This is a genomic window from Pseudoalteromonas sp. G5_S1_14_S5, assembly GCF_054968605.1.
Genome location: NZ_JBQKUM010000026.1, coordinates 1 through 57671 on the forward strand (window position 1 = coordinate 1; position 57671 = coordinate 57671).

General features: G+C 42.2%; 50 protein-coding genes and 1 pseudogene (1 of these 51 running past the window's edge). 20 read left to right on the forward strand and 31 right to left on the reverse strand.

Annotated elements, in window-relative coordinates:
• The first annotated feature begins 856 nt into the window (after window positions 1-856).
• The 3 genes from ACTRWI_RS09735 (at window position 857) to ACTRWI_RS09745 (ending at window position 3081) form a co-directional block, all read left to right on the forward strand.
• Window positions 857-1432 carry an NADPH-dependent FMN reductase gene (locus ACTRWI_RS09735; protein WP_499130887.1) on the forward strand — a complete coding sequence of 192 codons (576 nt, stop codon included), beginning with the start codon at window positions 857-859 and terminating at the stop codon, window positions 1430-1432.
• A gap of 167 nt (window positions 1433-1599) precedes the next feature.
• A complete protein-coding gene (locus tag ACTRWI_RS09740) occupies window positions 1600-2145 on the forward strand; it encodes a GNAT family N-acetyltransferase (RefSeq protein WP_499130888.1) in 546 nt (181 codons plus the stop codon).
• 525 nt (window positions 2146-2670) lie between these two features.
• Window positions 2671-3081, forward strand: coding sequence for a hypothetical protein (locus ACTRWI_RS09745; protein WP_499130889.1), 411 nt, complete (start codon window positions 2671-2673; stop codon window positions 3079-3081).
• 447 nt (window positions 3082-3528) lie between these two features.
• Here ACTRWI_RS09745 and ACTRWI_RS09750 read toward each other — a convergent pair whose 3' ends face one another.
• From ACTRWI_RS09750 to ACTRWI_RS09770, 5 genes and pseudogenes are all read right to left on the reverse strand, one after another.
• Window positions 3529-4191 carry a tyrosine-type recombinase/integrase gene (locus ACTRWI_RS09750; RefSeq protein ID WP_499130890.1) on the reverse strand — a complete coding sequence of 221 codons (663 nt, stop codon included), beginning with the start codon at window positions 4189-4191 and terminating at the stop codon, window positions 3529-3531.
• A 218-nt stretch (window positions 4192-4409) separates the two neighbouring features.
• Window positions 4410-5699 (reverse strand): DEAD/DEAH box helicase, encoded by a 1290-nt coding sequence (locus ACTRWI_RS09755; protein ID WP_499130891.1) that lies wholly within the window; start codon window positions 5697-5699, stop codon window positions 4410-4412.
• A 629-nt stretch (window positions 5700-6328) separates the two neighbouring features.
• Window positions 6329-6517: a hypothetical protein gene (locus ACTRWI_RS09760; protein ID WP_499130892.1), complete on the reverse strand. Its 189-nt coding sequence runs from the start codon at window positions 6515-6517 to the stop codon at window positions 6329-6331.
• A gap of 312 nt (window positions 6518-6829) precedes the next feature.
• A pseudogene (locus ACTRWI_RS09765) lies at window positions 6830-7758 on the reverse strand (TerC/Alx family metal homeostasis membrane protein).
• Between the two features lie 647 nt (window positions 7759-8405).
• Complete coding sequence (locus ACTRWI_RS09770) at window positions 8406-10145, reverse strand: bifunctional metallophosphatase/5'-nucleotidase (protein WP_499130893.1); 1740 nt, start codon at window positions 10143-10145, stop codon at window positions 8406-8408.
• A 238-nt stretch (window positions 10146-10383) separates the two neighbouring features.
• Between ACTRWI_RS09770 and ACTRWI_RS09775 the strand changes: the two genes are divergently transcribed.
• Window positions 10384-12105 (forward strand): ATP-dependent endonuclease, encoded by a 1722-nt coding sequence (locus ACTRWI_RS09775; RefSeq protein WP_499130894.1) that lies wholly within the window; start codon window positions 10384-10386, stop codon window positions 12103-12105.
• 183 nt (window positions 12106-12288) lie between these two features.
• Here the strand turns inward: ACTRWI_RS09775 and ACTRWI_RS09780 are convergent, their stop codons facing one another.
• Both ACTRWI_RS09780 and ACTRWI_RS09785 read right to left on the reverse strand, forming a co-directional pair.
• Window positions 12289-12783 carry a DUF1097 domain-containing protein gene (locus ACTRWI_RS09780; protein WP_499130895.1) on the reverse strand — a complete coding sequence of 165 codons (495 nt, stop codon included), beginning with the start codon at window positions 12781-12783 and terminating at the stop codon, window positions 12289-12291.
• A gap of 205 nt (window positions 12784-12988) precedes the next feature.
• On the reverse strand, window positions 12989-13231 hold the full coding sequence (locus ACTRWI_RS09785) for a hypothetical protein (RefSeq protein ID WP_499130897.1): 243 nt from the start codon (window positions 13229-13231) through the stop codon (window positions 12989-12991).
• A 52-nt stretch (window positions 13232-13283) separates the two neighbouring features.
• Between ACTRWI_RS09785 and ACTRWI_RS09790 the strand changes: the two genes are divergently transcribed.
• Complete coding sequence (locus tag ACTRWI_RS09790; protein WP_499130899.1) at window positions 13284-13646, forward strand: CBS domain-containing protein; 363 nt, start codon at window positions 13284-13286, stop codon at window positions 13644-13646.
• Between the two features lie 332 nt (window positions 13647-13978).
• Here ACTRWI_RS09790 and ACTRWI_RS09795 read toward each other — a convergent pair whose 3' ends face one another.
• The 3 genes from ACTRWI_RS09795 to ACTRWI_RS09805 all read right to left on the reverse strand — a co-directional run bounded on the left by ACTRWI_RS09795 (window position 13979) and on the right by ACTRWI_RS09805 (window position 15482).
• Window positions 13979-14548 (reverse strand): YceI family protein, encoded by a 570-nt coding sequence (locus tag ACTRWI_RS09795; protein ID WP_499130901.1) that lies wholly within the window; start codon window positions 14546-14548, stop codon window positions 13979-13981.
• Window positions 14545-15084 (reverse strand): cytochrome b, encoded by a 540-nt coding sequence (locus tag ACTRWI_RS09800; RefSeq protein WP_499130903.1) that lies wholly within the window; start codon window positions 15082-15084, stop codon window positions 14545-14547. The genes ACTRWI_RS09795 and ACTRWI_RS09800 overlap by 4 nt, the downstream gene beginning before the upstream one ends.
• 152 nt (window positions 15085-15236) lie before the next feature.
• Window positions 15237-15482 (reverse strand): DUF2164 domain-containing protein, encoded by a 246-nt coding sequence (locus ACTRWI_RS09805; protein WP_499130905.1) that lies wholly within the window; start codon window positions 15480-15482, stop codon window positions 15237-15239.
• Between the two features lie 284 nt (window positions 15483-15766).
• Between ACTRWI_RS09805 and ACTRWI_RS09810 the strand changes: the two genes are divergently transcribed.
• Both ACTRWI_RS09810 and ACTRWI_RS09815 read left to right on the forward strand, forming a co-directional pair.
• Window positions 15767-16402, forward strand: a complete 636-nt coding sequence (locus ACTRWI_RS09810) for a hypothetical protein (RefSeq protein ID WP_499130907.1) — start codon at window positions 15767-15769, stop codon at window positions 16400-16402.
• Between the two features lie 1119 nt (window positions 16403-17521).
• A complete protein-coding gene (locus ACTRWI_RS09815) occupies window positions 17522-17680 on the forward strand; it encodes an EAL domain-containing protein (RefSeq protein ID WP_499130908.1) in 159 nt (52 codons plus the stop codon).
• Between the two features lie 170 nt (window positions 17681-17850).
• On the opposite strand, the gene ACTRWI_RS09820 is transcribed toward ACTRWI_RS09815, so the two are convergent.
• The 3 genes from ACTRWI_RS09820 to ACTRWI_RS09830 form a co-directional block, all read right to left on the reverse strand.
• Window positions 17851-20910, reverse strand: coding sequence for an efflux RND transporter permease subunit (locus tag ACTRWI_RS09820; protein WP_499130910.1), 3060 nt, complete (start codon window positions 20908-20910; stop codon window positions 17851-17853).
• Window positions 20907-21893 (reverse strand): efflux RND transporter periplasmic adaptor subunit, encoded by a 987-nt coding sequence (locus tag ACTRWI_RS09825; RefSeq protein ID WP_499130913.1) that lies wholly within the window; start codon window positions 21891-21893, stop codon window positions 20907-20909. The genes ACTRWI_RS09820 and ACTRWI_RS09825 overlap by 4 nt, the downstream gene beginning before the upstream one ends.
• Window positions 21894-21961: 68 nt before the next feature.
• Entirely contained in the window at window positions 21962-23050 is a 1089-nt protein-coding gene (locus ACTRWI_RS09830; RefSeq protein WP_499130914.1) for an efflux RND transporter periplasmic adaptor subunit, read from the reverse strand.
• A 156-nt stretch (window positions 23051-23206) separates the two neighbouring features.
• Here ACTRWI_RS09830 and ACTRWI_RS09835 point away from each other — a divergent pair, with 156 nt between their 5' ends.
• Window positions 23207-23929 carry a TetR/AcrR family transcriptional regulator gene (locus tag ACTRWI_RS09835; protein ID WP_499130916.1) on the forward strand — a complete coding sequence of 241 codons (723 nt, stop codon included), beginning with the start codon at window positions 23207-23209 and terminating at the stop codon, window positions 23927-23929.
• Window positions 23930-24038: 109 nt separating this feature from the next.
• On the opposite strand, the gene ACTRWI_RS09840 is transcribed toward ACTRWI_RS09835, so the two are convergent.
• The 3 genes from ACTRWI_RS09840 to ACTRWI_RS09850 all read right to left on the reverse strand — a co-directional run bounded on the left by ACTRWI_RS09840 (window position 24039) and on the right by ACTRWI_RS09850 (window position 26245).
• The gene (locus ACTRWI_RS09840) at window positions 24039-25310 is read right to left on the reverse strand and encodes a DEAD/DEAH box helicase (protein ID WP_499130919.1); all 1272 of its coding nucleotides are present in this window, start codon (window positions 25308-25310) and stop codon (window positions 24039-24041) included.
• A 57-nt stretch (window positions 25311-25367) separates the two neighbouring features.
• Window positions 25368-25979 carry an acyl carrier protein phosphodiesterase gene (locus tag ACTRWI_RS09845; RefSeq protein ID WP_499130921.1) on the reverse strand — a complete coding sequence of 204 codons (612 nt, stop codon included), beginning with the start codon at window positions 25977-25979 and terminating at the stop codon, window positions 25368-25370.
• Between the two features lie 137 nt (window positions 25980-26116).
• A complete protein-coding gene (locus tag ACTRWI_RS09850; protein WP_499130922.1) occupies window positions 26117-26245 on the reverse strand; it encodes a hypothetical protein in 129 nt (42 codons plus the stop codon).
• A 445-nt stretch (window positions 26246-26690) separates the two neighbouring features.
• On the opposite strand from ACTRWI_RS09850, the gene ACTRWI_RS09855 reads away from it, so the two are divergent.
• Both ACTRWI_RS09855 and ACTRWI_RS09860 read left to right on the forward strand, forming a co-directional pair.
• Window positions 26691-27914: an aromatic amino acid transport family protein gene (locus ACTRWI_RS09855; protein WP_499130924.1), complete on the forward strand. Its 1224-nt coding sequence runs from the start codon at window positions 26691-26693 to the stop codon at window positions 27912-27914.
• A gap of 148 nt (window positions 27915-28062) precedes the next feature.
• Complete coding sequence (locus ACTRWI_RS09860) at window positions 28063-29487, forward strand: methyl-accepting chemotaxis protein (protein ID WP_499130926.1); 1425 nt, start codon at window positions 28063-28065, stop codon at window positions 29485-29487.
• 520 nt (window positions 29488-30007) lie between these two features.
• Here the strand turns inward: ACTRWI_RS09860 and ACTRWI_RS09865 are convergent.
• Together ACTRWI_RS09865 and ACTRWI_RS09870 are read right to left on the reverse strand one after the other, a co-directional pair.
• The gene (locus ACTRWI_RS09865; protein WP_499130928.1) at window positions 30008-30193 is read right to left on the reverse strand and encodes a hypothetical protein; all 186 of its coding nucleotides are present in this window, start codon (window positions 30191-30193) and stop codon (window positions 30008-30010) included.
• Between the two features lie 459 nt (window positions 30194-30652).
• Window positions 30653-31147 (reverse strand): hypothetical protein, encoded by a 495-nt coding sequence (locus ACTRWI_RS09870; RefSeq protein WP_499130930.1) that lies wholly within the window; start codon window positions 31145-31147, stop codon window positions 30653-30655.
• A 248-nt stretch (window positions 31148-31395) separates the two neighbouring features.
• Here ACTRWI_RS09870 and ACTRWI_RS09875 point away from each other — a divergent pair, with 248 nt between their 5' ends.
• From ACTRWI_RS09875 to ACTRWI_RS09890, 4 genes are all read left to right on the forward strand, one after another.
• The gene (locus ACTRWI_RS09875) at window positions 31396-31872 is read left to right on the forward strand and encodes a CreA family protein (protein ID WP_499130932.1); all 477 of its coding nucleotides are present in this window, start codon (window positions 31396-31398) and stop codon (window positions 31870-31872) included.
• 116 nt (window positions 31873-31988) lie between these two features.
• Window positions 31989-33293: an inosine/guanosine kinase gene (locus ACTRWI_RS09880; RefSeq protein ID WP_499130935.1), complete on the forward strand. Its 1305-nt coding sequence runs from the start codon at window positions 31989-31991 to the stop codon at window positions 33291-33293.
• Window positions 33294-33564: 271 nt separating this feature from the next.
• Window positions 33565-35313, forward strand: coding sequence for a formate--tetrahydrofolate ligase (locus tag ACTRWI_RS09885; protein ID WP_499130936.1), 1749 nt, complete (start codon window positions 33565-33567; stop codon window positions 35311-35313).
• Between the two features lie 238 nt (window positions 35314-35551).
• Window positions 35552-37456 carry a sensor domain-containing diguanylate cyclase gene (locus ACTRWI_RS09890; RefSeq protein ID WP_499130938.1) on the forward strand — a complete coding sequence of 635 codons (1905 nt, stop codon included), beginning with the start codon at window positions 35552-35554 and terminating at the stop codon, window positions 37454-37456.
• A 40-nt stretch (window positions 37457-37496) separates the two neighbouring features.
• On the opposite strand, the gene ACTRWI_RS09895 is transcribed toward ACTRWI_RS09890, so the two are convergent.
• Window positions 37497-37598 carry an HAD hydrolase-like protein gene (locus tag ACTRWI_RS09895; RefSeq protein WP_499130978.1) on the reverse strand — a complete coding sequence of 34 codons (102 nt, stop codon included), beginning with the start codon at window positions 37596-37598 and terminating at the stop codon, window positions 37497-37499.
• Window positions 37599-37718: 120 nt separating this feature from the next.
• On the opposite strand from ACTRWI_RS09895, the gene arfB reads away from it, so the two are divergent.
• A complete protein-coding gene (arfB, locus tag ACTRWI_RS09900; RefSeq protein WP_499130940.1) occupies window positions 37719-38129 on the forward strand; it encodes an alternative ribosome rescue aminoacyl-tRNA hydrolase ArfB in 411 nt (136 codons plus the stop codon).
• A gap of 68 nt (window positions 38130-38197) precedes the next feature.
• Here arfB and ACTRWI_RS09905 read toward each other — a convergent pair whose 3' ends face one another.
• Window positions 38198-38515: a helix-turn-helix transcriptional regulator gene (locus ACTRWI_RS09905; protein ID WP_499130942.1), complete on the reverse strand. Its 318-nt coding sequence runs from the start codon at window positions 38513-38515 to the stop codon at window positions 38198-38200.
• Window positions 38516-38748: 233 nt separating this feature from the next.
• Between ACTRWI_RS09905 and ACTRWI_RS09910 the strand changes: the two genes are divergently transcribed.
• On the forward strand, window positions 38749-39042 hold the full coding sequence (locus ACTRWI_RS09910; protein ID WP_499130944.1) for a hypothetical protein: 294 nt from the start codon (window positions 38749-38751) through the stop codon (window positions 39040-39042).
• Between the two features lie 111 nt (window positions 39043-39153).
• On the opposite strand, the gene ACTRWI_RS09915 is transcribed toward ACTRWI_RS09910, so the two are convergent.
• The 3 genes from ACTRWI_RS09915 to ACTRWI_RS09925 all read right to left on the reverse strand — a co-directional run bounded on the left by ACTRWI_RS09915 (window position 39154) and on the right by ACTRWI_RS09925 (window position 42677).
• Window positions 39154-40221, reverse strand: a complete 1068-nt coding sequence (locus tag ACTRWI_RS09915) for a S1 family peptidase (RefSeq protein ID WP_499130946.1) — start codon at window positions 40219-40221, stop codon at window positions 39154-39156.
• A 250-nt stretch (window positions 40222-40471) separates the two neighbouring features.
• Entirely contained in the window at window positions 40472-41605 is a 1134-nt protein-coding gene (gcvT, locus tag ACTRWI_RS09920; RefSeq protein WP_499130947.1) for a glycine cleavage system aminomethyltransferase GcvT, read from the reverse strand.
• A 448-nt stretch (window positions 41606-42053) separates the two neighbouring features.
• On the reverse strand, window positions 42054-42677 hold the full coding sequence (locus ACTRWI_RS09925) for a helix-turn-helix domain-containing protein (RefSeq protein ID WP_499130949.1): 624 nt from the start codon (window positions 42675-42677) through the stop codon (window positions 42054-42056).
• 440 nt (window positions 42678-43117) lie between these two features.
• Here ACTRWI_RS09925 and ACTRWI_RS09930 point away from each other — a divergent pair, with 440 nt between their 5' ends.
• From ACTRWI_RS09930 to gcvP, 3 genes are all read left to right on the forward strand, one after another.
• Window positions 43118-44410 (forward strand): serine hydroxymethyltransferase, encoded by a 1293-nt coding sequence (locus ACTRWI_RS09930; protein ID WP_499130951.1) that lies wholly within the window; start codon window positions 43118-43120, stop codon window positions 44408-44410.
• A gap of 51 nt (window positions 44411-44461) precedes the next feature.
• Entirely contained in the window at window positions 44462-44842 is a 381-nt protein-coding gene (gene gcvH / locus ACTRWI_RS09935) for a glycine cleavage system protein GcvH (protein WP_008216962.1), read from the forward strand.
• Window positions 44843-44932: 90 nt separating this feature from the next.
• Window positions 44933-47812, forward strand: coding sequence for an aminomethyl-transferring glycine dehydrogenase (gcvP, locus tag ACTRWI_RS09940; RefSeq protein WP_499130954.1), 2880 nt, complete (start codon window positions 44933-44935; stop codon window positions 47810-47812).
• Between the two features lie 358 nt (window positions 47813-48170).
• Here gcvP and ACTRWI_RS09945 read toward each other — a convergent pair whose 3' ends face one another.
• Complete coding sequence (locus tag ACTRWI_RS09945) at window positions 48171-48461, reverse strand: hypothetical protein (protein ID WP_499130955.1); 291 nt, start codon at window positions 48459-48461, stop codon at window positions 48171-48173.
• Between the two features lie 262 nt (window positions 48462-48723).
• Between ACTRWI_RS09945 and ACTRWI_RS09950 the strand changes: the two genes are divergently transcribed.
• Window positions 48724-50112, forward strand: coding sequence for an MATE family efflux transporter (locus tag ACTRWI_RS09950; RefSeq protein WP_499130956.1), 1389 nt, complete (start codon window positions 48724-48726; stop codon window positions 50110-50112).
• A gap of 345 nt (window positions 50113-50457) precedes the next feature.
• Here the strand turns inward: ACTRWI_RS09950 and ACTRWI_RS09955 are convergent, their stop codons facing one another.
• The 7 genes from ACTRWI_RS09955 to trpS form a co-directional block, all read right to left on the reverse strand.
• The gene (locus ACTRWI_RS09955) at window positions 50458-51102 is read right to left on the reverse strand and encodes a LysE family translocator (RefSeq protein WP_499130958.1); all 645 of its coding nucleotides are present in this window, start codon (window positions 51100-51102) and stop codon (window positions 50458-50460) included.
• 396 nt (window positions 51103-51498) lie between these two features.
• The gene (locus tag ACTRWI_RS09960; RefSeq protein ID WP_499130960.1) at window positions 51499-52359 is read right to left on the reverse strand and encodes a delta-class carbonic anhydrase; all 861 of its coding nucleotides are present in this window, start codon (window positions 52357-52359) and stop codon (window positions 51499-51501) included.
• 367 nt (window positions 52360-52726) lie between these two features.
• Entirely contained in the window at window positions 52727-53197 is a 471-nt protein-coding gene (locus ACTRWI_RS09965) for a hypothetical protein (RefSeq protein WP_499130961.1), read from the reverse strand.
• A 302-nt stretch (window positions 53198-53499) separates the two neighbouring features.
• Window positions 53500-53697, reverse strand: a complete 198-nt coding sequence (locus tag ACTRWI_RS09970; protein ID WP_499130963.1) for a VOC family protein — start codon at window positions 53695-53697, stop codon at window positions 53500-53502.
• 273 nt (window positions 53698-53970) lie between these two features.
• Complete coding sequence (locus tag ACTRWI_RS09975; RefSeq protein ID WP_499130966.1) at window positions 53971-55995, reverse strand: M4 family metallopeptidase; 2025 nt, start codon at window positions 55993-55995, stop codon at window positions 53971-53973.
• 400 nt (window positions 55996-56395) lie between these two features.
• Complete coding sequence (locus tag ACTRWI_RS09980; protein WP_499130980.1) at window positions 56396-56668, reverse strand: YbbD-related protein; 273 nt, start codon at window positions 56666-56668, stop codon at window positions 56396-56398.
• 91 nt (window positions 56669-56759) lie between these two features.
• Window positions 56760-57671, reverse strand: partial view of a tryptophan--tRNA ligase gene (trpS, locus tag ACTRWI_RS09985; protein ID WP_499130968.1) — the 3' portion only. It continues 111 nt past the right edge of the window; only the last 912 of its 1023 coding nucleotides appear in the window; the start codon falls outside the window, past its right edge; the stop codon is at window positions 56760-56762.

Consider the following 57671-nt stretch of genomic DNA (forward strand, 5'->3'; position numbering starts at 1 on the left):
CGGTGGAATATATTGCCCTATTCTACTCTTCAAAATGCCCCAATTTTGCCCCAAAGACCACTACTGCTTGTGCAGATTGCCCCAAAGGGTCGCTATACCCCTATATTACTGTTTATCGGGCAAATTTAGGGAATCTGGTTATATTTGATTGGCGATTTTCTTTGTTATAGATGGAATAAGCTAACCTATTCCAGCCTTCAAATTGCCCCAAAGATAATAAATGGTTTCGCTCGATGCTACCAACATTGGGGTTTCACCGTTTCTGAGCCCTCAAAAAGCGACCACACCCACCCTAAGCCATTGAAGATAAAGACTTTATACCCTAAAAAATAATAACCTTACTTTTTTTGGTGTAGTTATGATGTAATAATGGTGTAGTTATACAGTAGTTTGAAAAGCCCATTTTTCTCTTAAAAATACCTTCTTCTGAGCATCTCATTTTAATCAAAAAAACTACACTCCTACCCTACTAAACACCCCTTAGCTCCCATTTCTTTACAACCTTCACTTACGTTTTCTAAACAGGTTTTTTCATCAGTTGCTCTAGGCAAAATTTGATCAAGAGCGCAATCAAACACGAATCAAACAATGGCCGTAAATCAAAAATGCCCCGTTCCTTCTCAGCGCTAAAGTCTAACCACAATCTGCAATTGTAAGTTTGCCTTACCTGCCGTTATCCGAGAGAGTGCCGACGTAAGCTTTTTAAAAATTATGCGTCATCTTGCAATCTAATGGTCAATACATATCACTAACCTATTGATTGTTAATTGAACTACGTTCACAAAGATTGCATGATAGGAGTATGAAAAACGGCTGAAAGCCGTTTAAAAAGCGTTAGCATTCGACAGGAGATAACATGTATATTTTGGTAGTAAGTTCGAGCTTGGATCCAAATAGCCGAAGTCGTCAAATCGCTAAGCTATGTATTGACGAACTACAATCGTTGGATAGACAAATTAAATTTGTTGATTTGGCGGAGCTTGATGTGCCAAATTTTGACAATGACAAAATATATTATACGGAACAATATAAGGCGTTACATAAGTTAACGTCTGAGGCGAGTGGTATTGTTTTATGCAGCCCAATTTATAACTGGGGATGTTGTTCTGAGTTAAAGAAATACATTGAATATGTTGGGTCTACACCTCCTGATGGTAGCTTAACTGGCGCACTCTTCGATAAAGTGGTGACGTTTGTAACCTCAGCAGGGCTACCTCATAGTTACATGGCTGATTCTGCGCTCTCGACGTCACTAAGCATTGATTTCAAGTGTATTATCAATCCTTACAACTTGTATGTTCATAATCGTCACTGGGTCAATGATACCCTTTCGGATGAAAGGCTACCCAGGCTTGAAAAATCTATGAAAGTAATGGATGAGCTCTGTAGTTTATTAAGTGCTAGAACATATAAGTCTGGGTGGGAACTATAATGCTGACAAACTGTTCAAGAGGGATTCGCAACGCGTGGCATCTTTGGTTTGCAATTAATTCAGTGGTTACGGCGCTATACAGAAACAATTGTTGTGCGTTTCGGGCTACTTAATCGGGCGTTATGTTTGCAAGCATACCTAGAGCTAACTAAGCAGGGAGAGTTTAAATGTTTAGTCTAAAAATTCATGATGAGTTAAGTCTAGAGTTAATTAATTATCATCGAGTTGGAGAAGTATTCAGCATAATTCAAGAACAGAATGTATATTTATCGGAGTGGATGGCGTGGCCAGCACATACGAAAGAAATTGAGCATTACAAGAATTTCGTAAAAGATTCATTGCATAAGTATGCTGATGGAAAATCTCTAGTGTGCTTCATACTCTACAAATCGGATGTTGTCGGTTGCATAGGTTTTAACTATATCGATCTGACTCTAAAAAAATTAGAAATCGGTTATTGGTTATCACAACATCTTCAAGGCAAAGGAATTATGACATCAAGTTGTAAGTTCTTAATTGATTGGGCATTTAAATATCTTGATATTGACAAGGTAGAAATACCAGTAAGTGAGGGAAATATGCCGAGCCGTGGTGTTTGTGAGCGCTTGGGTTTTGTTCAAGAGGGTATAATCACAAACGCAGAAAACTTAAACGGACGCATAACAAATCATATTTATTACGCTATGTTACGCGAAAACTGGAAGCAAACATAACAAGAGACCATGGTTTCAAGATGCTTTTTCATACCTGATCTTGATGCAACTAAGTCATTTAAGCTGACAAGCTTTTGTCCAAAAACGTTTTAGCGCCACAAACATTTAGAATGGATGAGAAGCTTGCAAGGTACGATACCGTTACGCATCACGCTCGAAAGCTAAGTTGAATATTAGCCAGTTCGCGTCATACCAGTGGTGGTGGCCATAGAGTACGAAAAATTTTTATTTCGCGAGGTGTAGCCGCGTTTGCTTACTCTCTACTCCTAAAAGAACCTAAGTTCTATTTTTAGTAAGACCATAATCAATCGATATTACAAGAGTTGATAACATTAGAAAGCATTCTAAATTGAACGTACTATTCATATTCAACGCTCTAATTGACTTCGACTTACAATAGTCCTCCCTTGCTATTAGAATCAATACTATCAATAACTTCACAGATACTTTGCCTCTAAGATTACTGTTTACTCATACAGCGCCTGGTGATAATTTATCCAAAATTCATACACAAAAAGGATAATTATGACTACATCGAACAGCAACCAAGTAGCCTTTTTAATTGCAGCTATTGGTATTTTTTTAGTTTGGCGATTCTCTGAATGGCTAGGGCTACCATTCGATATCGGTTTGGAAGTTCTTGGTAAAATAACTTTAGCTACTGCTTGTGCTTTGTTTTGGAAGTTCGCATTCAATTATAGCTATTCTAGCTTTTCAATTTGGCCACTTTTTCTAGCTGCATTTTACTCTTCGTGGTTTCCTGCATTAGATTATTGGGGAACGACCTCAACCGCCATTTCATCTTACGATTATTATGTTAGCTCTCAAGTTGAAGTTTCCACGGCCTGGTACGCACTTTGGTATGTAAAAGTTGTTACTAATATTGCTATACTTGTCGGTGGCTATACGCTTGATAGCAAATTGACCCAATACTAATACTGTGAACACTATTAGCTCCCAGTCTCTTCTCGATTGACATGATGGGAGCCATTCTTTGAGTCATTCCAAATCTGCACCACTATCGCTTGTAACGAAACTCAATGCCCCCAAAATCTAGCCCTACACTCGTTCTTGTTAGGTAGCATCTCAGATATAAACTTCTCAAAAGAGAACTTGCCCAACTTGGTGACAAATCACATCGCTCAGCAATAAGTTGCGCTGTCACTTCCTCACCCTGCTTTATCGAATCTAATACCTTTAATTGTGTCTTGCTTAACTTCACCCATTTCACCTGGTGCGGGACAAGTCGCGCAGCAGCCACTAAAGCGTGACTCACCTCACCTTTTTGGTCAAAATTACCCATGCTAATACTGTCCTTTGCAATTATGATCTCAATGGCTTTTACTTGTTGATCTAACTGATCATTTTTAATGTGAACGTTTTTTAAAAATCAGCTATAAAACAGTCTCGCCAGCAATTTTTTAGCCAAGAATGATACGTTTTAAGAGCTTCTGACTTCTGCAGCTCGATGTAAGTGTGGATATACGCTTGTTCCAGTTTTCCCTTTGCATGATTCAACAATGTTTCTGCAACCAGGTAATCAATCCCGATATCCGCCCACACAGTACGCGCTAACTTTCTTAAGTCATGACCCGTCCATTGACCATTCGCTATGGCTCTGATCATCTGAGTGGCATCAGCGCTTGATATTGGCCTCAAGTCTCGCTTAGAAGAAGGAAAGAGATTGTTCCCCTTGTAATGATTCGCCAATTGCCAGGCTTTGTAGGCCTGCAGCAAACTGACCCATTCATCGGTGAGTGGATATAAGATCTCTTTTCTTGTCTTCGCATCACGTATCGGGACCTTCCAACGCTTGGTGACAAAACAAATGTTGCACCACTTCGCTTTTCGCGTTTCACCAATGCGGGTACCGTGGCTCACCATCATCAAGCACAACATCCGAGTCAATGGCTCGGCTTCACCAAACTGCTGAAGTAAGCCTGGTGTATGTCCGACGAGCAAGTTACAGCCCTTTGGTTTGATTTTGGCCTTCACAAAGTCAGTAAACACCATGTCATTGAGCGGGTTATGGCCGATTTTGTTCATCTTTTTCGCCTGGTTAAATGCCACTTTTAACGCCTGAAATATCGAACGAATATAACTGATGGAGTACAGCCCCTCGCGTAACGGCTTCATCAACTGTTTTTCAATCTCACGATGAGAAAGCCCCGCGATCTCAACGCCGTGAAGACGAGAAATGAAATCTGATAGAAAAAGAAAAGGCGCTCAATTGAGCGCCTTTCTTATATCTACTATCCTACTATTTAGTTGTTTTTCAGCCACACATCTTGATTTTGTGCCGCTTTCTTCTTCTTTTTCTTCTTGCCTGTGCCAGCAGGTGGCGCAACAGGTTTAAGCGCTGCAATCAGTTCAGCAACCGCTTCTGCATCAACCTCAAAACCTTCGATTTGTTCACGCTCAAGACGAATCTTGTTCTTCTTCTCGATGATTTTGAAGTGATGGTAGTCTTCGTGATCGATCAGAGATAGTGCTAAGCCAACCTCACCGGCACGACCACTTCGGCCAATACGGTGCATGTAATCTGATGGGCTACGCGGTAAATCAAAGTTGATAACTACTGGAAGCTTTTCGATATCCAGACCACGTGCTGCGATGTCTGTCGCGATCAGAACGTCGATCTCGCCAGATTTAAAATCTTCAAGGATACGTGTACGAGAACCCTGCCCTTTATCACCGTGGAAGACTTCTGCAATGATGCCACGCTTATAAAGCTTGTCTGCTAGGTGTTCACAGCTGTTCTTTGCATTCACGAAGATCAGAGCTTGGCGCCATTCGTGTTGCTTGATTAAATGCGCTAATAGAGCGGTTTTGCGACCTTTCTCTACTTCGAATACGCGCTGAACCAGTGTACTTGCGTTAGCGCTTTGCAGTTGAACCTCTAGAGGGTCATTAAGTAGCTCTTCAGTTAGAGCTTGAACTTGCTCAGGGAAGGTGGCAGAGAACAACAGAGTTTGCTTTTTGCTCGGTAATAGCTTCAAGATAGCGCCTAGTTCTTCTGTAAAACCAAGGCTTAACATACGGTCGGCTTCATCAAGCACTAATGTGTTCACTTTATCAAGCTTGATTGCGTTGCTTGAGATTAGGTCAAGCAGGCGGCCTGGCGTCGCCACTAAGATATCCGTACCGCCGCGTAACGCTTGCATCTGCGTGTTCACAGACACACCACCAAATACACAAACTGTCTTAATCGCACCGTTAAAGTGAACAGCGTAAGACTTAACGCTGTCAGCAACTTGCTTCGCCAGTTCACGAGTAGGCACTAAGATAAGACCAGAAACGAAGTTACCTTTGCCCGAACGACGGCCTAAAGGTGCGCCTTCATGGATCTGTTGTAACAGAGGAAGTGCAAATGCAGCGGTTTTGCCAGAACCCGTATTCGCACCTGCAATCAAATCACGTCCTGCTAACACACTAGGAATAACTTGCGCTTGGATAGGTGTTGGCTGTTGATATTCAAGCTCACGAAGGCGAGCCATCAGTGGAGAAATTAAGCCAAGATCAGAGAAGTTGGTTGGTGTCGTGGTGTTAGTCATTAATTGCAGGAACTCAAAGCTAAAATAATAGCCCGCTATATTAACGTACTTCAGCACTATTACGTAACTAAATCACCTCTTTCTAACCAGTCACAGCAAATTAAACCAATTCACACTCTATGAAACGACAGCGCGACCAGCTTTATCGCCTCCATAGGTTGTTTGCCGTGAGTTTGCTTTACGCCGAGCTAGTTTAACCACCCTGCTACCGTTTGTTCAGGTGTATATGAGTTGTGCCCTGTTAGCCACACTGCAATAGCATCGGGTTTGGCGACTACGGCGTGAAATCCACATTGAATTGCCATTTCGATTCACCACGCTGGTAACCAGCGTAAACTACGACGAAATCGTGCTTTAACTTTTTGCCTCTGTTTTACCCTGCTTTAACACTAGTGGCTTCGTTCATAACCAATAAAGCGACATGATCTACATAGCCACCTTTGTAATTGACCGTAAGCTGCATTTGGCGTGTAACATACTTTGCCCCTTACAGATTCGACGTATCTAAAGGCCTAGACACATCACTTCTTCTTTCAGATTCAAACTCATCCAGATACAAAAACGCCAGCTTGAGAAGCTGGCGTTTTTTCAATTCTTTATTTCATCTACTCTATGCTTTTGCGCTTAAATTAACGGTTGATACCGATATCGCGCTGCATGTGACCAGATAGGTCGCTTGCGTAGTAACTACGTGGAGAGTTGTCTACGAAAAGAATATCAAAAATGTGTGCAATCAATCCTTTGAAGTTAACCGAGTAGGTCTTCTTATCCATAGAGTTAGGAACAGCGATAGTATTCATTTGTATTGCTTGAGCCATGATTGCCTCTCTATAAACTTGTTTGTATGTATCATTCTGATGGCAAGAATAATAAGTGATCTTTTGCAGGTTAAAAAATGACTAAATTTAGACCTTTAGATTAGTTTTTCTAATAAAACAAACCATTAACAACACTTCAAAATACCTATTCAACAATGCTGACTAACAATTCACAATAATGCTTAAACCATGAATTTAGTCTAAAAAGACTACAAGAGAAGGTGGTCAACATCACAAAATATTTACATAAATAAATTTCTTGCTTCATTGATCACGTATAACTTATCGAGTTTTCGATAAGTTATATTTGTTTCAACTTACTTGTTTTGTAGCTGGCTTCTTTGCGTAAATCGACGCTATAACCGCAATCGTCATGGTAGAAACCAATACCGCTAGAGACCAGTGTGTCGGGATAGCCCACTCGCTATCAACCAGTAGCATTTTCACACCAATGAACACCATGATGAATGATAGTGCAGCTTTTAAGTAGATGAGCTTGTCCATCATGCCTTGCAGTACAAAATACAGAGAACGCAGGCCAAGTAATGCAAAGACGTTAGCTGCAAGTACAAGGAATGGTTCTTGAGTTACCGCGAAGATCGCTGGTATAGAGTCCAAAGCGAACATTACGTCCATCACAGCTATCGCACCTATCACCAACATCATTGGTGTCAACACACATTTTGCACCTTGTTTTATCATCAAAGCTGTGCCATGAAAATCTTCTGTCACTGGCATAATTTTACGAAGTAGCTTTTCAGGTAGTGTATTCACACTCTCCTCTTTGCCCTTGTCTAATGCTAGTTTGAGACCTGTAACGATTAGGAACGCAGCAAATACATAAAGCACCCAGTGGTATTCAGTGAGTAATTGCGCGCCTAACGCGATCATGATTGCACGTAACACCAACGCGCCAATAACCCCCAAAGAAGTGCACGAGGTCTCAGATGTTCAGGAACTTGGTATTGCGCGAGGATCATCGCAAACACGAATAAATTATCGACACTAAGTGATTTTTCCAACAAGTAACCAGTAATAAATGATACGGTCGCTTTCTGTGCAGTGTAATCACTGTTTGGCGCGTAAATATCCCAAAACAGGTAGATAGAACCTGCAAACAAGAATGCTAGCAAGAACCAGAAAACACTCCAGATTGCCGCTTTTTGGATTGTGACGTTACCTCCACGAGTCTGATAGAGATCAATAGAGACGAGAACGACCGTCAGTAGGAAAAATCCCACATAGGTGGTTATGATTGGCGATAAAAAAAGGATTCACTATTGGTAGTTAAAAGAGGTTGAGTTGAGTTCATGATTCCTCCGGGCGGAAGAGCTGGGCAAAGACCTTCCGCAAACAAAGCATATCAAGGTCCACATCGGATCTTGACTGTGATTGCGTTGGTCTCGTTGAAGTAAAATACGGGATTTCACCTTTACGCACCGGATAGACACTTGGCCTAACGAGATGACGATACGTAAACTTGCGCTAACTAATCCCCAAACGCATGGATAGTATTCCGCAAACTTTGTTTCGTCTAGGTAAATTTTCAGAAATGACTAAAAAATTGAATGAATAAAAAAGAAGCAAAACGCTTCTTTTTTATTTGCGTCCGTTATCAATACGAAACTCGTATTGATTCCGACAACACCACTCATGCTGTTAGCTCGCTCTGAAGCAAACTAACAACACGTTAAGATACTGAGCCTAGGTATGCTATATTCCCGCCATTGGAACGAAATATACTAATGCAGACCAAACAGAAACCCAGCCAACAACAGCGGCTGCATCCAACCAATCTTTCCTATTCATGCTTTGCCTCCACAGGAACTTGCCATAGAAACTAAGCATAAACAGTGCCAATTTTATAAATGGTTCATTTTGCAGATGTTTACCTAAAACACTCCATGCAATTTAGTGGCTCGTTGTATTTTAGTGACTCTGGATTGTCTTTTAAAAACGCAATAAAGCAGTCGGCCATCGAATAAGTCGTTACGATACCGTCACCAATCATATCCAGTACAGCGTTGTAACCCTCTTTCCCTTTCATTGTGTAAGCCGAAGATGCGCCTCGGTAAATACGTTCACGGGAAACTGGCTGCCAACCTGACTCTTCTGAATGAATTTCCAAGTGATGAATACGGTGCCCGATTGGCGCTTCTTTGTGGTAACAAAACCTTAAGTTATGGGTATAAGGAAAGCTGCCAGATCCTGTCCCCACTACGCCGTTATCCAATGCATTATTGATGGCACCTTCTAGCATAGCGGCAATGGTCTCGCCTCTTATATCATATATTCCAATAGGTACGGCAAACGGTAGTATCTTTCCGGCAATATCGGCAACGGACACATCACCGCTATTGAGTGAGTTTCTTACCCCACCAGAGTTATGGATGGCGAAGTCTACCCGATGACCTTTTTGGTTCATAAAATAATGGAATGATTGTGCGACGAGCGGTGCTAGTTGGCTCGGTCCATTTTCGTCAGGGATTCGAACATGGCGAAGCTTTGTGTCTGCATGAGCAATTACTTGTTGCTGCAGTTTACTGACCCTAGGCTGATACTTATCCGTAAGGATGCTTTGCAGCTCAGGATCTTTCTTACACACCGATATGTTCGGGTGATTATTAAGATACTCAAACGCCATATCATGAGCATCGTCCTGCCCAACCTCACTCAACTTAGCATCTATAAATAGTCGACGCCCTAACAATAATTCATTTTTACCGTTGAACTGAATCACTTTACCCTGTGTATCAAACTCTATTTCGCAATGGCCGAGGCTCATTGCGTGAAAGCCAGCTTGCACGACGTAGGTATCGCCCACTTTAACGCCGTAGTCATCGTCCTTAACCAGGCCGATACCCGAGAAATCACCTTGTAATCGGTGGCTGTGCCCGCCAACAATCACGCCAATACCAGATACATTAGCCGCAAGCTCTAAATCGGCTTCGTAACCAAGGTGACTGAGTAAAACAATTTTATTGATACCGGCTTTATGAATCTGTTCTATTGTCGCTTTCGCAGTTTCTAGCGCATTTTCAAATGGTGTATCGATATCAGGGTTGGCAATACTGGCCATCTTGTCGATACTCAATCCGAAAATAGCGACTTTTTCGCCATCGAACTCCTTCGTTATAAAAGAAGCACTTCGTGTTTCAGTTAAGTAAGGTTTAACAATTTCGTTGTCCGCTAACGTATGAGTTTTATTGATATCCTCATTCGACAAATTCCAGTTACCAGCTAAGAATGGAAATTGGATCTTCTTTGCGAACATAGCAACAGGTTCATTACCCATGTCCAATTCGTGATTACCAAGGGTCATTGCGTCTATATTCAGCGCATTCAGTAGATCGGCGTTGGCTTTACCTTTGAAGAGTGAGAAGTACAAAGTGCCTTGAAAGCAGTCCCCAGCGTGAAGGAAAAGGGTTCCAACCTTTTGTCGTTGGGCGTCTTGTTGAATCTGTTTAAAGCGTGTTGCAATTCGAGCGAAACCACCAGCACTGACATAAGGTTCAATGATGTGGTTGTTCATTTTAAGTGATAGCTGTAATGACGTTGGTTCAAAGTATGAGTGGGTGTCGTTGATGTGTGCCAACACAATCTTTGTTGGCTTATTCTTTTTAGTCATATTTTCTTCTCTCTTTGTCCCTTCATACTAGGTCGGGAATCATGACAGAATCGTGAATTTTATGAAACTGCACTGCAAAAAAATACTCGATATAGATCAAAAACCTCATTTTGCGGCGTATAAACAAAGATTGGGTTTTGTGACAGACGAGCATACCGATTATCTATTTTTCGATTATGATTAAAGATATCTGTTAGCTTTCAAACAATTAGCAGAGCCTTCCGTTAGGAGTAAGCCTATGCAACTAGAAAGAATCGAGATTTCTGGCTTTCGAGGTATCAAACGCATGTCATTGGCGTTTGACGAGCTAACCACGCTTATTGGTGAAAATACTTGGGGTAAGTCTTCATTACTGGATGCCCTTTCCGTCGTTCTTCCTTCAGACGGTGTGCCATACCACTTTGAAATGACCGATTTTCATGTCGATTACTCAGTTTCACACCCGCAGTCTCAACATCTCCAAATCGTCCTGTCGCTCAAAGCCAACGACAAGAGCGAATTGAATGCAGGCCGTTACCGCAAGCTCAAGCCCATCTGGGTCCAAGATGAATTTGGTGTTTGTCGCATTTATTACCGAATCAGCGCGACGTTGGAGCAATACGAAACCACCACCCACTATGCATTCTTAGGGTTAGATGGTAATCCTCTCAAACTGCACCATTCAGAAAAACTCGCACAAGAATTAATGACCTTGCATCCGGTCATTCGCTTACGCGATGCAAGGCATTTTGATCGCCCTTTCAACGCTAAGACGGTCACGCCAAACGGGAACGGAAATTCAAACAATGGCAATGGCAATGGCAATGGCAATGGCAATGGCAATGGCAATGGCAAGAATGGTAACGCGCGCCAAGCTAGAATCGAAAAGCGAATCGATAATACCTGCCGTCGTCTAATGGCGATCCCTGGTCATGTAAACAAAGGTGAAATGCGCAGTAGCTTACAGTCGATGCAAAGCTTGGTTGGACACTATTTCTCTTTCAAAAGTAGTTCTCGCCGTAATCCAAGAAAACAGAGAGATGGATTGCTCTATTCTGCTGGTGCTAACGACCAGAGTATCCACCAGCTCGTAGAAGAAACCAATAATAAACAAACACGCCTGTTGTTCATGGGTTTATTAAACGCTTACCTCCAAGCTAAAGGGCCAAACGAATTGAGGCGTTGTGCACGCCCACTTTTGATCTTAGAAGATCCAGAGGGTCGATTGCACCCTACTCACTTAGCAAGAGCTTGGAGCCTATTACAAAAGCTGCCGATGCAGAAAATCCTTACTACTAATAGTGGTGAGTTGCTTGCCGCTGTTCCATTGCAATCAATTCGCCGTTTGGTTCGTCAATCAGACAAAACCATCGCTAATCAATTGAACATGAATCACTTCAGTAAAGATGAACTAAGGAGAATTGGTTTTCATATTCGATTCCACCGATCTGGTGCACTGTTTGCTCGATGTTGGTTGTTAGTCGAAGGTGAAACAGAGGTTTGGCTGTTTAACGAATTAGCCAACCAATGCGGATATAACCTTGCTGCTGAAGGTGTACAGATCATTGAGTTTGCTCAGTCTGGATTAAAAGCGCTAATTAAAGTCGCACAAGAGTTTGGTATTGATTGGCATGTGGTTACTGATGGTGATGCCGCAGGTAAAAAGTACGCCGCAACAGTTCACTCTAAGCTCGGTAACGACCAAGAGCGACATCGCTTAACCGAGCTACCTGATAAAGACATAGAACATTATTTGTATATGAATGGGTTTGAAAGCTTTTTCAGGGACATGGTTAAGATCCCATATGACCACCCTATTCCACCGAAAAAAGTGGTGGCTAAAGTTTTGAAGAAACATGCAAAACCTGACCTAGCTTTGGCGATCGTTTCGCATTGCGAAAATCGCGGCCAAGAATGTATCCCACTGCTGCTGAGGTGGACGTTGAAACGAGTGATCACCATGGCAAACGGGAATACCTAGGTCTTTAGCTTCTCTGAAAGATGGTATCAGTCCTTCTGCGAAAAAGCTTATTGGATTCTTATAACCACCAAAAACAAAAAAGGCACACCAAATGGTGTGCCTGTACAAATTGATATACAAATTAATTGGGGGTTATCTTGCAAGAGTTCACAGTAACTTGAGCATCATTGCTTAACGTATTCGTTAGGCTTTCGCTTGCTTAGCGTGTTGTTTAACCACTTCCGAAGATTGAGTTGATTTTGCGTGAAGCCATAAGCCCGTTGCTTTCATCAAGTATCCAAATAGGCCACCAAGCAGTAAAGAAGGCACAACCAGTTGCCAATCACCACCTGCAGCAAACGTCGCGCAACAACCAATGAAGGTTCCTGGGATATATCCCAACCACGCTTGTTTTGCTTGAATACACATAAAGAAAGCGACAATAGCAGTAATTACATAGCCAAGAATCTCTAACCCAGCGAAGGTTGAGCTTTCGATGATTACCATTGCCCAGAATACGCCTGTCATGTTGGTTAATAAGCTACCCGCCAACCCTTTAACACCACCGATTGGCGAAGCAAAGTAACTGGTGCAACCTAAGAAGCCCGCCCATGACAATAAGCCAAAAGAGACAGCGATCCATCCCCAAAGACCTGACAAAATACCTGTTGTTAATGAAATCGCGACTAATGTACTCATACTATTTCTAAAGCCTAATTACGTTATTCAACGCAACCGGTTTTAGCCTCACCTAAAATCAAGTAAACATACTATGGTAAGAACGCCTTCTTTTTGGTGATCTCAATCACATTAATAATGTACGCAAATGAGCATATATCACTATATAGAGACCGAAATCGCTTATTCAACATATTTGGTTATTGGTGTTAGTATTGAATAGCTACTAAAGAACTGACGGTTTGCCTTTCATCATGCGCTTGCCTTCGCGCTTGATACATTCAGCAAGCGGGTTTTCTGCCATGTCTGCACGCCAAATGAATGAAAGCGTTCGTTCCATTTCGAGCTCGGGCACATTTAAAGTAACCAATTGGCCTGATTCAAGAAACGGCTCGACATCGAGATCACCAATTAAGTGATGAATAGAGCTATCAAAAACTTTGCGGGTACCAGAGCCGCGTTCACGCAAAACCATTTTGCCTGATCTAACTGTGCCAAGCTGACACGTTCACGCTTCGCAAATGGGTGATTTATGGTGTCAAGACTACATCCCAACTAAAGGCCAAAAAGTCGTAGACCTAATGAGCCATGACGTTGTGTCCATCGATGCAAACGACAATCTAGTTGATGTGGCTGAGAGCCTACGTATCGACAAGGAGCATCTGTGCCCTACTACTAGCATGGGCTTCTCGACTCGACTGACTTCTCTTTCTCTAGAAGAACGAGCTAAAGCGATGAAAGTAAGCCAACCACACATGCTTCCAGTATTAGAAAACGGTGTAATGGTGGGTGTTCTGACTCGAACTGAAGTGATGCAAGCACTTCGCCCTATTTACGGTGACCGTTTAAACGTGGTTGCTGAAGCTGAATTAGAAACAGCATAACTAGTTAATCGTCAAACTTACAACGGTTTAGCTAGGTAGAATTTAGCTAGCGATGCGATGTGCGAAGGTAAAGTTAATCGATTAGGGATTAGTCGATTACGTCAATGAATCAGTCATAGCAACGTTGATTGGCTAATAGTAAATGGTGGCTTAAAACGCGACTAAAGATTTGACACAACACAGATTAAAACACGTTTCCATTTACGTTAATAAAAAGGCGCAAAGTGAATACTTTGCGCCTTTCTCTATTTCTAATTGTCATGTTTAGGTATATCGTGAGCTTTGATATTCGCTAAAAGATTGATACCTACAAGGGACCACTCATCGTGAGATTACTTCTTAATACCTTCAACGTGTAGATCCATATCTACATAGCTTGAAGCACCCATTACTGGAATGTTGAAGTCAGCAAGTTCTAGACGAGTTGTACCAACGAAACCAGCACGATCACCACCCCATGGGTCTTGACCGGCACCGATGAATTCAGCTTCGATAACGATTGGCTTGGTTACGCCGTGAAGTTTAAGATCACCCATTACTTCAAGTTTGCCTTCGCCTTTATCAACAACTTTCGTGCTGTTGAATCTAGCGTCTGAGAACTTGCCAGCGTCAATGAAGTCAGAGCTTCGAATATGCTTATCACGCTCAGCGTGGTTAGAGTCTAGACTCGTTGTATCAACAACAACGTTTACTTTTGATGCTTCAACGTTATTTTCGTCATATGAGAAATCACCAGAAAATGTGTTAAAACGACCTTGGATAAAGCTGTAACCTAGGTGGCTAACTTTAAAGTTAACTGATGCGTGTGCACCTTTTGTATCAATCACGTATTCAGCAGCGTTAGCAGCGAAAGGCATTGCCATAGCGAATGCTAATCCTGTAGCGATAATTGACTTTTTCATTTTGAAGCTCCTATCATTTTTCGTAGCGTATCGTCTTTGTCGATAACGTGGTGTTTTATCGCCGCTAAGGCGTGTACTGATGCCATAATGATCAGTACCCAGGCAGCATAGTAGTGAACCGTTCCTGAAAGATCAGATTGGTTTGCAAATAGTTCGCCCACACTAGGCACGGTGAACCAATTAAAAACATCGATCCCACGGCCATCTGATGTAGAAATCAAATAACCAGAAATAAATAAAACCGCTAAGTTAAGGTACATAAAGCCATGAGCAATCTTCGCAGCTACAACTTCGTAAGCCTTGCCTTCCACTTTCGGTGACGCGGTAACTAACTTCCAAACCAAGCGAACGACAGTAACAACAGCCAAAACAATGCCTACCGAACGGTGGTAGTCTGGTGCTGTTTTGTACCACTCGCTGTAATATGAAAGGTCAACCATCCACAGGCCAACGCCAAATAAACCAAAAATTGTTAGCGCTGAAATCCAATGCATCGCTTTTGCTAAAGGGTTGTAATTTCTAACGTTGTTTTCCATACATCTATTCCGAGAGTTAACAGGTCGTATAATTTTCAAAGCGTACCCCACACTCAACTTGTGTAACATAGTATTTACCAAGCTTTACATTGGTAACATCATTTCATATTAAACGAGTTATTCAAAATTTTTGAACAAGTTTGGGAACGACTTTAGATTTCAACGATTTGTTCAATCTCATACAGTTCATCTGAGATATCCATCATCTTCCGCTCCATGACCTTTTGTGCGTCTTCTATCCCCTTGTTGTAGTAGACCGCACCAAACTTTTTACTGATGAAGTCAACCAAGAATTCACCGTCGAACTGACCAAGTTCCACATCAAGTTCATCCTGAAGGTACTTCTGAAGCGAATGGGTAAGTTCTGACTTCTGTTTCGAATCTAATTGAATGGTCATTAACGTGTCCAAATAAAATGTAAGTAGAAGAATTGTGATTAACTGACTAAGCTTGCGTTAGCTCGCATCTACTTAGCTAACTAACCAAATCATTCTAACTGATTAGAATTCCTCATAATTTAGAATACAGACCTACGAAGTGCCAGTGCTATCCAGAAAATCGCTCGGCAAACGCTATTTTTGATATAGGGATCAAGAACTAGTACTTTGCTAATAGGTAATGACACATCAATTACCGTACTATTGCCCATCAGTAAGATAGTAACCATGTATAAGGAACTTCATTGTTATTAGATCTCGTGATTAAAAGCGTTAATCAGTTTCAAGACGATTGCCTAAAGCTTTGTGAACACCATTACCCTACTGTGCACAACCAAGGGATCAGTGAACATCACATAGGCAAAGCATTTGCACGCCGAATGGAACACACCCTCATTAGCTTTAATCATACAAGTAACATCAGCCCTTTAGATATGCTTTCTTCTGGAGATAACCCACGACACTTTCGAATCTCTTCTGAGATCGGGACCGTTTGGATGATAAGCCATCATATGGTCAGCGCAGGAAAGACCTGTAAAAAAAAATTGATGTTGGATATTCATAACTGGCAACAGGAGTACGGATTTGCAATTCAACCCAATGACCTTTTAATTATCGTTTCTGACCATTGGATTAGCCGCAGCAAGAATAGTGGAGAGTTACTGCACTGGTGGATGGGCGAGTTGCCTGATGAGATAAACGAATACAGCCAGCAAGGTATTACACTTCGAGAGAGCGATTCTCAATTCGCGGCTGACTTAAATAGTAACTTTAGGATTAGCCCTTGTTTTATAAAATTTGGCCATCCCTTAAAACGTTCAGGTAATCAGAAATTAGTACGCAAGTACCTGCAGCTTTATGCTGTACTTCAGTGGCAATAAAATATCGGCCAGTTTTTCTCTTTGAACTTAAAAAAACTCTAGAGCTTCATACCAATATTTTACAAAAATCTATTATTCATGCGCTCATTATTATCCAAAAGTTAACTTAGGTTAAATAATAACAACTTGTTATTTTGAATATATTTTTAGAAGTAGATATCATTTCTATGAAAAATTCAACCTGTTAGATTTTACAACTTTGACATTCACCCATAATCTAGCCCTTTAACCCTACTTTGCTGTTATAGCCCGTGCTACCTTAAATTGGTGCATCGTGATATGGCTAATGTTACTCAGTCTATTAAATCATAAAAACTATAAATTATGATTAATTTTAATGAACAACATAAATTATAATGCTGATTTTTCGTAAATTATATTTATTTTTACATTGACCCGGTAAATGAGTTTTTATCAATTGACAATTTACTTTCATCTGTCAATATTGTGACAGCCGTAAATTTTATGTTCGTCAATGAATTCCCCCCCTTACTAGCGAATATAATTTTATCAGACAGAAGTGAATTTAATAGCTGCATATCAGTAGGTGCCGATATGCAGTTTATTGCCAAATATCAAGACCTCACTCTAAGCACCGTCTATCAACCTATATTTGACCGTTCAATGTGTCAGATAGTCGTAGAGGCTTTGGAAAGGGTAAGGGTGAAAGTATTCGCCCTGATCATTTCTTTCATTCAGGCGAAACCTCTAATGCGGATAAAATAAGCGTCGAAAGGTTGAGTCGCGCAATTCATATCCGTAACTTTACTCAAGCTACTGTCCGTCACCTTCAACTCTTTATGCATGTCCTGCCAAATGTAGGCGAACTCTTTGCCGCATAAAAAATAAGCGAAAGCTTATTGGCTAAAAGACTCCACGAGTTTAACCTGTCCTGTGACCCAACCCTCATGGAACTCTTTGTACTGAGTGTCGATAGTGAAGAAAAGCTCAAATTGGCGGCCACTTCTCTTGCAGACAACGGCTTCCAAATCGCTGTCGATGACTTTAGCACTTAAGTATCTACAGAAAGTCGCGTTTTACACAGAGCTCCGCACATAATTAAAGTCGACCGCTCTGTCATACTTAAGTTTGAGGATGGCGACACCTCCGATATAGAACTTGCACTCTCTAGCAGAGTCGATCAACGCGAAAACGGTGATTGAAGGTATTGAAACTCAGCAGCTAGAACGTATGCAGGCATTAGGATTCGATATGTTCCAGGGTTACCACTTAGCGATGCCACAACCGATTGAGCTCGACTTACAACTTGCAATGTAATTTCCCTCCTCCTTTTTCACTCTACTCAATACTGATCGAATCCCAGTACCACTTAATGCTCGCCTTTGACAGGGTTGATCTGGCCTGAGCATATTCAAAGCAATTAGATACAAAAAAGCCCAGTCCACATTGACTGGGCTGGCTTAAAAGAATCTTTTTTATATCAATCCCTAATAACCCGCAGTGGACGGTTTGATTCTATATAGGATAGCGAACATCACAGGTACTACTATTAGCGTTAGTACTGTGGCAAAGCCTAAGCCTGCCATGATGGTAATCGCCATCGAGCCAAAAAATGCATCGAATACCAAGGGGATCATGCCCAAGATTGTCGTAAGTGCAGCCATAGATACTGGACGTACGCGACTAATCGCACTGTCAACAACCGCTAAGTATGGATCTTTACCTGTAGCAAGTTCACTGTTGATCTGATCAAGCAGTACAATACCGTTCTTCAGAATCATACCGCTGAGGCTTAATAAGCCCAAAATCGCAGTAAAACTGAAAGGAAGATTGGTCGCAAGAAGTCCAAACGAAACTCCGATAATAGACAGTGGTACCATTAACCAAATGATGAGTGGTTTACGAACTGAATTAAATAAGAATATGGTCACAATAAACATCAAAAGGTAACCTTTTGGGAGAGAATTAAATAATGACGACTTGGCATCGGTTGATGTTTCATACTCTCCCCCCCACTCCAGACTGTATCCATCTGGCAGTTTGATCTTTTCAATCTCTGGCTTCACTCTTGCATACAAGCTAGCAGCTGTTTCACTACCCAATATATCGTGATCAGCAAGAACGGTTAAAGTACGTTTTCTATCTCGACGCTGAATTAATGGTTCAGACCATTTCAGTTCTACACCATCAATCAATTGTTCAACAGGTATATAATTTTGTAGCAATGGGCTCCATATTTTAACGTTATGAAGCGAATCATAGTCGAGGCGTTCGCTTTCAGGGAGACGTGCAATGATCGGTAGTTTATGAGTACCATCACGTATCAACCCTATATCTACACCTCCAAATGTCATTTTTAATGCTTTAGATAACTCTACTTTGGATATACCATAACTACGCGCTTTGGATTCATTGAATAATGGAACAAGCTCTTTGGTTCGTTCTCGCCAGTCATGACGAACATTTTTAGCTCCTTGGTCAGCTAAAAGTATATTTTCAACACTAACTGCGATGCTTCGGAGAACTTGAGGATCTGGTCCAATAATGCGAGCTTCAATTTTTGACGTTGGTGACGGACCAAAATCTAAAAGTTTCAACTGAAATGTAGGAAATTCAAATTTTCGGCTTAATTCTGTATCCAAGACTCTGATGACCTCAAACATACTCTCTCGATCTGTCGTCCGTATTTGAAACTGAGTGTAGGCCTCGTAGCTTTGTTCAGGTTGATAAGTCAACATAAAACGTTGCATACCCCGACCGACTGTAGCTGTTACAAACTCTACGTCTTCTTGTTTACGAATAAAGCGTTCAACTTTTTCAGCCTGGTTAATCGTTTCACGAATATCTGTGCCTTCTGGCATCCACATATTAACAAAAAATATTGGTGTTGCTGGGGTCGGAAAGAACTGCTTCTTGACCATACCAAAAGCCATAATCGATAGTACAAGCAACGAAATCATGCTAACAACGGTTAGCCACCTGAAACGCAGAGCGATCTCTAAAAACGTACTGAACGCTGCGAATAAAATACCCTTATATGGTTCCGAATGTCCGTCTTCCTGACTCTCTTCTTTGAACAACATTTCAGCAAGAAATGGCGTTATTGTGAGTGCCGTAATCCAACTTAAAAACAACGAGAAACACAGTACCCAAAATAGTGAATTCATAAACTCACCGGTTGGGTCATTTGATAAGCCAATTGGAGCAAAAGCAGTGATTGAAATTATGGTTGCGCCCAATAAAGGCCACTGACTCTGACTAACAACTTCTTTAATTGCTTGAAGCTTAGTCTTCCCTTTTTTGATACCTACCAGTATTCCTTCTACAACCACAATCGCATTATCGACCAGCATGCCCAATGCAATAATTAACGCCCCCAACGAGATTCGGTGTAATTCAACGTTGTTAAAATCCATCAAAATAAAAGTACCAAATACTGTAAGTAATAGCACCACACCAATGAGCAAACCACTGCGCAGACCCATAGCGAAAAACAAAACAAATATCACAATCGCTACGGCTTGCGCTAAGCCAATCAGAAAATTAGTAACCGCACGGTCGACTTCTAAAGGCTGGTTATAGAAGTAATCTAAATGTACACCTGCGGGCTTAATACTTTTTAAGCGCTCAAGTTCAGCATCTAAAGATTTGCCAACCTCCACCACGTTTACGCCAGATGAGAAAGCAATACCTATATTTATCGCTGGTTGACCATAGTACGTTAATACATTTACCGGCTTTTCCTGCACACCGCGTGTAACCTCGGCAACATCTTTTAATCGAATTAGATTGCCAGTGTCACGACCATGAATGATTAGGTTCTCTAATTCTTCAACTGTGCTCAAAGTTCCGCTAGGTTTGATAGTGAGGCTTTGCCCATTCACCATAATTTCACCGGCCGATATTACTCTGTTCTGATTTGCTAATAAGGAGGTCACCGTAGAAATATCTAGATTCAATGCCGCCAACTGCTCCAGTGACAACTCGACAAACAGTTGTTCTTCTTGATCGCCAGTGATACTTACTTTACCGACACCATCAACCAATTCGATTTCACGCGTTAGATAATCTGCATAATGTTTGAGCTCTATCTGATCATAACCATATCCAGTTAACATGAGCATCACACCGAATACGTCACCGAAGTCATCAATAACCTGCAAGGAACTCACACCTTTCGGCAAACTTTCTTTTAAATCATTAATTTTTCTTCTCATCTCGTCCCAGATTTGAGGTAACTCGTTCGCACTGTAAACTTTTTTCATAGTTACTTTAATTTGCGACATACCATCGGATGAAGTAGAAGTGATCTTATCAATATAGGGAAGTTGTCTTATTGCCTTTTCCAACGGGTAGGTTAGTTCCTCTTCAACTTCCATTGATGTTGCGCCTGGGTAAGTTGAAATTATCAATGCATCTTTAATGGTGAAAGCTGGGTCTTCTAGACGGGAGAGATTGCCAAAAGACGTTATGCCGCCGACGAATAAAATGAAAAGAAATAACCAACTGATAACTTTATTTTTAATTGAATATTCTGCAATGTTCATTTTGCTTTTCCTAATAAATACATTCCTTCACGCAATTTTTCTAGACTCGAATTTATAAGCACGTCACCTCGTTCAACGCCATGCGAAATTAGTGCGCCTTGACCACTGATTTTTTCGACTTCGACTTCACTCTTGAAGGCTTGTCCATTCTCTATTTTCCAAACGCAAAACTGGTTCGCTTCTACGCACGCTGCGAGTGTTGTCATTGGCAATTGGTAACCTTGAACAACATTAAGACCAGCATTGGCCATGTCGAAATTAACTGTCGCGCTTGTTCCTGGTAGAATTTCACTTTCAGGCTGTTTCATCTGCATCCAAAACTCGTAAGTGCGAGATTGTGGGTGCAGTTCACTGGTATGTTCCAAATATGTCAGCGGGTATTCCCCTTTGTGCCCACCAAATGTCGCCTTCGGACGATAGCTATTCGAACGCATGTCAGGGCTAATTGACGCTAAGAACGAATCTGATACCTGTATACGCACATACACTTTGTCGTTTTGGTACAAGCTTAATAACGTTTCACCCGGTGTCGCGTTTTCAAAACGTTGTTTGTTCACGGTCGAAACGGTGCCTGAAAAAGGTGCAAGCAGCCTAGTATAGTCGAGCTTTCGCTCCGCTGATGCCAAGTTAGCGGAGGCTAGTTTATAGTTAGCTGTTAACTGATCGAGCTCAGATTGCGATACCATTTTATTGGTAAGCATTTCGTTACCTCGCGCGAGTTGCTTCGTGGCGAGTTCAAACTGTGATTTAGCGTTAGTCAGCTCTTGGATGTAAATCACATTATCTAACGTTGCGAGCAGCTGCCCTTTTTCTACAACATCACCGGCTTCTACCATTACTTGTTGAATCTCACCAGCAAGCTTGAATGAGAGTGAGGTAAGTTCTGCTGGCATTGCCTGACCATTGAAACTTCGGTTTTGTTCGGTCAATGGTGCGCCCACTTCAAAAGTAGAAGCCAACAGTGGGACGGGAGCTCGATGCACTGTTCTATCGTTACAAGCCTGTAAAAAAAGGATTGATGCTAAAACCGAGATTGAATTAAGACAATTCATTAAATACCTTCCTCATGTAGCCATGCTTTTACTTGTTGTCCTTCATATAAAACATCAACGCCTGCTTCAACAATTAAGTCGCCAGACGTAAGACCATCAACCACATTCCCTTGTTTATTCAGGGTCACTTTAACCTTAGAAATCAATTGTGAATCGGCGTTGTAACGCCACAACTCACCATATTTCTCGTCTTTGTCTAACCAAGCTGAATCAACAATGACAATGCCCAATTCTGATCTGTTTTTCTGCACTTCAACTTGCGCTGTCATACCCGACAGTAGATTGATAGCTTCAGGTTTTTCGAAAGAGACCACCGCTTGATAACTGTTGGTATCTTCGTCTGGTTGAGTAGAAATTTCTTTAAAGCGTGTAGGAATACGAACACCACGATGGCTATCCATTACTACCCACATATTTGAACCGACAAAATCTTGAATAGAGCGGTCTTCAAGTTTAGAAACTGGAATAGAAAACCTCACATCCATTTCATCATTATTTAAAATATTAACAACAGGCTGTTTCTCGGCAATTAATTGATATTGCTTACCAAACACCATGGAAACCACGCCATCAAATGGTGCAACTAACGTGGTGTAATCAAGGTTTGTTTTCGCTTGCTCTAACTCAACTTCAGCAGTCGTATAGGTGTTAACGGCTTGGTCGTAATAATCGGCACTCACAAGCTTTTTCGAGTACAACTCGGATACCTGTTTGTATTGACTATTGGCTAAGTCGAATTTAGCTTGCGCTGCATCGACTGCAATTCGGTAATCCGTTGGGTCTAATACTGCTAAAACCTCTCCTTTCTTAACATTTTGTCCCATACGAACATTAAATAAATCAATGTCGCCTCCTACTCTGAACGACAATGCAGCACGTTCAGTCGCATCGATCTTTGCGATAAAACTATCGGTTTCAACATCCGTTCTCGGAGGTATTTCAAATAACTTTACAGGCGGAATAACCTGAGCATTTTCTTCTGACTGAACTTTATTACATCCGCTCAGCGAACCTGCGAGTAACAGTGCAACGACCACCGCACCTAACTGCTTACTCGCTTTGGCTTGAATAGACACCTTGGATTGCATTTTGCGTCTCCATTTAATTGTTATGATTTACTACACAGCTGTGCAGTATATTAAAAACCTTCAGATTCTCAAGTTTTACTTTCCAACTGTGCAGTATTTTTTATTTGAGTAAAAACAGTGTAGAATGTGGTAATTAGATAAATCTGTGAATTTAAGATGACTGAAAAGAAACAAGGTAGAAGAAGCGCAAAAGACGCTGAAGAAACTCGATTTCAAATATTGAGAGTTGCGGCTGAGATGTTTTGCGATTTAGGCTACGAGCGCGTGTCGTTACGTAATATTAGTGAAAAAGCTGGCGTATCACATAGCTTGATCCGACATCATTTTGGCAGTAAAGATAGGATCTGGTATGCGGTAAGTGATTGTTTACATGACTACATTCAGCGTTATATAAATAAAATAATGGAAGAGTTACCTAAAGATGCCTCGCCAAACGTTTCTATTTACTTATTCGTTATGCGTCTATTCACTACAATGGTCCACTCAAAAAAACCAATACAGTTCCTCTCTTACGCAGTGAAGCAAGAAGATAGTTTAATTGACTACTTTATAAGCAACGTAGATACTGTTGAACACGAGCTTTCAAGCCTAGCTAACGCACATAACGCTCTGTCCTCTCAAAAGCCCGTCAGTATCTATGAAATAAAATGGCAAATGCTTATGTATGCAAACGGCGCTGTTTGCTTAACCCCATTCATGGAGAGAGCATGGAATGCTGACGGAGTGAAAACTTCCCAGGAAGGAGCACTGTTAAACCACTGGAGAATGTTTAACGAGCAAATGATAGAGAAGTTCAATGTGGATTATAAGTGGGCCTTAAATCCTATTTCTATTGAAGAGCTTATGTATGATATACCTTGTATATGGAAATACGAGTAATACCACTATTAATAAGCATTTAGTACAGTTATTTTGAAAAACATACGCGTTATTACCTGATTCTGTAACTGCGCGTATGAGTTCATTTATCAAAATAAAATAGTTCTGCTTAACGGCGGGCTTTACCACGGTTTTGGTGGATCTTAAGCTTTGCTTTCATCTTACGCTTTTCTGACGAACGGCTCTTGCTACGTCTACCTTGGTCAGGGGTAACATCTTGTTCTAAGCTTGGTTCAAAACCTTTTAGCCACTCTTGCGGCAGACGAGTATCAAGTAGGCGTTCAATCGCGCCGAGTAAGTACTCTTCGTCATGGCTCATAAGAGAGATTGCTAAACCGCTGTTACCAGCGCGCCCTGTACGGCCAATACGGTGAACATAGTCTTCCGCTTTGTAAGGCATATCATAGTTCACCACTTGCTCGAGCTGCTGGATATCAATACCACGAGCTGCAACATCAGTTGCAATCAATGCTCTTACTTTACCTGATTTAAAATCATCGAGAGCCTTTTGGCGTGCACCTTGGCTTTTATCACCGTTGATTGACGCCGCTTTGATCCCATCTAGCTTAAGCTCTTTAACCAACGCATCAGTGCCCTGCTTAGTCTTGGTGAAAACCAATACTTGTTGCCAATTGTTTGAGCCAATTAAGTACGCCAGTAATTCGCTTTTACGCTTTTTATCGACTGGGTAAACCATCTGCTTAACACTCTCAGCAGTGCTGTTAGTAGGCGTTACTTGGATTTCACTTGGTGATTGCATCATACGATGTGCAATCGCCTTAATTTTGTTATCAAACGTTGCAGAGAAGAACAGAGTTTGACGAACCTCGTTCATACGCGAAAGAATGCGTTTAATGTCGGGCATGAATCCCATATCTAGCATGCGGTCAGCTTCGTCAAGCACCAATACTTCTGTTTGGCTTAACATGATGTTTTTAGTAAACATATGGTCAATCAAACGACCCGGTGTCGCGACTAAAATGTCAGCGCCTTGACGAAGGTTATCAGTTTGAACCTTCATACTTACACCACCGTAAGCCACGACCACTTTAAGATCGGTATCTTTTGCATAACTGGTTACGTTATCAAATACCTGTTGTGCAAGCTCACGGGTTGGCACTAAAACCAAAGCTCGAACCAGTTTAGGATTTGGAATTACGTTATCTTTACTAGCAAGTAATCTTTGAATAATTGGTAAGCCAAAAGCCGCCGTTTTACCTGTACCCGTTTGAGCACCAGCTAGTACATCTTTGCCCTCTAAAACCAAAGGAATCGCTTGTTCTTGCACACTGGTTGGAGCCGTGAAGTTCAGCTCTTCTAGCGTAGCAAGTAGATGATCAGACAATCCTAATTGATTAAAAGATTTGGTAGATTCAGACATAGTAAGATGCTCAAAGATTGAATAGGCGCGGATTGTAGCAAACCTACATTACGCTGTTTACCTTTCCTTTTGATTTTTCTTCAATAGAAGCGTATTAAACTCACTCGCTTCTTTTAAAACCATAGGATAAAGCTCATTAAAGTGACACTGCAACGTATCATAATGGTTTTCCAAGTCAGCGTAGCACGCTTTTAGCATGCCAAGCTTTGGCCTTCTCAACGCCATTCGCTGTAACACCATTTCAATGGACTCCATATCCTGGTAACTCTCCAACCGGCGTTGTTCTGCCATTTTCTGATGAATGACCACAAAGCTTTCCGGCCAATGAGGTTCTTGATGATCAAATATTTGTTGATGGCTATCGAGACAAAAACGCTCTAGTGATTGCTTAGAAAAGTTGGCCCAATGATTGGCTAAACAGTGATCCCAGAATATATCAAGTGCGATAGGTGCAAAGCGTTTCGTTTGATTTGAAAAGAGTGATTTAGCTGAACGAGAAACATTGTGCCTGTCTGTATAGCTGTCTACAAACCGATGAAGTCGAATACCATCGGAAAGCGAATCTGAATAGTGTTTATTTGGGTCGCCTTTCACAAAATCATCTAACAAGTTTCCTGCTAGGTTGCTGTTACAGTATTTAGCGATATGAAGGTGTGGGAGAAAGTTCATTGAACCTCATTAAAGTATCGAGAACTAAGTAACATGGTAAACGTACTTGTTTATCTTCGCGAACTTTAATGAGGATAGCTTTTGGTATGACGAGTGAGCGAATCAGATTTGCTCAGTATAAGAATTGAAATGAAACGTTAGTTAGCAGATGGAAAAAGTTCTTCAGCTAACTGTTTAACTGTCTGTTCGTAGTCAGATAAATCAATGCCAATTTCCATTGCATCTAACAACTCTAGACTTTCGTCATTTAAAGATTGGTCACTCATAGTGTCCCCTCTATTCCTTGATGTGGACGTTATGTCCAATTAACCAGTGCACCATCTTGGACTTATATTATGCCACTTTGATGAACGCACTCTACTCTACCCATTCCATTTTATAGCTTGAATCTACTCGCGATCATTAACGGTTATCTACGTTAAAGGGGTATACGCGAACGACATATGTACTGCCACCATACATTAAGTACAACAAATTACTCTAATTATTTTGAAGCCGATCATGGTCAAACGTTTGCTCACCTCGTTTTTTGCTCCTCAATCACATCAATGTAAATATAAATTTACAGTGGATATTTTAAATTACATTAACCGTTGCAATTGGAATTAAACTCAATCAGAATACTCCAAAATCGAGATATTCTTTGGGTTTATGCGCTTAAGCTAGAAGAATTACAATTAAAACACACCCTAACGTAAATAATTATATACAATGGATAAATCAAAGGTTTTTGGTAGTACTTTGATCATTGCTGGCACAACAATTGGTGCCGGCATGCTCGCTCTTCCTCTTGCTTCTGCAGGTATTGGCTTTTCAACTTCACTTTTCTTGATGCTTGGTTTATGGGCACTAATGGCATTTACAGCGTTATTAATGGTGGAGCTACACCAATTCGTTGAATCTGATGCCACCCTACACACTTTGGCTCACACGATTTTAGGAACAAAGGGAAAGTGGATTGCGAGCTTCGCAGTTATGTTTCTATTTTACGCACTGTGCGCCGCTTACATTGCAGGCGGTGGTGCGCAGTTTAATCAACGAATTGCCGACATCGCAGGAATTGAGCTCAATGGTCAAGTAACGACTTTGCTGTTTACATTCTTGGTGGCTGGTGTTGTAACTATTGGTACGCACAGTGTTGATAAGATTAACCGTGTATTATTTGGGCTAAAACTGGTCGCGATGGTTTTGGTCCTTAGCTTCTTAGCACCTAACATTACTTCTCAATACCTATTAAGCATGCCACTACAGCAAGGTCTGATTGTTGCGGCAATTCCAGTCGTGTTCACCTCTTTCGGCTTCCACGGCAGTATCCCTTCTATCGTAAGATACCTTGATGGTGATGTAAGCTCTCTACGCAAAGTAATGATTGTAGGTTCTGCACTACCTTTAGTTATCTACATTTTTTGGCAAGGCGTTACTTTGGGTGTTGTGAGCCAAGAGCAGCTGCTTTCTGACACAAGCTTGGGTGCACTTTTGGTATCGCTGTCGCAAACTGTGCATCAGTCAAATCTAAGTGTGATCGTTGGTGTGTTTGCCGATCTCGCTCTTCTTACGTCTTTTATCGGTGTTAGCTTAGGTCTGTTCGAATTTATGGGCGACTCATTAAGCAATAAACTAGGGAGTGCAAAACGAGTAAAGACTGCCGTTATTACTTTCTTACCACCGCTGGGCTTTGCGCTCTTTTACCCACAAGGCTTCATCATGGCTTTGGGTTACGCAGCCATCGCACTTTCTGTATTAGCCATTCTTTTACCTACTGTCATGGTCTACAAAGTACGCTATACAGATTTCACCATTGCGACTAACGGCTCACAATCTAATTACCAAGTTTTGGGCGGAAGCAAAGCACTGTTTTTAGCGGGTGGCGTTGGTGTATTTATCATTGCAATTCAAATCCTTATATCTGTAGGGTTATTACCGTCACTCGGCTAATAAAACAATTCACCAATGATATAGTCGATCAATATCTCATTAATGGAATATCTATATCATTAGTTTTCACAATTATTCGGATTGCATCACATTTTTATTGAAGTCTGTTATTTAGAGTCCACGGTAAAGGATTTACCGTGGAGTTTTTATGAAAGAAGTACAATTTCGAACGATAGACAAACTGTTTATCAAAATGTCTATTAACGACAAATTTGGGGTTATTTTCTTAATCTTTCTCGCCGCTGTGGCAAGCTTGTCAGGCTTAAATTACGTTAATAAAGTGGAATATATTGACGCTAGTGCAAAGCATCAAGCCGAGTATAAACTCCAAGGCATTTTGTCAGCTTCAGACAACCCTACTAACGTGAGTGGCATTACTCAACAACCTCGTCCACAACAAACTACGATTTCAAGAAATGGTATTGTGACTGCAACGGTAATCGCTAATGATGGCAATTATTACTCACTAACCATTTCTAATAACGATATTCAAAACCAAAAGCAGCAAGCACTGTACACCTTATTACTCAGCTTTTTATGGTGTGTGCCTTTTGGTCTTTTCTGTTACTGGGTCGCTACTTTCTTAGGTGGTGCACTTTGGGTACTTTACACAACCACTCAAAAGATTGGTGACGGTGATTTAACCTCACGACTCGGCTTCCATCCTGGGCGCGATGAGTTTGGTACGATCGGCTGCGCGCTAGATCGTTCAATGGATACATTAACTGAGCTTATTAATAATGTGAACCAAAGTGCTGCAACGCTTAGTGAAACCTCCTCTTCCTTCGAAACGGAGATGAAGCGCAGCGAAACACAAATCATGAGCCAGAACGCTTCTCTCGATTCTGTTGCAACGGCTATGGATCAGATGACCGCTTCAGCGAATGAAGTATCAAACATTTCTGCACGCTCTACCGAGCAAACTGAGCAAGACGCACAACAAATCAATGACAGCCACGCTAAAGTTCAGCAAGCTATCTCAGAGATCACCACACTTTCCTCTTTGATTGAGCAAACCTCTTCCTCAGTAACAAGCCTGAACGTTAACACTAGCCAAATTAATGAAGTAATCACCACAATTAACGCAATCTCAGAGCAAACAAATCTATTGGCACTCAACGCAGCGATCGAAGCCGCTCGTGCTGGAGAACAAGGTCGAGGGTTTGCAGTTGTCGCCGATGAGGTAAGAACGCTTGCAAGCAGAACTCAGTCTGCAACGGTAGAAATCCAAGCGATGATTGAGCGTTTGCAACAAGAGAGCCGAAATATCGCTAAGATCACTGAGCAAACGGTCGACCAAGCACAAACTAGCAGCCAATTGATTTCTAATATCGGTGACGACGTAAACTCAATCGCAGATTCAGCTCAAGCACTTATGGATATGAGTATTCAAATCGCCACATCAGCGGATGAGCAAAGTAACGTGGCAAATACCATTGCAGCTGAACTTAACGATATTCGCAGTCAATCAGACGTGATTAAAGATGTGGCACAAAACTCATCGAATGGCATGTCTAAGTTGACAGAAGCGTCTGTAACCCTATCGCAGACATTGGCGAGATATCGCACCTAAACGTTTGTAGATAAGTAGTACCCAGATCGCGAGAAAGAATCATCTCGTTTTAGAGTAAAGGGACAACAACAAGTAAGGGCTCACATGAGTCCTTTTTATTGAATGGCGTTAATTCCATAAGAAAAATACACACACTAACGATGAGGTTATCATTGCCTTGAAGTAAGTCGCAATGTAGACAACATAAAGGAGCAGAACTGTCAAATAAACGAGCTTAAGAGTAGTCTATCTATATGGGTTTATTTTCACTTACCCTCTTGCTGCAGGTGACACATAATAAATAATAAATAATACAGAAGCACCAAACATCGAAGACGTGACATGCTCTTTATGCCAACATAATACATGCTTACTTCTCTTCGCAAAATATGTAGCAGATCACTTTCTGAGCCGACATAAGCAACATTTTTCGTCAAATTATCAGCAGACTCGCAGTATCAATGTCTGAAAGCTTTACAAAATACTGAGGTTAATAGGAGAAAATATAAATATTAGAAGACAAAAATCGTTGTACAAAGTGTTAACTGACAGCCGCCTCTTCTTCGACTTTGGATTTATCTTCTATCCTGAAGCTATATTCAAAAGCTGCGATGTCAGGATAAGTATCACTTATCGCGACAAACTCAGGCAAATGTTTTAGAAGTAATCGAGTGAATTGTGCATCGAATTGATAACCGCACTCGCGTTCAAATAACTCGACAACCATATCTGTATCTATGTCATTAATACCAACGGCAACAATAGGCGTTGAACGATCTATAACTGCACCCAGTGACTCAAGAAAATTAGCGGCATTATTATCAGTTGCGATAACCCCATCAAACTCATAACCTGAATATTTTACTTCTAAGTAATCAACGAGAGAGTCGTAGTAGTCTTGGTTATAAAATGCGTTTGGTATCTAAATACTCGATAGAGAGTTTTACTTCGGTATAGGGTTGCTTGAACGCGTTGTCGATCCCTTTTTAGAAATCAGCGGTCCATTGATAGGAAGTTTCGTATGAGTGTAATACTAAGATTTGTTTAACATCTCAGTCGTTAGCATAAATTGCAGGAAAAAAAGCGCTAACACCCAATACAGCGATTGAGATCAATAGCTTGTAAGTACCGAACCCTTTTTAAAAGACGTGTGTTGTACTCAGATTAACGCTTTCTCAAAGATTCTTTAGCTCTCGAACAATACCTTATAGGTAGAATCTTGATGTTGAGCCCAAAAATCATGTAACTGTTTAGCAAACCCGACAATATTTTGATCGTCTTGGTTAACAATATCTGATATTAACAGTTCATCGTCACTCGCCGTGACGATAGCACTTGCCACTACATCACCGCTTTTCGTACCTACATACAGCTCATGTTCATCTGACAGCATGATTTGGCTTAAGAATTCTAGAATGTTCGCCCTTTCCGCTTCATCTTGATAAGCACTAGCTTGGTTTAGAGAGAAAAGAACCGTCAGTTTGTGAAAATCTACTTTATGCAGTTCGTCAATTTGTGAGGGCGTTAGATCTTGAGGGAGAGGTTGGTAAGTTTTTTGGGAAAGCTGGTTCTTATAGATATCTAGACCTAAGAGGCTTTCTTTCGCGGGGTAAGCAATATCAAGCTGGCTAAACAGCCACTGATTTTTCTTTAATGCGATTTCAGGTATTTCGTTATTCATTCTTTTATTACCTACAGTTAGTATCCCCAAATATCACAGTTATTTGGCAGACATACGGTCGGCTGAGGCGCCGAGCTACATGCAGAGAGCATACAGAGCATCACTAAGGCCAACAAGTACTTTAAATACTTCATATTTTTCATTATCCAACAACATCCTTTAAGAACTTAAAGAAAAGCTCTACACTCGTATTCAAGCTTTCAATTTTCTTATATTAAACAGAACTATACAAATAAAAAGGACTTCTTATGAAAAAAGCCTTAATAGCAGCCGGTATCATGACAATGTTAGCAGGTTGTTCGGACAACGAGGTTGGCGACGTATCTTTGGGTTTCTTCACAATGAAGGACATTAAGATGTCTTCTTTAGAGGATGACAAAATCCCGGGCGTAACGTGTCACATAGCTTCCATCGAAGCGAACCTGAGTCTTTCTGACCCAAGTGATAGCTCTATTTCTTGCCGCCAAACGGGTGAAATCACACCTGAAATGATTGCGCAGATTGATAAGAGTAAATCTGGCGAAGTGGTATTCAAGCAGTCTAAAAGTATCTTCTTCAAAACCATGAAAGTTCGCCGTGTTTATGACGCAGAAAACCAGTCCCTACTCTACTTGTCTTACACCACTAAAGAGACTGAAGGTAGCTTCAAACACAGCCTATCTACAGTCCCTCTATGGGGTACAGCAGCTTACGTTGATCCAAAAACACTCGTACCAACAGAATAATCAATATGAATCACCTGTACAGACATTGTGCAGGTGATTCAAAATGCAATAAAAATGAAAGAAACAGAAACAAAATGTGATATCATTCGTAAAAATCTTTTCACTGTATTTTTCATATGAAGTTTCCTGGACAGCGTAAATCTAAGCATTACTTTCCAACTCACGCACGTGATCCGTTGGTCAATCAAGTTCAACAAACACCTAAACTGCACCGCGCAACGATTGTTGGTGTAGGTCAAACCATTGTTGATATCGAAGCCCGTGTTGACAGTGCGTTCCTTGATAAATACGAGCTGAGTAAAGGTCACTCACTGGTATTGGAAGAAAGTAAAGCTGATGCGCTGTATGAAGAGCTTGTAGAGCGCGGTTTGATTACGCATCAATACCCTGGCGATACTATCGGCAACACACTGCACAACTATTCCGTACTTGCAGACAGTAAATCTGTACTGCTTGGCGTAATGTCTAAGAAAATTGAAGTTGGCTCATTTGGTTACCGTTACCTTTGCCGCACGTCTTCTCGTATGAACCTTAACCACCTACAAACCGTAGATGGTCCAATCGGTCGTTGTTACACGCTAATTACCGAAGATGGCGAGCGTACGTTTGCGATTAACGAAGGACACATGAACCAGCTGCTTCCAGCAAGCATTCCTGAGAAAGTGTTCGAGAAAGCATCAGCTCTAGTCGTTTCTTCGTATCTAATGCGCGGTAACCCTGAAGATCCAATGCCAAAAGCAGTACAAAAGGCGATTGAATACGCAAAAGCGTACAACGTCCCTGTTGTTCTAACACTTGGTACTAAATACGTGATCGAAGGTAACGCTGAATGGTGGCAAGAATACCTGAAAAAGAACGTAACTATCGTTGCTATGAATGAAGACGAAGGAGAAGCGTTAACAGGCGAAAAAGATCCCCTTCTTGCAGCTAACAAAGCACTAGAATGGGTTGACTTAGTACTGTGTACTGCTGGTCCAATCGGCCTTTACATGGCAGGTTACACAGACGAGCTAGCAAAACGCGAAACTACGCTTCCACTCTTACCTGGCAATATCCCTGAGTTTAATAAATATGAATTCAGCCGCGCTATGCGTAAGCAAGACTGTGAAAATCCAGTTAAAGTGTACTCTCACATAGGCCCATACCTTGGTGGTCCATTAGAGATTAAGAACACTAATGGTGCGGGTGATGGCGCGCTTTCTGCTCTGTTACATGACATGGCAGCAAACAGCTACCACTTCGTTAACGTACCAAACTCAGAGAAACACGAACACACGTGTCTAACATACTCTTCACTGTCTCAGATTTGTAAGTATGCAAACCGCGTAAGCTACGAAGTGCTAACACAGCACTCACCTCGCCTTTCTCGTGCACTACCAGAACGCGAAGATAGCTTAGAAGAAACATACTGGGATCGTTAATCCACGTTACTCATTAAGTGAGTTACCTCTCCTATCTTAAAGGGCTGCGATATGCAGCTCTTTTTGTATTCAGCGTAAATACAAGCACTTAATGCAAAATAAAATCGAATAATTTGCTCATTTAAGATTTGATCTCGCGCAATGACTCTTCAGATCTGTTATCTTCCAGCACATAATCTGTGTGGTTTGCCTTTACCTAGCAAATTTATACAGCACCATCGCCACACAAACGTTTACGTACCACCTTTCGGTTCTGATATAAGGATCAAATATGCTGTCTGATATCGATATTTGTCGCTCTACTCTCCTTAAAAACATCAGTGAGGTTGCTAAGCAAGCCGGCCTACAAGAACAAGAACATCAGCCCTTAGGGCAATTCAAATCAAAGGTGTCTCTAGCATCACTCGAACGCCTGTCTCAAAAGCCAGACGGAAAACTGGTTGTCGTGACAGCAATTACACCAACACCGCTTGGTGAAGGAAAGACCGTCACGACTATCGGTTTAGCACAAGGGTTAGCGAAGATTAACCAATCAGCAATGGCGTGTATTCGCCAGCCTTCAATGGGCCCAGTGTTTGGTGTGAAAGGTGGTGCTGCTGGCGGTGGTTATTCTCAAGTTGCTCCTATGGATGAGTTGAACCTCCATCTAACTGGTGACATCCATGCCGTGACAGCCGCTCATAACCTTGCCTCTGCTGCTATTGATGCACGCTTATATCATGAAGAGCGTGATGGCTTACAAGCATTTGAAACTCGCTCTGGATTGAAAGCACTGGATATAGACCCTAGCAGAATCGTTTGGCGACGTGTACTCGACCATAATGACCGTGCCTTACGTATGATTACCGTGGGTAAAAACGAAACGGGTAAAACGATCAACGGCTATGAACGCGAAGATGGATTTGATATTTCAGCGGCCTCAGAGCTTATGGCTATTTTAGCACTGGCCGATGACCTGCAAGATTTACGTAAACGAATCGGTCGTGTCGTACTGGCATACAATAAACAAGGTCAGCCTTTAACCGCAGAAGACTTTGATGTTGCTGGTGCAATGACAGTAACAATGAAAGACTCTATCGAACCAACACTGATGCAGACACTTGAAGGGGTTCCAACACTTATACACGCAGGCCCTTTCGCGAACATTGCTCATGGTAACTCTTCGATTATTGCAGATAAGATCGCACTGAAACTCAGCGACTTCGTTGTAACTGAAGGTGGATTTGGTTCAGATATGGGTTTCGAAAAGGCCTGCAATATCAAAGTCAAAGCATCTGGTAAGAAGCCCGATTGCGCGGTAGTAGTAGCAACATTGCGTGGACTAAAGGCGAACTCTGGTTTGTATGATTTGAGACCAGGAACACCACTACCCGATTCGCTCTTCAGTTACGACAGCGACGGGTTACTCTCTGGCTTTGAAAACCTAAAGTGGCATATCAATAACGTTAAGCAATACGGTGTGCCTACCGTAGTCGCAATCAACCGCTTCCCGCAAGATTCACAACAAGAACTCGACAAATTGAAACAGATGATTATAGAGTTCGATAGCAACGTCGCTGTTGAAGTCAGTGAAGCATTTGGCCAAGGCGGTGACGGCGTCACTAAACTTGCACAAGCGGTTGTCAAAGCATGCCAAAGTAACAGTGACTTTAAGCCACTCTACCAAACAGCTCAAAGCTTAGAAGAGAAACTCATGGCGGTTACGGAAATTGGTTATGGTGCAGCGAGTATTACACTTTCTCCAAAAGCAAAGCAGCAGTTGGCTGAGTTTAAACAACACGGCTATCAAGACTTGTCGGTATGCTTGGCTAAAACACCACTCTCTATTTCAACGGAAGCACATATCAAAGGCGCACCAAGCCAATTTGACGTGCCCGTAAGAGAACTAAAACTGTGTGCGGGTGCTGGTTTTATTTACGCTTTATGCGGCAATGTAATGACCATGCCTGGGTTACCAGATAAACCGGCATTCATGTCTTTAGATATTGATAGTCATGGAAATATTGTTGGCCTAAGTTAGACACCTTTATCCAGATAAATGTCGAAATTTCGGGATTTAATCGCCTCGTTTTCCGGAGCACTATTCTACATTGAGCAATCATTTTATCGTTAATTGATTGCTCATTAATCAAGTCAAAGTACACAAAATTGCACTAAAACCACACTAATATGCAGATCTTGTTTTAAGTTCTGGGTAAAGATCACATTAAAAAAACCTATGAAATATATAGTATTGCGCTGATTCTTTGAGGACAGTGATGAATACAAGTATAAAAAAACTAGTCGGCCATTTTTTGTGCACCATATTTGCCCTAGGATCAGTCCCTGCCCTCTATATCAACTCTGAATTCGATAGAGTCGAAGCCCAGCACGCGCTAAACATAAAACAATCTAGCCAAAACCAAATTGAGTACAGCTTTCACGAGCTCACTGTAATTGTTGAACAAATTTCTAACTCCGTTCCCTCTATTGCAGATTCCAAAACGTTACTTCGAGCAATTAAAGAGCCGTCGGTCATTCACACAGAGGCCCTACAAGACCTTTGGGTAATGCTTGCACGTAGCCAAAAATACTATTCCCAATTACGCTATCTTGATTTAACCGGTAATGAAGTGTTCCGTATTAATTACAAAGATGGCCATGCTTCGGTTGTTCCGGAAAACGAACTCCAAGATAAATCATCACGTAGTTACTTCTCCGCACTTCAAGAACTTAAGAGCGGCGAGGTCAGTACTAAAGGCATCGATCTTGAAGCCGAAAACGGTCAGATAGTTCGCCCGTTGATTCCGGCACTGCGCATTATGTCACCTGTCGCTGACAACAATCGAATTATTGGTTACTTCATTGCCAACTTAAACATGCTAGAGATTTATAAACGCCTTCATTACCAAATCGGAGATTCCTCTGCTGACCCTATCATTCTCAATAAGACTGGTCACATCATCATGGGACCAGATCCTTCGCAGTCTTTCGGTCACGTTATTGAATCACGCTCAGGCCAAACTTATGCTAAGCTAAATCCTAAGCTCTGGAATGCAATACAAAACAACACTTCTTCCAGTTACTTTGATGGTAAAGTCTGGTATTTCCATGCTGATATCAGTCCTAAGATCAAGCAGTTTGAAGGCCCTATCTACATGGTACTTCACATAGAGAATCAGCAGTTTAATAGCCAGTACCAACGTGAGAACCACGCTATTGTCATACAAATCGTTACCCTCACGATTCTAATATCAATGATTTCGGCAGGTTTTGTACTGTGGAACAGAAACCATAAGAAGAACAGTATTGAAAGCCAGCTAGCAAAAGCCGCGATGAATGGCATGTCTGCATTGGTTATTACTGACAGTAATAACCGCATCATCAAGGTAAACCAAGAGTTTACCCGAGTCAGTGGTTACGAGTTAGAAGATGTAAAAGGCCGCCAACCTTCAATGTTCGCCTCAGGACGCTACAACCAAGAGTTCTACATCAAAATGTGGAGCGTTATTAATAAGCAAGGTATGTGGGAAGGTGAAGTCGTCAACCGTCGTAAAGACGGGTCGTTGATTACTGAAATACTTCGCATCCAAACTATTAAAGATGCAAAAGGCGTAATCCAGTTTTATGTCGCGTCATTTGTTGATATCAGTAAACATAAAGAGCTTGAGAACAAACTTAGAAACTTGAGTGAAAAAGACGCCTTAGCGGGATGTTGGAACCGTCGCAAGTTTGATCTGGGGCTGCGCGATGAATGCTCCCGTATTAACCGTTACCCTACCCGAGAACACTCTTGTTTGGCGATCCTAGATATCGACCACTTCAAACGCATTAACGATAGGTTTGGTCATGACTATGGTGATCGAGTGATTCAGACCGTTGCTCAAGTATTGCAACGTGAGTGTCGTGAAACTGACTTCGTCGCTCGTATTGGCGGTGAAGAATTTGGGGTTATTCTGCCTCACACCACAATAGCAGACGCTGACTACGTACTTAATAGACTGCGAATTGCGGTTAGTCTTGAGCTCGACAGTGTTGTTACCGTTAGTGCTGGTATCACGAACCTAACTGGCGACCCTGCCCTAAACTACAAATGTGCCGACCTAGCGCTGTACGAAGCGAAAGCTGCAGGGCGTAATAGCGTATGTTTGCTCTTAGACACTGAAGTGAGTGAATTCGCCTAGTACGAGCTAACGCCTAAGCGACCTCACACTCTGAGGGCAATCAGTTCTTCGCAGGGTGAAATCCAAACTCCTGTGCCGTTTGCTGCCAAGCCTGGACATGAGCTGGCATTGTGTCGATCAACGTACCATCCATATCAAAGATTAATCCTTCATATGCCGTTTAATCGATTTTCATCTCTGTGACCACTCTTTAAGAAAGTTACTGATACCATAACCAATATTCAGTATCATGACGCCAAATTATGGTTCAAAATGGAAGCTTATGTTACAATTATCTAATTCTGTATTAATTCAAAACTGGGAACTTCAGTTAACTGCGATCAGAGCTCAAGGTGCGGGAGGCCAAAACGTCAATAAAGTTTCAAGCGCAATACACCTGCGCTTCGATATCAAGCACTCTACTCTGCCCGAAATCTACAAAGAAAAGTTGCTAGCCTTCAAAGATAGCCGAATTACTAAAGACGGTGTGATCATCATCAAAGCGCAACAATACAGAACTCAGGAACAAAACCGGGAAGATGCGTTAGTACGCTTGAAAGAACTGATATTGGAAGCAACAAAGGTTCAAAAAGTAAGAAGAGCGACGAAGCCGACGCGAAGCTCGCAAAGAAAACGCTTAGAAAACAAAAAGCAGAGAAGTACAACTAAGCAACTAAGAGGAAGAGTGAGCTAACTGTTTCCTTTCCCATGGTGCCATCTCCACCATACTCGCTTTACCCCCACCGTTTCACGTGTACATATTCACTGTGGCTTTTTAAACGCGAGAATTAGCTTTATCAGCAACATGCGTTCTTCATTTGTGAGCAAACGACTGACTGCGGAGACATCTTCAGCCGACACCTGTGAAGCACCAGCAACATCTAATACCACATCCAGATCTGTCGCTTTCAATGTCCGAATGATCGAGCGATATTGTGACATCTTAATGTCTGCTTCGCCGCGCTCAATCCGCTGATAAGTTTTTAAACTCATTCCTGCACTAGCAGCCAGTTTTTCTTGTGACAAATTAGCTCGCTTCCTACGCTCGATGAGCGCCATGACAATCGGCTCTTGTGACATAAGCTTACTCCAACTAGACAGTTATGACCTATATTCAGCAAGAAGCAGACCATATTGACTTACCTACATTTACATAAGCCATTAAAGGCATATCATTCAATACTTAAAAATACCTTACGTTTCATAAACCTTTACGCACCGGTTATTGATATGTAATTAGGCTAATAAACTTGGTTTAACCCAGGATTAGGAAATATAAAAAATTGCAAATTGCGAACAAGAAAGACGTCGAGTTGGAAATTGCGAATCATTACAAATTAGCATTTCCTTGTATAAAACAGGCTTTAGATTCAAACACTACCCGTGCTGATATTATTGCAGTTCAGCACCGACTTCTTACCTACAAAGAAGTGTTACTACACGCTGATATGCTCGATACTAATGAGCTAAAACTGGCCTTTTCTGCGTTAAACTATAATGAAAAAAGCGTGGCGAAAGGCGGCATTGTCAATATCAATAACGTGATTAAAGAAATGGATGAGATAATCGAAAAGTACAGTAGAAAGACCAATGTAGTATTGATGTAGCCACGGACATCAAAGTATAGATATAGATCACTATCAAAAATTCAGTAATACAAAAGCAAAAAGTCGACGTCATATTTCTACGAAACGTCGACTTATTCAAACAATGTATATCTAACGCTTAACCGCTTTTCTAACACCAGCAATCAATATCAGCATACCAAGCAAACCATACGAAACACTGCCGCCGGAACCAGATGGCGTAAGGGAATTGATATACGCGGCACGCTTAGCATTGGTAGAGACAAACTTAGGTGTTTCATTGCCAGCAACTACACTATCAATCCAAGCTTCATAGTCAAGGATCTCGGTGAATACAGATGTCACTTTCACGCCGGAAGTTATACTACCGCCACCACAAGTTTCAGGGCCAAAACTGGTAATACCTACTTGTCGGTAGTCAGCACCATCCTTCCAATACACTGGCCCCCCTGAGTCGCCCTGGCATGTACCACCATATAGCCGAGTGAGCATACTATAATCACCAATAAAACAGAGTTGATTATCAGTTAACGCAGAACCATCTATAAAGGCTGAAGCACAAGTACTGTTATCCACATAGTTAAGTGGCGCTTTCTGTAATATCGTTGTGGAATCAAAACCAGAACGAGTATCACCATGCCCTACTGCGACGAAATCATTAACTGCGCTGCGATAAGAATCGTTCGACGGACGCTTAACCACATCATTCACTGAATCAATGTTCAATGCACTTTCAAGTTTTAAAACAGCAACGTCGTTACGTAGAAGATCACTTAGGTTATCTGAGTAATCACTTCGATAGTAAACTTCAACTACGCGCGATTTCTGGATATTACCATTAGGAAATTCAGACGTATCTTCAAGTTGCGGTACCACTGTTGTAAACAGCTGACCTTCTTCATTACCGTAAATACAGTGCGCGGCGGTCAGAATATGAGTCGGATCTAAAATGGTTGCGCCGCAATAGGCACCTGTTGAATACACACCATCGTAATCAATACGATCGATAAACAAACTCGCCATTGAAGGGAAATCGCTAACTGATGCATTGCTGCCATTAACAATATAAGGTGCCACGCCCGCATCAGGAGCCGGTTCAACCGCATTCTCTGTCGCCATAACACTTGATGAATAAATCAGCGGCGCTAAAAGACCTACAACGACTTTGTTTATAGGACTAATTGCTTGATTGAAATTCATAGATAACTCCTTGTAACACAAACAACTCATTTATAATACGAATAGTTCCCAACAATAACATGCTACGACTTTCAGTACAGCGTGTTTTTACAATCTCAACACGACATTTTTTTAAACATGTCAACGGAGAAGGACAGGATACTGATGGTCGAAGATCCAACCAAAACAGAAAAGCCTACCGTTAAACATCCCTAAAAAGAGAAGCTAACAATAGGCTTTAATTATTCTTTGTACGTTCTCTTACAAGAGACTAGCCACGGTAATAACGTTGAGGTACGAATGGCATTTTTTCTACTGTCATTGGTAGCTTCTTACCACGAACTTCAGCAAACACTTCTGTACCGATAGCAGCAAGATCAGTGCGTACATACGCCATTGAAACAGGCTTACCCGCGTTAGGGCCAGCAGTACCACTCGTTACCACACCTACTTTGTTTCCTTCCGCATCAAACAGTTCTGCACCTTCACGTACAGGAGCTTTAGTTTGTCCCACTAGGCCAACACGCTTACGTTGAACGTCTTTAGTTGCGATTTGTTCAAGGATGATATCAGCACCTGGGAAACCGCCAGCACGCTCACCGGCAGTGCGACGAACCTTTTGAATACCCCACAGAAGGCTAGCTTCTACTGGTGTTGTCGTTGTATCTAGATCGTGACCGTATAAGCAAAGACCACATTCAAGACGAAGTGAGTCACGCGCACCAAGGCCAATCCACTCTACTTCAGCTTCTGCCGCGAGTTTACGTGCTAAAGCTTCTGCATGATCGTTCGGTACAGAGATTTCGTAGCCATCTTCACCTGTGTAGCCACTGCGGCTTACTATGCATTCAACACCGTCAACATCAACTTTTTGAACGTCCATGAATAGCATGTCTGCAACACTTGGTTGGAAACGAGCAAGAACTTCAGCCGCTTTAGGGCCTTGAAGTGCTAATAGTGCACGGTCATCAATCACTTCCATCTCTACATCTGCAGGAAGGTGAGCGGTAAGATGGTCGATGTCTTGTGTTTTACAAGCTGCGTTAACAACAACAAATAGGTGATCGCCTAGGTTTGCAACCATAAGGTCATCCATGATGCCGCCCTGCTCATTAGTAAAGAACGCGTATCGCTGCTTACCAGCAGGAAGATCGATAATATCAACAGGAACTAGAGATTCTAAAACAGCGGCTGCGTTTTCACCGTGTAGGCGCAACTGCCCCATGTGAGAAACATCAAAAAGACCAGCAGCGTCACGAGTATGTAAGTGCTCTTTCTTTACACCTAGTGGATACTGAACTGGCATGTCGTAGCCAGCGAAAGGAACCATTTTTGCGCCCACTTCTACGTGAAGTGCGTGCAGAGGTGTTTTTAGTAGGTCTTGATTAGCGTGTTCTTGAGTCATTTTCTTCTCCATGAAGCGTTGCAGGCTTTCCAAAGTCGAGTCTGCCGCTTATATCTCTATTTAGAGTCGCCTCTAACGATACGGATTAACGTTAGAAACAGTAGATAGTAAAAAGTGATGTCTTTTATATAGGCTTATATCTTCAGCGTTATAAAATAAGATAGCTGTACAAAACCTCTACAACTCACCTTTTAAGAATTCACTTCAGTAAACTTCAATCAACATGAGTAAACCGTGTTCACTATAGTAAACAAGCCTGAGTCAGTTTTACACCCTTAACAAGATTAAAACAGCTCAAAATGTGACACTTAACAATTTAAAAACAATTTTCAATCGCATACAAAAACGCGATATTGATGCTTTTCACAGCAATATCGCGCCTTTTTGCAAACGTTACAAACAAAAGCAAACGTTTGCATTCACTATAAGAAATTCTAGTTTTGTTCACTTATTTTGCAGTCACCCATAAAATAAGTGCATCTTCTGTACTGGTGGAAATCAACATGTGCCCCATGTTTGCGTCGTAATACATGCTATCCCCTTCACTCATCGGTACAGGTTCATAGAATTCTGAATAGAACATCACATCACCGGAGATAACCATCAAGAATTCTTCACCATCGTGGCGAACCCAATCGTTATACTCTTCAAAGGTGCGTGCTCTCACTCGGCTTTTGAATGGCATCATCTTTTTATTGGAAAGCTCAGTCGCCAACAATTCATGCTCGTAAGTTGGTGTTGGATGAGGTTTACCCTGTCCTGCCTTAGTTAAGTCACGACGTCCCGTTGCAACTTTTTTCCTTGGTGGCTCAAAGAGTTGTGGCATGTCGATTTGTAAACCCATTGCCAGTTTCTGCATTGCTTGAAACGTTGGCGAAATTTGTTCGTTCTCAATCTTACTCAGCGTAGAGCGTGCTAAGCCGGTACGTTGGCTCGCCTCTTCTAACGTAATGCCTAACTTGCCGCGGATATCTTTAATACGATGACCAAGCTTCAGTGGCTCGATATTCTGATCTACCGTTTCCTTCGCTAGCGTTAAAGATGGGTACTCATCATAAATGTCTTCTGACATAGGTCCCTCATTCATTTATTACTTCCTGTCTAATAAATTCATTGTTGCATGAAGCGCTTTGTTGATTAAAGAGCACACAGAGAAATAAAGCGTGCTCCCTGTAGCAAATCTAGAAAAACTGTTTCCTATTGGAAATTTATGTTGAAAATTGATTTTATCGGAGCTATGTTATCGACTTGTTAGATGAAGAGATGCTACTTCAGCTTGCAGCAAATGATAGATTTAACATTTGCAAGGGCTGTTTTTTACCCGAAATTTTTGGGAACCAATTCGTGCTGCATTGACCCTACAACGATCGTTTTGATGCTATGGTCGTATAAATAACAATCAACGTACTATTTATACATCTATATAACGCAAACGATACCGATGCAGAAATCTAAGTAAGACCTAATGGACTATAAAAACAATCACCATTAGCTTAATGAAAGGTCTCGACAATGAACGCTTACCAAAACCATAGCTTAGACAGTTTTTTCTCTACGAACCTATCTGCGACTGACGACGCAGTATTTGCTGGAATCCAAGCAGAGAACACTCGTCAAAACGATCAAATCGAACTTATTGCTTCTGAAAACATCGTTTCTAAAGCAGTAATGCAAGCTCAAGGCACTTGCCTTACCAACAAATACGCAGAAGGCTACCCAGGACGTCGTTACTACGGTGGTTGTGAGCACGTAGATACAGTAGAAGCTATTGCGATTGAACGTGCAAAACAGCTATTCAAGTGTGAATACGCGAACGTACAACCTCACTCAGGTGCTCAAGCGAACGGTGCAGTTAAACTTGCCCTACTTCAACCTGGCGACACTATCCTAGGTATGTCTCTTGACGCTGGTGGTCACCTTACACACGGTGCACGCCCTGCTCTTTCAGGCAAATGGTTCAACGCAGTTCAATATGGCGTAGACCGCGAAACACTAGAGATCGATTACGAAGCGGTACGCGCTCAAGCGATCGAATGCCAACCAAAAATGATTATTGCTGGTGGTAGTGCTATCCCACGCGTTATCGACTTCGCTAAATTCCGCGAAATCGCTGACGAAGTTGGCGCTATTCTAATGGTAGATATGGCACACATCGCGGGTCTTATCGCGACAGGTGCTCACCCTAGCCCACTTCCACACGCACACGTTGTAACGACAACAACGCATAAAACACTTCGTGGCCCTCGTGGTGGTATGATTCTGACTAACCACGAAGACATAAATAAAAAGATCAACTCTGCAGTATTCCCTGGCTTACAAGGCGGCCCATTAATGCACGTAATTGCAGCTAAAGCTGTCGCATTTGGTGAAGCACTTGGCCCAGAATTTAATACTTATATTAATTCAGTGATCGATAACGCAAAAGTTCTTGCTGAAGTGTTGCAAACTCGTGGTTGCGACATTGTGACTGGCGGAACTGATACGCACCTAATGCTGGTTGACCTTCGCCCTAAGGGCTTGAAAGGTAACGTAACTGAAGAAGCATTAGAGCGTGCGGGCATCACATGTAACAAAAATGGCATACCATTCGACTCAGAGAAGCCTATGATTACTTCGGGTATTCGTTTAGGTACGCCAGCTGGAACCAGTCGTGGTTTTGGCACTGAAGAATTCAAACTTATCGGTGAATGGATCGGTGATGTTCTTGATGGCTTAGTTGAAAGCCCTGAAGGCAACGCTGAAGTTGAGCAACGTGTTCGCAAGCAAGTTAAAGAGCTTTGCAAACGCTTCCCTCTTTACCGTTAATCCGTTTTTAAGATTTAAATTAAAACCTCATAAATTTTTGGAGAATAAGCAATGGACAATACACTTAAGTTTGCAGACAGCCACGAGTGGGTAAAAGACAACGGTGACGGTACTGTAACTATTGGTATTTCTGAGCACGCTCAAGAGATGCTAGGTGACGTTGTGTTTGTTGACCTGCCTGAAACTGAAGACGAAATTGAAGCTGGCGAAAGCTTCTCTCTGGTTGAATCAGTTAAAGCTGCTTCTGATATCTACGCACCAATCTCTGGTGAAATCGTAGAAATCAACGAAGAACTAGAAGATAGCCCAGAGCTAATCAACGAAGAACCTTATGAAGGTGGTTGGATTGTTAAAGTGAAGATGTCTGATGCGTCTGAACTAGACAACCTTAAAGATGCGGAAGAATACCTAAGCTCTATCGAAGAAGACTAATAGGTAACCTCATTACGATAAAGCTGCTCTTGTGAGCAGCTTAATTTTAGGGGCTAGCTCACGGCTCCAGAGAGAAAGTAGAACGATATCATGACTGAATTACTTCAAAGCCAATTACTGAAAGACTTGGGTACACAAAACGAGTTTGTCGCTCGTCATAACGGCCCAAATAAAGCAGACCAGCAAAAAATGCTTGAGGCGATCAACGCGACTAGCCTAGACGCACTGATCGACGAAACGGTTCCTGCACAAATCCGTCTTGAAAAACCAATGACACTTGCTGCACCACTGAGCGAAAAGGACATGCTGACCTCTCTTAAAGAGATCGCTAACCTAAACCAAATGAAACGTACTTTCATTGGCCAGGGCTACTACAACACATTCACTCCAAACGTTATTCTACGTAACGTTTTAGAGAACCCAGGCTGGTACACAGCTTACACACCATACCAACCAGAGATTTCTCAAGGTCGCCTTGAGTCTCTGCTTAACTACCAACAAATGGTCATGGATCTGACGGGTATGGAAATCGCTAATGCGTCTCTTCTTGATGAAGCGACAGCGGCCGGCGAAGCAATGACACTGTGTAAGCGAGCTGGTAAAAGCAAGAGCAAAGTATTCTTCGTTGCTGACGATGTTCACCCTCAAACACTAGAAGTTGTTAAAACGCGTGCTGAGTACATCGGTTTTGAAGTAATGGTTGGTGCTCTTGAAACACTTCCAGAGCAAGACGTATTTGGTGCGTTAGTTCAATACCCTGGCACAACAGGCGAAGTTCGTGATCTAACAGACATCATTGCGAAAGCTCAAGCTAACAAAACACTAGTTACAGTTGCTACTGACTTACTTGCTTCTGCTTTACTTAAGCCTGCGGGCGAAATGGGCGCAGACGTAGTTATCGGTTCAGCACAACGTTTCGGTGTTCCTATGGGTTACGGCGGTCCGCACGCTGCATTCATGGGTACTCGTGAAAAGCACAAGCGAACAATGCCAGGTCGTGTAATCGGTGTTTCTATCGATACGCACGGTAACCAAGCATTACGTATGGCAATGCAAACTCGTGAGCAACATATCCGCCGCGAGAAAGCGACATCGAACATCTGTACAGCTCAAGCTCTGCTAGCAAACATGGCGTCTTTCTACGCGGTTTACCACGGTGCAGAAGGCCTACGTACTATTGCTCGTCGTACACACCACATGACAGCTATCCTAGCAGCCGGCCTGACTAAAGCGGGTTACGAGCTAACGAACAACAGCTTCTTCGATACCATCACAATCAACTCTGACGAGAAGACAGATGCACTGTATGCGAAAGCGCAAGCAGCAGACATTAACTTACGTCTACTTCCAGGTAAGATCGGTATCAGTTTAGACGAAACAACTACTGAAGATGATGTGAATGCCCTATTCGCTGTCTTCGACGTGAAAGAAGACGTTCAAGCACTTTCTTCTGCCATTGCATCAAACGAGTTTGCAGCAATTCCAGAAAGCTGCCGTCGTGAATCTGAGTTCCTTACTCACCCAGTATTCAACACGCACCACAGCGAAACGCAAATGATGCGTTACCTGAAACAGCTTGAGAACAAAGACTTCTCACTAACGCACGGCATGATCCCACTGGGCAGCTGTACGATGAAGCTGAACGCTGCTGCTGAGATGATCCCAGTAACATGGCCTGAGTTTGGTTCAATTCACCCATTCGCTCCTCTAGAGCAAGCGGCGGGTTACACAGCGCTAGCGAAAGATCTTAAAGAGAAGCTATGTGAAATCACCGGTTACGACGATTTCTCACTACAGCCTAACTCTGGTGCATCTGGTGAATACGCAGGCCTAATCGCGATTCAACGTTACCACGCAAGCCGCGGTGAAGCTCACCGTAACGTTTGTCTGATTCCAAGCTCAGCGCACGGTACTAACCCTGCTACAGCATCAATGGTTTCAATGAAGGTAGTGGTTGTTAAGTGTGATGAAGATGGCAACATCGACATGACAGACCTAGAAGCGAAAATCGAGAAACACAAAGACAACCTATCAAGCATCATGATCACTTACCCTTCTACGCACGGCGTATACGAAGAGCAAGTGAAAGAAGTGTGTGAACAAGTACACGCAGCGGGCGGTCAGGTTTACCTAGACGGCGCGAACATGAACGCTCAAGTAGGTCTAACTTCACCTGGCTTCATCGGTTCAGACGTATCTCACTTGAACCTACACAAAACATTCTGTATTCCACACGGTGGTGGCGGTCCGGGTATGGGTCCTATCGGCGTTAAATCGCACCTAGCACCTTTCCTACCGGGTCACATCGAAAACGGTGTACAAGGTTCTGACTACGCGGTATCAGCAGCAGATCTAGGTAGTGCTTCAATCCTACCTATCTCGTGGGCTTACATCGCAATGATGGGCGAACCTGGCCTAACAGACGCAACTAAAGTAGCGATTCTGAACGCGAACTACGTGATGGAAAAACTACGTCCTCACTACCCTGTTCTTTACCGTGGTACTAACGGCCGCGTAGCGCACGAATGTATTATCGATATTCGTCCGCTAAAAGAAGAGACAGGCATCAGCGAAGAAGATATTGCCAAACGTCTAATGGACTTCGGTTTCCACGCGCCTACTATGTCTTTCCCAGTTGCTGGCACGCTAATGGTTGAGCCTACTGAGTCTGAAGACCTAGAAGAGCTAGACCGTTTCTGTGAAGCGATGATCGCAATCCGCCATGAAATGGCAGCAGTGAAAAACGGTGAATGGCCACTAGACAACAACCCTCTAGTGAACGCACCTCACACTCAAGTTGACCTAGCTGGCGCAGAATGGGATCGCCCTTACTCTCGTGAACTTGGTTGTTTCCCATCGAAAGCAACGAAGAACTCGAAGTACTGGCCTACTGTTAACCGTGTAGACAACGTATACGGCGACCGTAACCTAATTTGTTCTTGCCCAAGCATCGATAACTACGAAGATTAATTCGTAGCGATGCTAAGCAGCGAAACATAAAAAAGGCGAACCAAACGGTTCGCCTTTTAGTTTTCTGATATTCGAGGTAAACAAATGCATTGACCTTACCGTAATGGAAAGGTTTAAGATGAAATGAATCCAATGATGAATGAGGAAACTATTATGGGATGTTGTAATAAAGCGCCAAAAGGTGGAGCCCCTCTTGGCTTACTTTTAAAAGTCACGCTTGGGATTGGTCTTTTTTGTTTCTGCTGGCGTTGTGGCAGTAGACGAGATGGACAGCGTTAGGTTTGCAGCTAGGAAGTAATGGTATGAACAAGATAGATAGCGCCAAGTTGATATTGGCGCCATAGTGTTTATTGGCTGTTTACCCTATTGGTTTACATGTTCCTAAAAACGTACTTTGATACTTATAGGATTCAATTACACCTTGCTCATCCGTAATAAAAGTATAGGTGCAACTGTCATTGAAGATCCTATATTCTGCCTCAATCACACCATCATCTTTAGACTTAATTTGGTAAGGTTCTCCCCACTGATCTAAAAGTTTATCTATATGATGCCCGGTCCAACTTTCACCAAAGTAGCTCTCAGTCACAAGTAAAGAACAACCACTTAGGACGAGCGCAAACACTAAACTCAGCAGTCTTAATTTCATAACGGTTAACCTAATCATTCATACGGATGCAAGGGTAACAATTAAATAATTAACATTAAAGATATAACGAGGGCGCATTAAATCCGTGTAGTAACCATCACAACCTATCCTTACCTCCGAGCAAGTGAAACTCTATAAATCCAATGCTTGACCCTATACGGTAAGGTGTTTATATTGTCGCCGCCCAAATGGGGCACATCCTAAAATGCACACCGGCCATCCTGCCCTCACTGGTGCGTTTATATTGGTGTTTTGAACTTCCATGCTAACAAAACTTCGTCCTTTTACTCGTGAATCGGGTGCGCTTATGCATCTTTCGATTCCAATCATTTTGACTCAAATAGCTACCCAAGCGATGGGATTTGTCGATACGACAATGGCTGGCCAAGTAAGCCCTGCCGATCTGGCCGCAATTGCACTTGGCACTAGCCTATGGATTCCTGTGTTGCTGTTGCTGCGTGGTGTGATTATGGCGTTAACGCCTGTAGTCGCTTTCCACCGAGGCGCACGTGATTTCCCAAGTATCTCTGTCGAGTTCTTCCAAATGGTATGGCTTGCAATAATTGCCAGCGTACTACTCATCGCTTACCTCGTAAGTGCCAAACCAATCTTAGAATGGATTGGCGTTGCATCAGAGATTATTCCTATCGGCAGTGACTATGCGTTTGCCCTAGCCTTTGGTGTGCCAGGTATTGCCCTGTTTTACACTTTGAATGGCTTCTGTGAAGGTATGAACAACACCAAAGTACCGATGATCATTTCGGTAATTGGTTTGTTGATTAATATTCCGGTCAACTACGTGCTTATCTACGGTAAGTTTGGTTTCCCTGAAATGGGTGCTGTGGGCTGTGGTTGGGCAACGAGTTTAGTGTATTGGCTAATGTCGGGTATGCTGTATTCCTACATTAAGGGTCATCATCATTACAAAACGATTATTAGCTTTACAGACGCGAAGCCAAAAGCAAAAGAGATGCTTCACCTTCTAAAGCTTGGTTTACCTATCGGTATGAACATCGCTGTGTGTGGCAGTATCTTTGCGGTTATCGCATTAATGATAGGCCGTATTGGTGCAGAGAACGTAGCAGCAGCGCAAATCGCTCTCAATATATCGAGCCTGACTTACGTGATCCCAATGAGTATCTCGTTTGGCATTACGATTCGTGTTGGTCACGCTTTGGGTGAAAAAGACGAACTTGGTGCGATTGAGCGCAGTAAAGTCGGTATTTTGGTGGCAGCATTGATCTCGTTGCTTTCGGTAGCGATGTTCCTACTGTTCCCGGAATTAATCATTAGGCTATACACGACAGACCCAGTAATCAGCGCAACGGCAGCGGTATTGCTTACCTTTACCGCTATGTACCAATTCAGTGACGCTCTGCAAACCTCTGCAAATGGTGCTCTGCGTGGCTATAAAGATACTAAGATCCCAATGATCTTAGCCATCGCTTCATACTGGGGCTTAGCGTTACCTATGGGCATGGTATTGGGCTTAACCGACTACGTGGTTCCAGCAATGGGCGAAGAAGGCTTTTGGATTGGCATTCTAACGGGCTTGAGTGTTTCAGCAGCTCTGATGCTCCTTCGCTTACGATACGTGATTAAGAAACGTGACTTGCCACCAGCAGATACGATCTGCGAAAAATTGAATTAAACCATTCAACTAATACAAAAAAGCGCGTTACTGCCCATTGGTAATACCGCGCTTTTTATTCTTTCTCTAAAAGCTAAGAATGCGTTTGTTTAACACTCAACATTCACAACACGAACCTTACACACCTTTCCGGAGGACATTGACTCGCATTAGAATGCCCAAAAGAGTCATGAATAAGCTTTCTATCAATAATACTGTGGGACGAATGAGACTATATACGGATCAACTCTAATTCAATTATTTGAGCTAAAGCATGAACGACCAAATAGAAGCTGCATATAGCTAACGAAAAGGCGAACCAATTTGGTTCGCCTTTTTTAAATAATCGAGCTTAACAAGTCGTTTTTATCGATTAATCGCCAGATATGAGCCTGCAGCAATCATTATTCCACCAGCGCTTTGATTTAAGCGTTTATGCGCGCGCGGGGTTTTCAGCAAAGCCACCATACGCCCTGCTCCCATTGCAATCAGCATTAATCCAGCCATTAGTGCAATAGAAGCTAATACAGAAACTAAGACGATATCTTGTGAGCGTAAAACCGTCAGATCAACAAACGTGGGTAAGAAAGAAATATAAAACAGAATCACTTTAGGGTTTGACTCAGAGAACAGAAAACCTTGCGCGAAACTAGTAAGTTCTGATTTCTGACTTTTTTTGGCCGCGTGCCCTGCCGAGCCTTGCACCTCAGGTAAGACCTTGAACATCTTGTACCCAAGGTAAATAAGGTAAGCTGCGCCGACATAACGAATGATCTCGAAAGCAAATGACCAGTTTTCCGCAATAGTTGCCAAGCCAAAACAAGCAAGCGCTAGATAAATAAGATCACTGCATATCATACCTAACGACAGGGAAATGCACTTGCGCCATCCATCGACCATTCCACGTGCCAAAATCGCAAATACACCTGGCCCCGGAGTAATGCCAAATATAAACATGGCAATAAAGAATGTAACCGCACCTTCAAACGACATGGGCTTGTTCTTATTCATAGCTCAACACAATATTATCTGAACGTAACATGCGAACTTAAAGGGAGTAAAGGAACTATTCATCGATTCTTTACTAACGGTACCAAGGCGTTTAAATTTCCTTTTATTATTAGCTTATACCAATCGTAGTAAATAACTGGTCATCCTAGCTTGTTAAAAACCTCGATAACTTCGTTAGGATTTTTGATTGTAGAATAACTACTTAGCAGAAAATCCTACCTTGTTCTCAAGCTTTTTCCTGCGCTATTCCTGAACACTTACTTGCTGTGATTGGTATTAGAATATTCACCTAATGACAGCCGTTCGCCAATGAACAACACTCAAAAGCCTTTATTACGAAAAAAGCGAACCGTATGGCTCGCTCTTAATATTTTAGCTTCAGTTGAAAAAACTGAACTAGTTCGCGATTGGTGACAGCAACTTAGGGTTTACGACTAAGTTTCTCACTCCGTGTGCGTGGTCTTCATTAAAATCGTTATCCTCACACCAGCTACCAACTGTTGCGATGCTCACTTTCGCCACTTGTGGTCTCACGCTCCATGTTACTTGGAATGGTGAGCCTTGCTCATTGTAGCCAGGTCCGGTAGTAGAGCCTGCATATTGAATCGCAGAGCCAGTATTTTGTGGAATGTTGGTCGCTTGGTGCAAACCGTTCACTTTAGAGTGTTTAGCTAGCTCTTCAAAATCGAGCGCATTGTCGTCGTTCACTAAGACGTAAACTTGGGTTTCTACACGCAACTGAGGGTTGGTAATCGCATCATTGAAACACGCCCCCAATGTTTCCCCAGGTCCCACTTGTGCGGTTGAGTAAACATAATGCACCTCGATAGTATCACCAGAATGAAGTGAACCATGGTCGCTCGGGCAAATATCCTGACCGAATGGCTTCAGCTCAGCCTCACTTAGGTTACCTGTGTATTTGAATCCACTCTGGAAACCTTTGCCGTCACCATTACCTGCATACTGGGTAAACTCGCCGCCTTTGTGCTCTGCATTTTTATGAAAGTGAATATTACATAAGTTCATCGCGGATGAATCTGGCGCATCAGAAAACAGACGCTCGTTAGTCCCTTCGTATGAACCTAGATCACGTGGTGCCTGCGGACCAAAACCTTTGCCTTGTGTATTTTCGGACAGTTGTGCCCTTTGTTCTGCGATAACGCTGTCTGAAACCGCCTCATGGCTAGCATCAGACGCACTCGCCTGTGTCGATAACATAATCATGGCGACGCTTAAAAACACACTTTTGTTTTTCATATCTCTTCCCTAGACTCTTATTTAACCTAACTGACTGTGTCACAACGGCATATTAATATGCTCACGAGTGAATACAAGGCATTGTCTTTGTAAGATTAGATTTCGATGCTTACTTTGGGAGAGTATTCAAACCCTTGGTACATATCACAAGAGCAATAGGGTTAAATACGGTGACTCCCTTCCATAACAAGTAAATAGCGAACTGCGCTGACGTACCCCTTACTCAACTCCAACTCTTATTGCGTTAGTGAGCAGAAACAAGACGTTACGTAATCATGACGAATTTACTGCCAGTCACCAAATTCAGGATCAAAAAAGGCGAACCCATTAGCTCGCCTATTTTTTAGTCGCGATTTTTAAAATCCAGCTATTGTGCTGGTCGCGTTCCTGAAGCAAATATTCCGAAAGTCATGACATTTAAAGCATCTGTCACCCCCTCTAATGATTTGACGACTTGCTTCGTTGGCCCGTTATTGAATATGTGGTTGCCCAAGCCTTTTTCGCTATGAACCTTAGCATGCTCCTCAGGGGCTTGTTTATCTGTCTCTTGGGTATTTTCATTCGCTTTAGGAGGTTCACTCAGCTCATGAGAAGCCGAACCTTCATCGCTATTGATATCACTGTCTTCTGGAGTAATAACGGAGCTGTCGTTAACGTTATCTGCGACAAGCTCAATGAGTGCTTCACTTGCCGTCTCATTAACCGCAGCCTCTTTAACACTGCTATCTAGCACTTTTCCATTACTTGGTGTGTTTTCGTCGGTTGAATTTTCACAGGTTGTCGCACAAGCGGATAAAAGCAACAGGCTAATAGTTATTGTGATTAATTTTCTGACCATGACGATTGGGACTGGATTAATACATTGTTCGATTGTAAATAAATTAGACCATAAGTTCCAGTTACACGCTTGTTTTGTCGTAACGAGATGTGTATATAATTACGTAATGCTCATAGACTCTTTGCTTTACGGAGTGTTACTTTAAGCTTAAATAGAGTAGCTGGTTTATGGATAGCACAATCCACCGACATCGACCTTCTAATAATTCGATACTTCAATTAGGTTACAATCAGGATCTCGTAGATACATTGAGGTGATCTTGTCCACCGCACCCGTTCGCTCTACAGGCCCTTCTTCGATGATCACACCTTTCCCGTTATTTGATCGAACACCTCATCAATGGGTGTGTTGGTAACGAAACATAAGTCCGCACTCCCGGCTTGGACATGCTTAGCCTCAGGCTCGATCTCTTTCCCTTGTTGATGGGGATTTATCTTTTGGTGGCCAAACGATAATGCCCAGCGTCCCTCTCCAAACTGTATAGGTTTCATTCCTAACACTCTCTGATAGAAATCTACTGTTATCTCGATATTTTTAACAGTTAATACAAGGTGAACTAGATGACTTACTTCCCTATATGATGGCTCTCCATGAATAATCGACTTCCTAGTTAAACCGTTCTACAAAAGCCCTGAATGTTTATCACTCATAATCTAGTGCTAAAAGAGTGACACAAGCATCTTATGCGTCTTTAAACCTCATTATTAACGAATAAAGAGAGTCCTTTTAAGCACTCCCTTTATTCGATTTTTCTATTTGATTAACGGGTTTACTTAGTTACACATCCCGTCAAATGTCCAATGCCAGTAACTCTGGAATGGATCTGATCCCCAGTTATCAACGTTGGCCGTAAAACGGTTACCCCAATACTGAACGGTAGCGCCTGCAGGATAGAAAATGTTTGAGCTCCACTCAGGAATATCAACACAAGAACCTTCTGGCTCTGGCTGTGGTTCAGGCAGTTCCAATAGACTGCTTACCGCTACATAAGCGTCCGTTGCCCCTTGTGCGCCAGATACCATTACGTAGATATCATCCCCTTGTATACCGCCAAAGCCACAATACTCGTAGTTATCCAAGTTGGTAGAAGAGCAATCAAAATCATTCAAGGATGCAGGGCGACCAATAGCAACATACAAATCAACGTTACCGTAACCATTGTAAGTTTGGATCCAAACATCGCTTTGAGAGCTGTTCTTTAGAACAAATTGCTGCTGATCGTTACCGCTGCTCAGCACAGGTGCAGGCAGATTAAACTCAAGAGCTTTGATGCCCGGTGTTGGTGGATTAGGGTTCGGATTCGGCTGACCGGAACCACAATCTTGAACATTAATTCCAACTTGGCTAAATGCAGTACGCACCGCTGATGCTTCGTAACCTAGCTTTTGCGCTGCCTTACAAACTCCATCTGCTCCAGCTTGGAAGTTAGATCTTGGCGTCCAGTAAAGTTGGTTAGCTGTTGCGTAAGCCATGAACGCTTTTTTAATGTCCCAACCGTTGCTGGTTGCTAAGTGGTAGAATGCTTTGTTGAAGATTCCTGAACTGTGGTGGACATCGATGCCATTGTAGTATTGGTTAACGTGATCGATAGACATACCATCTTGGCTAGGTTGAATGAAATAGCGCATCGCAGGACTGTATTTCATTACATGCTCGCCCATTTTCCAGTTAAATGTGCCATGAACATATTCACTTAAAGCTGCTGCTGCCACATCAGAGAATGACTCATTCATACCACCAGACTGACCACGGTACTCAAGGTTAGAGTTCTGTTCCGTAAAGCCATGGCTTACTTCATGCGCAATCACATCCCAGGTAGCCAATGGATACATAGACTGGTTGCCATCACCGAACGTCATCTGTTGACCGTCCCAGAACGCATTACCGTAGTTCGACCCGTAGTGCACACGCATCGTTAGTTTTTGCTGGATAGGACGAGTGTTCAACCACTCTTTATACATGTCGAAAACACGCTGGCCAAAGTAATGAGCATCGTTCATTGGCGCATATGCGCCGTTAATCGCACGATAGTCGTTGACGTTCCTACCGTAGTTACCATTACAGGCAAACTGGTGAACCTGACCGTAATCTTGGCGATTATTCATGTTCATGGTGACGACGTTTTGACTGTCCATCTGGCAATATGAATTAACTTGGAATCCACCATACTGGGTATTTGGGCCAAAGTAGTAGCGACCACTTTTTTGGTTACCACCAGGGCCTTCCGCTTCAATGAAAGCAATCCCTTCCCACTGATCAATTAATTCACCAGATTTTGCATCAACGAGCGTAATTGGGCGTGAAGGTGCCATACCTTGGGTTTGCAGGAAATCGACCTTATAGATTAGTCGAGCCTGTTGTTGGTCATCAAGCCAAATGAAAAGAGCAGCATTAGGGTTGCGCACTGTCATCACTGCAATGCCTTTATGCTGAGACTTGGCTATATCAATCGCCTGCTGCGCATTGATCATTGGCAAAGTAGAACCAATATCAGCTTCAATACCCGTTAACACTTCTCCATCAACGGCTTGAGCAATACCTCGTTGGGATAGAACAACAACGACTGAATGGCCGTAAACCGGCACCCCGTCATGAATCTGTTGCTTACGTAAGAGTGTTGTCTTGCCCGTCTCAACTCGACTTGCTTCTTGGTAACCAAGTGGTTGATTTACCAAACTAAAGCCCTGATTTTTTTGATTTAGAACGGTTGATAGATCGACATCGGAATAATTCACGACATTGGCAGCTTGAGAAGTAAACGCTATTGGGAATAGCATTAGCAAATGTGTACCACGCATACATCACCTTTATAACTTTGCTTTTGTAGATTCACTAAATGAATAAGACCACATCTTAACGATAGATTAGGCGCATGATTAAATGCACCTGGTTTTATATGTGATATTGATTCAAAAGATAACCTTTCACGAAATGAAAAATGAGAATGTAAGTCAAAAAAACCAATAAATACTTACACTTAGAAAAGCCTCAGTAAATAGATATAAAATATGAAGGGGTATCAAGTTTTGATGATTTCCTGAAATTTGATACTTCAAATTGCTACGAAATTAAGGGGCGATATTGATTTAAAATAGCAACGCCAACTCACCATCACAAAATTCAACGCTCCCATTATAAGGGAGCAATTAAAATAATGATGAGGTCTGTTGGCCATGAGTATGTTGGTTGAGGTGGGACTTAGCCTTTGGCTTTATTGAGTGTGTAAGTGATTATGTTATCGTCGTCTATATTTAACACCCAAGTGCTGTCACCGCTGGTAAAGTGAAATTCATACTTGGACGAAGTTGGTGTCAGGTTAGCGATGAACTCGGATAGTTGAGACTCATCTATACGAAAGCTCCCTTCCGAAGTATTGGTGTCTAAATCGTTATTTACTTCAATCTGTGTAGCTGAACTAGCCACGATATCTGGTAACCAGCCTCTATCAAACAAGCGACCTTGTTGAGCCAGCTAGTAAGTTACGTACTGGTCACTAACCACGTCAGAACACCTGCGGGAGACAACTACCGTAACAAGAGTGATTTTTAAATCACCCTGTCATTTAGAGTATGTTCAAACCAAACACGCCCTTTACGTCGAACAAAACAGCTTCCGTTTTCTCTCTCGAGACTCGCGTACCTTTGCGTAAAATATCAATCAGCTGTGATTTGTCATCTAACAATTCAGATCGTCGAGCTCTTATCGGCCTTAACATTTCCTGCAAGCACTCCTCTAATACCTTCTTAGTTTCTCCGTCCCCTAACCCGCCTCTGCGATAATGATCCTTTAACTCACTGACATACTTTGCGTCACTATGGAACGCATCAAGATACGTAAACACGATATTCCCTTCCACTTGGCCAGGATCTTCAATTTTTAAATGGTTTGGATCGGTATACATGGACTTCACCGCCGTTCGAATCTCTTTCTCAGTCGCACCTAGGTTAATCGCGTTACCCATCGACTTAGACATCTTGTTTTTCCCATCCGTACTCGGAAGGCGTGATGCATTACTCAGAAGCGGCTTACATTCGTTCAAAATAGATTTACCAGCGAGTGAGTTTAGCTTTCGAACAATCTCGTTTGTTTGCTCTATCATTGGCAGTTGATCATCACCAACCGGGACTAACGTCGCATTGAACGCCGTAATATCAGCTGCCTGAAATATAGGATAAGTAAAAAAGCCTGCAGGAATAGAACGGCCGAACGCCTTGTTTTGAATTTCACTTTTGACCGTAGGATTGCGCTCTAAGCGCGCTATAGATACAAGGTTACTGTAAAACATGGTCAGTTCAGCCAATGCTGGTAGCTGAGATTGAAGGCAAATCGTCGTTTTAGCTGGATCGATGCCCACAGCTAAGTAATCGGCAACGACATTGAGAATATTTGAAGATACCTTTACGGGGTTATGCGCGTTATCAGTCAAGCCCTGCATGTCGGCAACCAATATTGTTTGGTCGTGATCATGTTGTAA

Coding starts and splice junctions, on each gene's coding strand:
- ACTRWI_RS09795 (WP_499130901.1), bottom strand. CDS start 14,548: ATGAAAAAGTCAATTATCGCTACAGGATTAGCATTCGCTATGGCAATG.
- ACTRWI_RS09830 (WP_499130914.1), bottom strand. CDS start 23,050: ATGCAATCCAAGGTGTCTATTCAAGCCAAAGCGAGTAAGCAGTTAGGT.
- ACTRWI_RS09915 (WP_499130946.1), bottom strand. CDS start 40,221: ATGAATTTCAATCAAGCAATTAGTCCTATAAACAAAGTCGTTGTAGGT.
- gcvH (WP_008216962.1), top strand. CDS start 44,462: ATGGACAATACACTTAAGTTTGCAGACAGCCACGAGTGGGTAAAAGAC.
- ACTRWI_RS09860 (WP_499130926.1), top strand. CDS start 28,063: ATGAAAGAAGTACAATTTCGAACGATAGACAAACTGTTTATCAAAATG.
- ACTRWI_RS09875 (WP_499130932.1), top strand. CDS start 31,396: ATGAAAAAAGCCTTAATAGCAGCCGGTATCATGACAATGTTAGCAGGT.
- ACTRWI_RS09800 (WP_499130903.1), bottom strand. CDS start 15,084: ATGGAAAACAACGTTAGAAATTACAACCCTTTAGCAAAAGCGATGCAT.
- ACTRWI_RS09865 (WP_499130928.1), bottom strand. CDS start 30,193: ATGGTTGTCGAGTTATTTGAACGCGAGTGCGGTTATCAATTCGATGCA.
- ACTRWI_RS09950 (WP_499130956.1), top strand. CDS start 48,724: ATGCTAACAAAACTTCGTCCTTTTACTCGTGAATCGGGTGCGCTTATG.
- ACTRWI_RS09740 (WP_499130888.1), top strand. CDS start 1,600: ATGTTTAGTCTAAAAATTCATGATGAGTTAAGTCTAGAGTTAATTAAT.
- ACTRWI_RS09855 (WP_499130924.1), top strand. CDS start 26,691: ATGGATAAATCAAAGGTTTTTGGTAGTACTTTGATCATTGCTGGCACA.
- ACTRWI_RS09880 (WP_499130935.1), top strand. CDS start 31,989: ATGAAGTTTCCTGGACAGCGTAAATCTAAGCATTACTTTCCAACTCAC.
- ACTRWI_RS09835 (WP_499130916.1), top strand. CDS start 23,207: ATGACTGAAAAGAAACAAGGTAGAAGAAGCGCAAAAGACGCTGAAGAA.
- ACTRWI_RS09805 (WP_499130905.1), bottom strand. CDS start 15,482: ATGACCATTCAATTAGATTCGAAACAGAAGTCAGAACTTACCCATTCG.
- ACTRWI_RS09735 (WP_499130887.1), top strand. CDS start 857: ATGTATATTTTGGTAGTAAGTTCGAGCTTGGATCCAAATAGCCGAAGT.
- ACTRWI_RS09840 (WP_499130919.1), bottom strand. CDS start 25,310: ATGTCTGAATCTACCAAATCTTTTAATCAATTAGGATTGTCTGATCAT.
- ACTRWI_RS09750 (WP_499130890.1), bottom strand. CDS start 4,191: ATGAACAAAATCGGCCATAACCCGCTCAATGACATGGTGTTTACTGAC.
- ACTRWI_RS09770 (WP_499130893.1), bottom strand. CDS start 10,145: ATGACTAAAAAGAATAAGCCAACAAAGATTGTGTTGGCACACATCAAC.
- ACTRWI_RS09745 (WP_499130889.1), top strand. CDS start 2,671: ATGACTACATCGAACAGCAACCAAGTAGCCTTTTTAATTGCAGCTATT.
- ACTRWI_RS09960 (WP_499130960.1), bottom strand. CDS start 52,359: ATGAAAAACAAAAGTGTGTTTTTAAGCGTCGCCATGATTATGTTATCG.
- ACTRWI_RS09975 (WP_499130966.1), bottom strand. CDS start 55,995: ATGCGTGGTACACATTTGCTAATGCTATTCCCAATAGCGTTTACTTCT.
- ACTRWI_RS09945 (WP_499130955.1), bottom strand. CDS start 48,461: ATGAAATTAAGACTGCTGAGTTTAGTGTTTGCGCTCGTCCTAAGTGGT.
- ACTRWI_RS09885 (WP_499130936.1), top strand. CDS start 33,565: ATGCTGTCTGATATCGATATTTGTCGCTCTACTCTCCTTAAAAACATC.
- ACTRWI_RS09755 (WP_499130891.1), bottom strand. CDS start 5,699: ATGACTAACACCACGACACCAACCAACTTCTCTGATCTTGGCTTAATT.
- ACTRWI_RS09845 (WP_499130921.1), bottom strand. CDS start 25,979: ATGAACTTTCTCCCACACCTTCATATCGCTAAATACTGTAACAGCAAC.
- ACTRWI_RS09890 (WP_499130938.1), top strand. CDS start 35,552: ATGAATACAAGTATAAAAAAACTAGTCGGCCATTTTTTGTGCACCATA.
- ACTRWI_RS09790 (WP_499130899.1), top strand. CDS start 13,284: ATGGGTGATTTATGGTGTCAAGACTACATCCCAACTAAAGGCCAAAAA.
- ACTRWI_RS09965 (WP_499130961.1), bottom strand. CDS start 53,197: ATGGTCAGAAAATTAATCACAATAACTATTAGCCTGTTGCTTTTATCC.
- arfB (WP_499130940.1), top strand. CDS start 37,719: ATGTTACAATTATCTAATTCTGTATTAATTCAAAACTGGGAACTTCAG.
- ACTRWI_RS09925 (WP_499130949.1), bottom strand. CDS start 42,677: ATGTCAGAAGACATTTATGATGAGTACCCATCTTTAACGCTAGCGAAG.
- ACTRWI_RS09780 (WP_499130895.1), bottom strand. CDS start 12,783: ATGAGTACATTAGTCGCGATTTCATTAACAACAGGTATTTTGTCAGGT.
- ACTRWI_RS09905 (WP_499130942.1), bottom strand. CDS start 38,515: ATGTCACAAGAGCCGATTGTCATGGCGCTCATCGAGCGTAGGAAGCGA.
- ACTRWI_RS09820 (WP_499130910.1), bottom strand. CDS start 20,910: ATGAACATTGCAGAATATTCAATTAAAAATAAAGTTATCAGTTGGTTA.
- ACTRWI_RS09870 (WP_499130930.1), bottom strand. CDS start 31,147: ATGAATAACGAAATACCTGAAATCGCATTAAAGAAAAATCAGTGGCTG.
- ACTRWI_RS09850 (WP_499130922.1), bottom strand. CDS start 26,245: ATGAGTGACCAATCTTTAAATGACGAAAGTCTAGAGTTGTTAGATGCA.
- gcvP (WP_499130954.1), top strand. CDS start 44,933: ATGACTGAATTACTTCAAAGCCAATTACTGAAAGACTTGGGTACACAA.
- ACTRWI_RS09930 (WP_499130951.1), top strand. CDS start 43,118: ATGAACGCTTACCAAAACCATAGCTTAGACAGTTTTTTCTCTACGAAC.
- ACTRWI_RS09775 (WP_499130894.1), top strand. CDS start 10,384: ATGCAACTAGAAAGAATCGAGATTTCTGGCTTTCGAGGTATCAAACGC.
- ACTRWI_RS09760 (WP_499130892.1), bottom strand. CDS start 6,517: ATGGCTCAAGCAATACAAATGAATACTATCGCTGTTCCTAACTCTATG.
- gcvT (WP_499130947.1), bottom strand. CDS start 41,605: ATGACTCAAGAACACGCTAATCAAGACCTACTAAAAACACCTCTGCAC.
- ACTRWI_RS09955 (WP_499130958.1), bottom strand. CDS start 51,102: ATGAATAAGAACAAGCCCATGTCGTTTGAAGGTGCGGTTACATTCTTT.